This window comes from Sphingobium sp. ZW T5_29, from assembly GCF_044987515.1.
GTDB lineage: Bacteria > Pseudomonadota > Alphaproteobacteria > Sphingomonadales > Sphingomonadaceae > Sphingobium.
The window spans coordinates 1-56,252 of the sequence record NZ_JBJDRM010000005.1 but is presented as its reverse complement, the minus strand read 5'-3'; the positions used below and the strand labels follow the sequence as shown (position 1 = coordinate 56,252).

Below are 56,252 nucleotides of genomic sequence, written 5' to 3'. Positions count from 1 at the left end.
GGCTCTGGCTCACTGATCGGGAGGAACGCCTGCGTCAGTCCGCCGCCGCGCTCAAGACGACGCCGGATGAGGTTCCGGCCCGTATCGCCGCGCTGATCGAACAGACCCGCAAGATTGAACGTGAACTCGCCGAAGCAAAGAAGGCGCTGGCTCTCGGCGGTGGCGGTAGCGCTCAAGCGGCGGGTCCCGAAAAGGTCGGCAACGTGAACTTCATCGGTCAGGTGATCGAAGGTCTCGACCCCAAGGAACTGCGCGGCCTGATCGATCAGAACAAGGCGGCCCTTGGCAGCGGCGTCTCCGCCGTCCTTGCGGTGGTCGAAGGCCGCGCCAGCATCGCCGTAGGCGTGACCGATGATTTGGTGGGCAACATCAGCGCTGTCGATCTCGTCCGTGCAGGCGTCGAAGCGCTGGGCGGCAAGGGCGGCGGCGGTCGGCCGGACATGGCGCAGGGCGGCGGTCCCGAAGGTGACAAGGCGCAGGCCGCATTAGATGCCGTGAAGGCCGCTCTGGCCAGCGTCCCGGCTTGACGTTGGCCATAGGTGCGCAGGGGGCGCTTTCCTTAAGGGGAAATTGCTTCCCCGTGCCACTGGAGTAGCTCAAAAATCCGTCGCGAATGCGTCGGCGTCAGGGCACCTCATCTGTCCGCAGCCTTCGCAGTTTCGGCGCTGTCTCCATATGCGCCGCCTCCTTGATCCCCATCCGCAGGTCCTCGCGCGTCTGGTGGATGGACGCGATCACCGGGCCCATCGCCACGCCCAGATCAACAAGCGCTGTTTCAGCGAGTTGGAGCGAGCTTTCCAGCGTTTCAGGCACGGCGTCGCTGGCCCCGGCCTGGTAAAGCTGCGCGGCATGATTGGTATCGCGGGCGCGTGCGATGATCGGAAGGTCGGGCACCCATCCCCGGACGCGCTTGGTCACGCGAATGGACAGCACCGGGTCGTCCATCGTCAGGATCAGCGCGCGCGCATGGCCCAAACGCAGCTTGTCCATCATTTCGACACGCGACACGTCGCCAAAAAGGATGGGATATCCGCCGCGCCGGGCTTCGGCGACGACATCCGCGTCGGATTCCACGACGATGAAGCGCTGATTATGAACCCGCAGAAGGTCGCAAACCATGCGCCCGACCCGACCGAAGCCAATGACGACGGCGGCGGCTTCGGTGCTTTCCACTTCGGCGTCGGTCATCTCCTCACCCAGCGCCATTTCCAGTCGGCGGGCGAAATCATGGCCGATACGGGCCAGCAATGGCGTGATGGTCAGGCCGATTGCGGTCACGATTTGCCAGAATGCGGCGGTCGAAGGCAGGATGAGTTGTGCCGCTGCCGCTGCCGTCAGGACGATGAGGGTTGTTTCCGACGGGCTGGACATAAGCACGCCAACCTCCAGGGCCACTCCCTTGCGTGCCCCGGAGAAATACAGGAGCGCCGCTGTAACCAGCGTCTTGGCGACGACAACGCCCAACACGGCAAGGACCAGCGATGGCCAGTTGGCCAGGATGACGCGAACGTCCAGGCTCATGCCGACAGTGATCAGGAACACGCCCAGCGCCAGTCCCTTGAACGGAGCGGTCATGACTTCGACTTCGCCATGATAGTCGGTTTCGGCGATCAAAAGCCCCGCCAGCAGCGCCCCGACAATGGGGGATAGCCCCGCGATCGACGTGGCGAGGCTGGATACGATGACGACCAGCAGGCTGGCTGCCAGAAACACCTCAGGACTCTTCGTGCGAGCTGCCTGGCGAAAAATATGTGGCAGGAAAATTCGGCCGAGCACCAGCATGACCGCGATGGTCACGCCGCCCTTGAACAAAGTGCTCGCCAACTCCGTCCACGCACCATCGGGGCTGGTCGCAATCGATGGCGCGAGCGCACCGAGCATGAAGATGATTGGCACAAGCGCCAAATCTTCGAACAACAACATGGAAAAGGCGGCGCGCCCGACCGCGCTTTGGGTGCCGACGATAGGAAGCACCACGGCGGTCGACGACAGGGCGAGCGCAAGGCCAAGGCCAAAAGCCCCCGCTGCCGACTGCCCCAATGCATAAAGGCCCCCGGCTATCAGGGTGGCGCTGCCGATCAGTTCAGTCGCGCCGACGCCGAACACCTGGGTCCTCATGGTCCACAGCCGCCGAAAACTAAGTTCCAACCCGATCGAGAATAGCAGCAATATGACGCCAAGTTCCGCGAACGGCTCTATGGCTTCCTGATTGGAAATAGTGACATGAAAAAGCCACGGATATTGGCTTACGAGCGACCCAAGCCCTGCTGGCCCTACCGCCAGGCCCACCAAGATAAAACCGATCACCGGGCTGACGCGAAATCTGGCGAAGGCCGGGATAACCAATCCTGCCGCGCCCAGGATGACGAGGGAATCGCTGAAACTTTGTGGATTGATCGCACCGGTCATGCCACATCATCGCGGCAAGCCAGCCGAATTTCCAGCGTTATAGCTGATCCTGCCTGGCCATATCGATTTCCACCTGGTGCGGACGGCGGGACTTGAACCCGCATTCCCAGGGGGAGGCGGATTTTAAGTCCGCTGCGTCTACCGATTTCGCCACGTCCGCATGGCTTTACCCCCTGACGCTTGCGCGCTTCGACGTCAAGGACGCGGCGGCGATCAAGTCACCTTGCTGTTCAGCCGTTCACGCATTTCTTTGCCCGGTTTGAAATAGGGCACGCGCTTGGCCGACACCGGCACCTGTTCCCCCGTGCGCGGATTGCGCCCGGTCCGCGCGTCCCGTGCACGCGTCGTAAATGCCCCGAAACCGCGCAGCTCGACCCGGCCCCCGCCCGACAGCTGCTCGACAATTTCCTTGAAGAAAAGGTCAACGATCCTCTCGACCTCTGGAAGGCCCAGGTCCGGATTTTCATCCGCCAACGTCTGAATCAATTCTGAACGTATCATCGGTCCTCCAGCTCCCCCTTCTGGTTCCCATAGCATTCATACTGAATCCGCAAACCCCTGACAATTGGCCATTGTCGGTAGTCATTTCTTATTTTGGGATAAGAAAAAGCCCGCCGGAATGAAGTTCCGGCGGGCCTTATTACTTTCGCTATATCGAAAGCTATATCGAAGGGTTTCAGCCTTCGCTCTTGGCCTTCAGCGCTTCGCCCAGAATGTCGCCCAGCGACGCGCCGCTGTCGGACGATCCGTACTGAGCCACGGCCTGCTTCTCTTCAGCGATCTGCATCGCCTTGACGGAGAAGGTTGGCTTCTTGGCGCGGTCGAAACCGGTAACCATGGCGTCGAACTTCTGGCCCAGCTGGAAGCGTTCCGAACGCTGTTCGTCGCGGTCGCGGCCAAGGTCGCTGCGCTTGATGAAGCCAGTGGCGCCATCTTCGCCGGCCTGTACTTCCAGGCCGCCGTCGCGCACTTCCAGGACCGTCACGGTGACGATCGCGTTCTTGTTCAGACCGGCTGCAGCGGCCGATGTGCCGCCAGCGGCAGGGCCGCCACGCTCAAGCTGCTTCATGCCAAGGCTGATGCGTTCCTTCTCGACGTCGATGTCCAGAACAACGGCTTCGACAGTCTCGCCCTTGCGGTGCAGCGCCAGCGCGTCTTCGCCCGAAATGCCCCATGCGATGTCCGACATGTGGACCATGCCGTCCACGTCGCCGTCCAGGCCGATGAACAGACCGAATTCGGTCGCGTTCTTGACTTCGCCTTCGACGGTCGAACCGATCGGGTGGCGTTCTGCAAAGCTGTCCCAGGGATTGCTCTGGGCCTGCTTGAGGCCAAGCGAGATACGGCGCTTTTCGGGATCGACTTCCAGAACCAGGACTTCGACTTCCTGGCTGGTCGAAACGATCTTGCCGGGATGCACGTTCTTCTTGGTCCAGGACATTTCCGAAACATGGACCAGGCCTTCGATGCCGGCTTCCAGTTCGACGAACGCACCATATTCGGTGATGTTCGTGACACGGCCCGACAGCTTCGCGCCGATCGGATACTTGGCGGCGGCGCCTTCCCACGGATCGCTTTCCAACTGCTTCATGCCCAGGCTGATGCGCTGGGTGTCGCGGTTGATGCGGATGATCTGGACACGGACGGTATCGCCGATGTTGATCATCTCGTTGGGGTGGTTGATGCGCTTGTACGACAGGTCGGTGACGTGCAGCAGGCCATCGATGCCGCCCAGATCAACGAACGCACCATAGTCGGTGATGTTCTTGACCACGCCTTCGATGATCTGACCTTCGGCCAGCGTCTGGATAAGGCCGCTGCGCTGTTCGGCGCGGGTTTCTTCCAGGATGGCGCGGCGCGACACGACGATGTTGCCGCGGCGGCGATCCATCTTCAGGATCTGGAAAGGCTGCGGAATGTCCATCAGCGGGGTGACGTCGCGAACCGGGCGGATGTCGACCTGGCTGCCGGGCAGGAACGCCACGGCGCCGTCGAGGTCGACGGTGAAGCCACCCTTGACGCGGCCGAAGATGACGCCTTCGACGCGGGCGCTTTCGGTGAATTCGGATTCCAGCTTGTCCCATGCGGCTTCGCGGCGCGCGCGGTCGCGCGACAGCATGGCTTCGCCATGGGCGTTTTCGACGCGATCGACATAGACTTCGACTTCGTCGCCGACCTTCAGGTCAGCCTTCTGGCCAGGCGCGGCGAATTCGCGCAGCGGCACGCGGCCTTCCGACTTCAGGCCGACGTCGATCAGCGCCATGTCGTTTTCGATGCCGGTTACAGTGCCCTTGACGACGCGGCCTTCAAAGCCGCCATCTTCACCACCGAGAGCTTCATTGAGAAGCGCGGCGAAATCGTCGCGCGAGGGGAATGCCGTAGAGGCCATAAATAGTCCTTCACTCATCATTGCTGGCCTGCCGGTTGTATCCGGCGGTCTTTAGGCCAAAACGTCCGCCCGACCGAATGCCGCACGAACGTCCATCAGCCATCGGGAGTCGACGCTCAGCAGAAAAGCGAAAAGGGCGCGTGGAAATGCCACGCGCCGTCGCTGTGTCAGGCTTTACGCCGACGTTCCAACTGGGCGTCCACCAGCGCGATGGCTTGCTGGACGGCGGCGTCTATAGTCAAATTGCTGGTGTCGAGCAAGTCCGCGCCATCGGCCACGCGCAATGGAGCATGGTCGCGGCTCATGTCGCGCGTATCGCGGGCCTGGATGTCGGCGATGAGGCTGTCCATATCGGGGTGGCCGCCATGAGCGATGCCATCGTCATAGCGGCGTTGCGCCCGCACATGAACGCTGGCGGTCACGAAAATCTTGGCATCGGCATCGGGCACAATGACGGTGGCGATGTCACGTCCATCCAGGATAGCGCCACCTGGCTGAGCGGCGAAATCGCGCTGCCTCTGGATAAGCGCTTCCCGTACCGTCGGGTGGATGGATACGCGAGAGGCGAGCGATCCGACCGCCTCTGTCCGCAGGGAAGGGTCTGACAGGACCGTATCCTGAAAATCGCATGCGGCAAGAGCGTCCGCTTCAAGGTCCGGGTCCCCACTCGCCTTCAGCACGGAAAGCCCGACGGCCCGGTAAAGCAAACCCGTGTCCAGGCATGGAAGGCCATAATGATCGGCCAAGGCGCGGGCGATAGTGCCCTTGCCCGAAGCGGCGGGGCCGTCGACGGCAATGATCATATCCGCCTTCCTTTCCTTAGCGCCTTCCACAGGCTGACCACAGCAATCAGCGCCCATACGACTTCCAGCGCCATCGACGCCATGTTGAAATGGACGGTGAGCGACGCGATCAGCAGCAGTGCGCCTATCAGGTTCAACAGGTTGAACAGCACGAAGTTCAACGTCCGCGCCATGTTGCTGTAGGCAAAGGCGCCGACCATCAAACCGCTCCCAATCAGGCCTATGATATTGGCAAGGTCGAACGTCATGGGATCGCGCCCAGCGTCTGGAGCAGGGCGGTGAAGCCAGGGAAACTCGTCGCAACGGGGCGCATGTCATCGACCGTCAGTCCGCCGGCCGTAGCGAGACCGGCAACCGCAAAGCTCATCGCGATCCGATGGTCGAGCGATGCCGCGATGACTGGCGGGGATTTGCCGCCCGGCAGGGGCGCTCCGCCCGTTCCTTCGATGATCAGGCCATCTTCGACTTCTTGCACCCGTGCGCCGATCTGGGTGAGGCCCCGCGCCATCAGGGCGATGCGATCGGATTCCTTGACGCGCAATTCGTCCAGGCCGCTGGTCCGCGTGGCGCCATGGGCAAAGGATGCCGCGACGAAAAAGACCGGAAATTCATCGATCATGCTGGGCGCGACCTCGGGCGGCACGTCGATGCCCGACAGCCTGCTATAGCGGGCGGTAATGTCGGCAACCGGTTCGCCGCCTACTTCCCGTTCATTGGAGAAGCTGAGGTCAGCGCCCATCGCCGACAGGATTCCGAACAGGCCAGCCCTGGTCGGGTTCATGCCGACATTGGTCACCGTGATTTCCGAACCGGGCGTGATAAGCGCCGCGACGATCGGGAAAGCGGCTGACGATGGATCGCCGGGCACAGTGATGGCCTGGGGGCGAAGCTCTGCCTCTCCGGTCAGGGTGATGATGCGGGTGCCATCGGCCTCAACCTCGACCTTCAGGTCCGCGCCGAATCCTTTCAGCATGCGTTCGCTATGGTCGCGGGTGGGAACCGGCTCGACCATGCGCGTGATGCCGGGGGCATTCAGGCCGGCGAGGAGGATGGCGGACTTCACCTGAGCCGAAGCGACCGGAAGGCGATAGTCGAGCGGGACGGCAGGACAGGCGCCCCGCATGGTAAGCGGCAACCGGTCGCCGGGGCTGGTCATGAAGCTTGCGCCCATGCGCGAAAGCGGCTCGGTCACACGGGCCATGGGCCGTTTGCTCAGCGAAGCGTCGCCGATAAAAGTGGCGGTGATGCCATGGCTGGCGACCAGGCCCATGAGCAGTCGGGTCGATGTGCCGCTATTTCCCATGTCGAGCGCCGTCTGGGGCTGAAGAAGGCCGCCGACGCCCACTCCATTTATGTGCCAGACGCCATTTTCATCGCGGCGGATGTCGGCCCCCATGGCGCGCATGGCCGCTGCGGTTGCAAGGACATCTTCACCTTCCAGCAGGCCTTCCACCCGACTTTCGCCTACAGCAAGGGCCGAAAGCATTAGCGATCGATGCGAAATGCTCTTGTCGCCCGGCACGGTCACATGGCCGGACAGCGGCGGCGCGCTGGAAAAAGTCATCGGGCAGGGTTGGTCAGAAGAAGCGGTCACGCGTGAATCCGTTGCGAAAGCTGAAAATTTGCGCCCGGCTTTTGACAGCGCGGTTCCGCTATGGCAAGGCGCGCCACGCTTTGCGGACGACGTTGTCGTGCCGCGTGATTTCTGTTTGAGCATTCGCGAGAAGGACAAGGCCGGACATGGTCAAGGCTGAATGGGGTACGAAGCGTACCTGCCCGAAATGCGCCACGCGCTTCTATGACCTGGGCAAGAACGACCCGGTTGTTTGCATCAGTTGCAACACCGCATGGGAACCCGAACCGGTCCTGAAATCCAAGCAGCCGCTGCCCTATGAGGAAGCGCCCAAAAAGGTGATCGAGACCGCCGACGGTGAGCGTGAGACGGCTGACGACGATCTGGATCTGGATCTGGACGTGGATGATGACGGCGATTCGCCCGACAATGACGTTGATCTTGGTGGCGACGACGATCTGGGCGTGGACGCCGCGGCTAATGATGGCGATGACATCGACAATTAAGCGAATTTAGCACTTGCCAAGGGGGTTGCTGCGGCATAATTGCAGCGCCTCCGAAGCGCCGGACCCAAATGGCGCTGATGGTGGATGGGGCCTTAGCTCAGCTGGGAGAGCGCCTGCATGGCATGCAGGAGGTCAGCGGTTCGATCCCGCTAGGCTCCACCAGTTTTACCGATAGGAATGTCGTCCGGCGGACGGTTCGCGGTAAAGCTCCCTGATGTAAGCGCGGGGTTGGCAAGGTCATAACTGACCTTCTTGACCGGTAGTGCGAACGATGGGCATTCAGATATTTGGCCGACGGCTTCTTGCCGGACATGGCCTGAACCATTGGGATGCGGCATGATGCCGCAATATGATGGGGCCTTAGCTCAGCTGGGAGAGCGCCTGCATGGCATGCAGGAGGTCAGCGGTTCGATCCCGCTAGGCTCCACCAATTTTCCATAGAAGAACGCGATAGACACTCCTTCATCGACCCGCCTGTTTTGCAGCCGCCCGTCGGCTGCCCACTTTCCCTGGCGTTCCTTGGTGAAACGCGTCGAGCGTGAAGGCGCATCGCAGAAGGCTATCTGGGGACTGCCGTAGATAGGCTCAACGCGTTCCCGACCCTTAAATGCTCCAGACCCCTGTGCTGGCCGCCTCGCGCGCATATTCGGCGAAGGTGCGCGGCTTGCGGCCCAGCACTTGTTCCACATCATTCGTGACATAGGCCAATTTCCCATCGGCGATGCCGGAATAGGTCTGGTCATATTCTTCGGGCAAACCGTTGGACCGCAGAAAGTCGCGGAATTCGTCCAGCGTGATGGGCTTGTAGACGATGTTTCGCCCGATCGCTTTCGTCAGTACGTCCGCCGCCTCGGCAAAGCCAAGCAGCGCTGGGCCGGTCAACTCATAGGTTTGTCCGATATGCCGGTCATCGAACAACGCTTCCGCTGCCACAGCGGCCACATCTTCGATATCGATGAACGGTTCGGTGGCGTCCCCTACGGGCAAGCTGATCTCGCCCGCCAGCACGGCTTCGTAAAAGGACATCTCCGAAAAATTCTGCATGAACCATGCGGGTTGAAGGATGGTCCAGTCGGCGGCAGATGACCTGAAGCCGCTTTCCACGGACGCCATGAATTGCGCGTCGGCCCGCCCGGACAGAAGGACCTGACGCCTCACCCCGCAAGACAGAGCCAGCTGGGAAAAGCTCCCAATCTGCTCGCCCGCGTCGGGATGGGTGTTGTCGTGATGGGCGATGTAGATGCCGTCCACCCCCTCCAGCACGGCTTTCCAGGTCGATGGATCATCCCAAAGGAATCTATATTCGGCGCTCCGCGATGCGACGCGAACATTGTGGCCCATGGCTGTCAGGCGTTCCGCGACCCGGCGTCCCGTCTTTCCGTTTCCGCCGATAAGGAGAATGGTTGACTGGCTCATTGTCTCTTCATCCGATCATCATCTGGCTGTCTCAAGCAAAGGACCGTGGCAGGGGCGATATGTGGGGGGATCAAGCCAGTTGAACGAAGCTGTCCATCACTCGCTTGCGCCCCGCCGTTTCGAAATCGATTTCCAGCTTGTTGCCTTCAATCTGGGCGATCGTGCCATAGCCGAATTTCTGATGAAAGACGCGCAGGCCCAGACTCACATCATTGCGGCCCTTGTTGCCCAGCGAAACCGCCGAAGCGCGCGCTTCGACGATGCGCACCGGCTCTTTCACGAAATGGCCGCCTTGCTGGGCGCGTTGCCAGCCGGGACCACGGCCGGAACCGCGCTGAACATTGGCGAAGGGATCGGCGCGTTCCGACCAGTTCGCGCGCCAGAGCGACGCGCCTCCGGTCATGCTGCTTTCCTCCTCCACATGTTCGGGCGGAAGTTCGCCCACGAAGCGTGACGGGATGGAACTGGTCCACTGGCCATAGATCCGGCGGTTGGCCGCATGCAGGACGACGCAGCGCTTTCGCGCGCGGGTGAGCGCGACATAGGCGAGCCGGCGTTCTTCCTCCAGGGAATTGAGGCCGCCTTCATCCAGAGCGCGTTGCGACGGGAACAGTCCTTCTTCCCAACCCGCCAGGAAAACCGTGTCGAATTCCAGCCCCTTGGCGGCATGGATGGTCATGATCGTGACCTTGCGCTCCTCCGCCTGCGCTTCATTGTCCATGACGAGCGAGACATGCTCCAGGAACGCGCCCAGCGTTTCATATTCCTCCATCGCGCGGGCAAGTTCGCTCAGATTTTCGAGCCGCCCCGCGCTTTCGGTCGTGCGTTCGGCCTGGAGCATCGCGGTATAGCCGCTTTCGTCCAGAATCTGGCGGGCCAGCTCCGCATGGGGCAGTTGCGCCGCGCGATCGCGCCAGCGGGCAAGGTCGCCGATAAACGTGCCCAGCGAGCGGCGCGCCTGCGGCGTCAGTTCGTCCGTGTCCAAAATGCGCGCAGCCGCCAGCGTCAACGCTATGCCTTCCGCCCGCGCCAGGCGGTGGAGCTTCTCCACGGCCTTGTCGCCAAGGCCGCGTTTGGGAACATTGACGATCCGTTCGAAGGCTAGATCGTCGGCGGGTTGGTTGACAAGGCGCAGATAGGCGAGCGCATCGCGAATTTCGGCGCGTTCGTAAAAGCGAAATCCCCCAACGATGCGATAGGGCATGCCGATCTGGATAAAACGATCTTCGAACTCGCGGGTCTGGTGCTGTGCGCGAACCAATATGGCAATATCGTCCAACGATTGGCCACCGCGCTGGATCGTTTCAATCTCATCACCGACTCGCCGCGCTTCTTCCGGCCCATCCCATACGCCGATGACGCGGACCTTGTCCCCCACGTCGACATCGGTCCACAATGTCTTGCCCAGGCGATTGCCATTTTCGGCGATCACCCCGGATGCCGCGCCCAATATGTGGGGCGTCGAACGGTAATTCTGTTCCAGGCGGACGATCTTCGCCCCAGGAAAATCCTTTTCAAAACGCAGGATATTGGCGACTTCGGCCCCGCGCCAGCTATAGATGGACTGGTCGTCATCACCGACGCAGCAGATATTCTTGCGCTGCTGGGCGAGCAGGCGGAGCCAGAGATATTGGCTGCTGTTCGTGTCCTGATATTCGTCGACCATGATGTAGCGAAAACGCTGCTGATAGCTTTCCAGAACATCGCGGTGGCGTTTCAGGATGGTGAGCACATGCAGGAGCAGATCGCCAAAGTCGCACGCATTCACAGCGCGCAGGCGGGCCTGATAGGCGGCGTACAGCTTCTGCCCACGACCATTGGCATAGGCTTCGCTTTCGCCCGCGCCGATTTCCTCTGGCGTCAGCCCCTTGTTCTTCCACTGGTCGATCAGGCCGCCCAACTGCCGGGCAGGCCATCTCTTTTCATCAATGCCCTCGGCCTGGATCAGCTGCTTCATCAGGCGCAACTGGTCGTCCGTATCCAGGATCGTGAAGTTTGATTGCAGCCCGACCAGTTCCGCATGGCGCCGAAGCATCTTGGCGGCGATGGCGTGAAAGGTGCCCAGCCAGGGCATGCCTTCCACCGCAGGGCCGATCATGCGACCGACCCGATCCCGCATTTCCCGCGCCGCCTTGTTCGTGAATGTGACGGCCAGAATTTCGGATGGATAGGCGCGGCGGGTGGCAACCAGATGGGCGAGCCGGGCCGTCAGTGCCGCCGTCTTTCCTGTGCCTGCGCCCGCGAGCACCAGCACCGGGCCTTCGGTCGTAAGGACGGCTTCCCGCTGGGGCGTGTTCAGTCCCTGAAGATAGGGGGCATCGTCAGGTGAGGGGGCGGGCAGGGTCATGAAAGGACAACTAGGTAGTGGAACGGATGGGGGCAAGGCCAAGGACTTGCGGCGTGCGTCGATCTATGAGAACAAAAGGGGAATTCTGCAAGGAGGAATGTCATGGCGACCGGACGATGCCAGTGCGGCGATATAAGCTATGAGGTAGAGGGTGATCCGCATCACAGCGCATTATGTCATTGCGCCGACTGCCGCCGCAGCGCTGGTGCGCATATGGTTGGATGGGCATTGTTTTCGCAGGACAACGTTCGGGTGACGGGATCGCCGACGCTTTACCGGTCGTCGGAACATGTCACGCGCCAATTTTGCGGAAAGTGCGGGACGGGGCTTTTCTATACCAATTCGTCGGCATTCCCCGGAATGATCGACGTGCAAACCGCGACCTTGGACGACCAATCCGTCTATCCGCCCGCCATTCATGTCCAATGGGCGGAAGCAGCGCCCTGGATGGGGCAAGCGCATGAACTTCCCAAATTCGATCGATTTCCTGAAGGGTAGGGCGTCAGGATCACTCATCTGGCGGCGCATTGGAAACGGTTCGTCGCCGGGTCAGGAACGCGCGGTTCACCAATCCGGTTTGTTGCCCAGTCCGAAGGGATCAAGGGTGACAATAAGGAAAGGAAAGCCCGATGAAATCGATCATCTTTGCAGGCATCGCCACGCTGGCATTTACGACCAGCGCCGCTGGCGTCGCGATTGCGCAGGATAGCGGCGCGGCGACGGCGCAGCCTCCCGAAACAGCAATGCCGGCAGATCCTGCCGACCCCAGCGTCAGCCCTGCAACGCCATCGACGGGTGCAGATCCGAACGCCTCGCAACCGACAGGGGCCGTCCCTCCCACCACGGGAATGGTGCCCGCACCCGCAGGAGTGCCCGATAACCCCGCCGCGCCCGTCGGAAGCTCGGCTAATCCTGTTACGGTTGGCGGAAACATGACACCCCCGCCGACCGAGGCAAAGGACTACCCGCTGTGCAGCAGGACTGTTCAGGACAGTTGCATCAATCCGGGCGAAGCGAAGAAGGCGGTGCGCAACCGTCGCTAACTAATGGACTTGGACGGGCAGGGCCGCGATCAAAGCGAGCAGCCCTGCCCGGTCCTGCGCCGCATCGGCAAGGCTGTGCTGATCGAGCACCTGCAGAAATGCACCCACGGCTGCTCGTAATATCGACGTCAGACCACATGCGGTGCGCAAGACGCAGCCGCCACAGTCCGCCATATTCATGTCAGGCTCAGTATATCGGACCACATCGCCCAGCGTGATCAGTTCAGGAACCCGCGCAAGGGTGAAACCGCCGCCGCGCCCGCGTTGGGTTTCGATAAATCCCCCCCGTCCCAGATGGTGGACGACCTTCATCAAATGGTTGCGCGACAGGTCATAGGCGTCGGCAATCTCACCGATAGTGGCGCGCCCATTGGGCACCACCGCCAGATGAAGAAGTACGCGCAGGGCGTAATCGGTATGCCGGGTCAGTTGCATCGGTTGTCGTTAGGCACGCGGCTTCCGCTTTAGAACATGTATGATATTTACATGTTAAAACATGCTCGGTAAATACACCTTTACCGAATCAGACCAGAGGGGTGCATTTCATGAACCAGCTTAGTGCCGAAACCATCGCGATCGTGAAGGCGACCGCTCCCGCACTGCGCCAGCATGGCGTCGCCATCACGACGGCCATGTATGCCCGCCTGTTTCAGGATGCGTCGATCAAGGACATGTTCGATCAAGCCGCGCAGGAAAGCGGTGAGCAGCCCAAGCGACTGGCTGCGGCCATTTTGGGATATGCCGAAAATATCGACAAGTTGCAGGCGCTGGGCGGCGCGGTTGAACGGATGGTGCAGCGGCATGTCGAAACCGGCGTCAAGCCCGAACATTATCCCAAGGTTGCCCAGGCGCTTCTGCCTGCGATCCGCGACGTTCTGGGCGAAGATGTCGCGACCGACGCGGTATTGGAAGCATGGGGCAAGGCTTACTGGTTCCTCGCTGACATATTGATCGGCAAGGAAGCACAGGCCTATGAGGATGCAGAAGCCGCGTAAACGCTGACCGCACGCTTCCAGCTCCCCCGGCAGGGAAGGGCTGGAAGCGCGCCGCAAACAATCACTCGGATGCGCGCAACAGCGTCAGCCGGGCCTTGCCGACATCGCGCACTGTATCCGCGGTAAAGCCCTTCACATCGATATCTTCCCGCCGGTCTGTTTCAACGCTGATCCAGGTCGCAGGGCCAGTCCATCCAAGCCGTCCCAGCTTGTCGAGCGCCACCGCGCCCGCGCCGCTATTATAGGGCGGATCCATGAAGATAAGGTCGAGCGGCTTGGGCGCACTCCCCAGCGACAGGACGCTGCTCTGGCGAATGTCGGGGCGAATGCCCAGCCGGTCCCCATTGGCGCGGATCGCGTCCAGCGCGGCACGGTCCTGCTCCACGAACAGGCAGGTGGCGGCGCCGCGCGACAGTGCTTCAAAGCCAAGCGCGCCTGATCCCGCGAAAAAATCCCCCACGGCCAGTCCGTCAAAAGACCCCAACCGGCTCACCAGCATGGAAAACAGCGTTTCGCGCGTCCGATCCGCCGTCGGGCGGGTGGCGTCGCCCTTTGGCGCTGTCAGCGTGCGGCCTCGCCATTGGCCTGCGATTATTCTCATGGCGTGCGATCCAGATAGAAGGATGGAGTAGGTTTGTCGAACCAGCAAGAAGGGGTCAGCCCTTGGCGTTCTTCAGCCCCTTGCGGAAGACATTAAGGTCATGTTCCTTGACCTCCTCGACCGCGCCGGGTGCCAGTTCGCCCAGATGGAAAGGACCATAGCTGGTACGGATAAGGCGGCTGACCTCTAGCCCCAGATGTTCCAGGACCCGCCGCACTTCGCGATTCTTGCCCTCGGTCAGCGTCATTTCTATCCACTGGTTGCGGCCGGTCCGGCGTTCCAGATTGGCGTTGATCGCGCCATAACGCATGCCCTCAATCTCGACACCGTGGATCAGGTCCTCCAGCTGCGCCTGGCTGATGTCGCCAAAGGCGCGGGCGCGATAGGTCCGGGGAACGCCGGTAGCGGGCAATTCCATCTGCCGCTTGAACTCTCCGTCGGTGGTGAGCAGCAGCAGCCCTTCGGTCGTCATGTCCAGCCGACCGATCGGCATCACGCGCGGCAGGTCGGCGGGCAATCGGTCATATATGGTCGCGCGCCCACGCGGGTCCCGCTCCGTCGTCAGGCAGCCGGATGGCTTGTGAAACAGGAACAGCCGGGTAGGGGCTGGCTGTGCGACCGGATTGCCGTCCACAGCGACGCCGCGCAGCGAACTGAGCAAGGTCGCGGGCGTGGTAACGACCTCTCCGTTCAGCGTCACCCGGCCATCTTCGATCATCCGTTCGACTTCGCGCCGTGACGCGATCCCCGCACGGGCGAGCAATTTGGCGACGCGCTGCGGTTCGCTCTGGCCGCTGGCAGCAGCAGCGGCGCGACCAGGATGCGGGTTCGCGGGCGTGGTCGGCCCCGTCCGTGGCTTGCGAAAAGGCGGGCGAGCAGGCCGCGAACCCGGCTCAGGCTTGCTCCCAAACGGACGTCGGGGGCCACCAGGTCCAGCCCTGCGGGGCGGTCCAGATTTTTTCGGCGGTTCCACGACTGACTTCCTTTTATCGGCGATGGGCATTCCCATATCGGTAATGCCATGAAAATGACGAAACGTGCCGCCCTGTCGTCAGTGCGAGCGTCGGCTGTTTTGCTTGGCTGAAACCCGCACGACGCACTGCGCGTTGGTCGGGTGAATGACGCATATGGGGCAGATCGGCAAATGTTTTTCGGGCTTGTAAAGGGCGAGGCGCGGCAAGGCCGGGAAATGAAGACGATCCGCAACGTGCTGATCGTCGAAGATGAGCCATTGGTGGCTTTCGACAATGAACATGCCCTCGAACAGGCGGGCTATCACGTCGCGGCCACGGTCGAGGATTATGACCATGCGGTTAGCGTGATCGAGGATGATGAGGTTGATATCGTCATCGCCGACATTGCCCTGCATGGAGACAAAACCGGCGTCGACGTGGCGCGCCATGCTCATGAAAGAGGATTGCCGGTGCTGTTCGTGACCGGCGCCTGCCCGGTGGACGCCATCGACATGGCCGTGGGATGTTTAGCCAAACCCTATCTCCCACGCGATCTGATCGCCGCCATTCACGTCATCGAAGCCAGGCTACGCGGGATACAGCCGACACGCCTGCCCGCGGGCCTCCGCCTGTTCGGCGAGGCCGAGGGCGACGGCAGCGACCAGCTTTCCTGACCCGGCGCTACATCTGGTCGGCTGATCATCGCGATAATGACGGTCGAATAAGCTGGATGTCGTGAATGCGCAGCCAGCGGGTTGTCTCGACGGCATTTGTCCATATGGTGGCGCGCGTTACGCATTATCGGGAGCGCGCATATTCATGACCGACATCGCCACGGGCACCGGAAGCTGGGTCGATGCGGTCAAACCCTATGTTGAAAAGGCACCCCTCGCGGCGCTGTTTCTGGGTATATCGTCGGGCTTTCCCTTCGCGATGGTTGGGGCCAACCTCGCCTCCCGCCTGGCGCAGGATGGCATCGACAAGAAAAGCGTGACGGCGTTCAGCCTGGTTTTGCTCGCCTATAATTTCAAATGGCTGTGGGCCTGGGTGGTCGAAGGGGTGAAGCTGCCCTTGCTGCACCGCCTGGGACAGCGTGTGTCGTGGATGCTGTTCGCGGGCGTGCTGGTGATGGCCGCCGTCGTCAACCTGGCGGTGGTGGACCCATCGTCCGACCTCATGGCCACGGTGCGCGCGGCAATCCTGCTGGGCATAGCGGGCGCGACATTCGACATCATCATCGATGGCTATCGCATTGAAATCCTGCGGCCTGACCAGCTGGGCGTCGGCGCGGGCATGTCGCAATATGGCTGGCGCATCGGTGCGGCCGCTGCGGGCGCATTGGGGCTGGTGGTGGCCCAGCATTGGGACTGGACGGCGGCCTATATCGTCTGTTCCCTGTTCGCGCTGCCCGCAATGCTGGCGGCGCTGATCGTTGGGGAGCCTGAACGACACCGTGAGATAGCATCGCGCAAATCGGGCGGCGATCTGGTCCAGGCGATCGTCGGGCCGTTCATCGACTTCTTCAAGCGCCAGGGCGCTTTGCTGGTTCTGCTGTTCATCATCGTGCACAAGATTGGCGACACGCTGGCGAACCTGACGTTCCGCCTGCTGTTCAACGACCTTGGCTACAGCAATGACGAAATCGCGCTTTACGATGTGGGCGTGGGATTTTGGGCGCTGCTGGCAGGCATATTCGTGGGCGGCATTCTGTACGCGCGACTGGGGCTGAAACGGTCGGTGTTGATCAGCCTGGTCTTGATGGCGGTGTCGAATTTCAGCTTCGCGGCGCTGGCGGCTGCGGGGAAAAGCAATCTGGGCATGGCGGGCGCCATCGGCTTTGAAAATTTCGCCAGCGGCATTGGCGGCGTCGCTGTCGTCGCCTATTTCTCCGCGCTGTGCGACCTGCGCTTCACCGCCGCGCAATATGCGATGATCTCTGCCGCTGCCAGCATCGTTGGCCGGTTCCTGACTGGGACATCGGCCGGAACGCTGATCGAACGGTTCGGCTATGTCGATTTCTATCTGCTGACCACCGCGCTGGCGATGCCGGGCATCATCCTGTTCTGGCTGATGATGCGCGCCGGGCTGGTGGACGCCAGCATCGGCAGCGCGGCCACCGATGAAGTCAGTCAGCCAGCGGCGTAGAGATCGAGCGGGCGTCCCAGGTCATTATGCGCCTGGGCGACCGCCTGAAGACAGGTGAGCGCGCCCAGCGCATTATCATTGCCCAGCAGGGTCGCGACCTGATCATAGGCCATGCGGGGGTCCTGGATCGACGTGCCGACAGCTTGCATCAACACGCCTTCGTCGACAGTCATGCGGGCGCAACAGCAGGGCGCGACCAATATCTTGCGTGATGCCGTCCGGGCCAGTTCCAGCATCATGGCGCGCATCAGGATGAGGGGGCGGCGATAACTGCGCCCGAATGCGCCGATCATCGCATTGGCGGCGTGGGCGTCATTCACGCCCGCAGTCGCCATCCGCCTCAGGATATAAAGGAAAAGGCGGTTGCCATATCCGCCCGGAATGGGCCGGGGCAGGTCGATGTGCGAAGTCTCTCCATGATCCATGTGCGCTAACCTTCATCCATTATGTCGCGATGCAGGTTTACGCTATTGAGAATGAATCGCAAGTCTATTCAGTCTGGATTTTGTCCGTTCAACCGCAAAATTTCTCCTGCGAGGTAGAGTGACCCCGCAATCAACACCCTTGGCGGGTCGCCTGCGCTTTGCCGGGCGACGGCGGCGATGGCCTGCGCAGGGGAATCATGGGCCGTGCAGCCAATGCCCCACTGCGCGGCCACGGTGGCGAATCGGCTGGCGGGATGGTGATCGTGGCCGGGGACGGGCAGGGCATGGATATGGGCAATGCGGCCCGCGAACGGGGCGAGATACGCCTCCAGATCCTTGTTCGCCAGCATGCCGATGATAAGGTGTAACGCCTGATCGCCCGCCCGGTCGGCGGTGAAAAATGCGCTGATCGCCTCGCCAGCTGCGGCATTGTGACCGCCATCCAGCCATGCTTCGGCGCCGGGCGGCAGCGGGGCCAGCAGCGGTCCGTTGTCCAACCGCTGGAGCCGCGCGGGCCAGCTCGCCCAAAGCGGCGCGGCCTTCAGAGCGGACTCGCTCACCGGAACGGCGCTCTGATGGCGCAGCATGGCAAAGGCCAGCGCTGCATTCTGCACCTGATGCGCGCCCGGCAGCCGGGGCAGGGGCGTGTTGATGCGGCCCTGCTCGTCCCGGTAATGCAGGCGATCACGATAGGCGGCGGCGTCCCAGCTTTCCCCCATCGGCAGCCAGGTCGCGCCCACCCGATCGACCGTTCCACGTATCGCCGGGGTCAGCCGTTCAGGATAGCGGTGGGTCACCAGCGGCACGCCGGGCTTTGCGATGCCAGCCTTTTCGGCGGCGATGGCGGTCAGGCTGTTCCCCAGGAACGCCTCATGATCGATGCCCAATTGGGCAATACCGCAGACAGCGGGTTGTTCGATGACATTCGTCGCGTCGAGCCGTCCGCCAAGGCCGACTTCCACAATACAGGCGTCGGCGGGATGTTCGGCAAAGGCCAGGAAGGCGGCGGCGGTCGTAACCTCAAAGAAGCTGGCGCCGATCCCTTCCGCCACATCGAGCACGCGGGACAGATATAAAGCGAGCGCTTCGTTGGAGATCAGCCGGTCGTTCAACCGCACTCGCTCGTTAAAGCGGACGAGATGGGGCGAAGTGAAGACATGAACGCTCCTGCCATCCGCCTCCAGCGCAGCCCGCAGAAAGGCGCAGGTCGACCCCTTTCCATTGGTTCCCGCGACATGAAACACTGGCGGCAGCGCACGATGCGGATCGCCGAGCCGGTCGAGCAACTGCGTGATGCGTTCAAGGCCCAATATGTCCGCACCCGGCGACAGGGTCGCCAGGCGGTCAAGCTGCGCCTGCACCTCTGGATCATCGGAAATGGCGTGGTCGGGCATGGCCGGGGGCATCACCTGCTAGAGCATTTTCGAAGCAGATGGATTCATCTGCTGACTCGGAAAATACCAAAAACAAGAAGATAGAGCATGAGCCGATCCCATATGATCCGATCATGCTCCAGGTCGAAGCGCGAAAGCGAAAGGCGGACAGGGCATAATCCACCAGCTGTGATCGAGTCCGCGCCCTTGCGTGAAGAATCAGGCGGCGGCGCGCGGAGCCAGATAGCCGATCACGCGCGCCAGCGTGTCGCGCAATTCGCTGCGGTGAACGACCATGTCCAACATACCATGCTCCAGCAGATATTCGGCGCGCTGAAACCCGTCCGGCAGTTTTTCGCGGATCGTGCTTTCGATGACGCGCTGACCCGCAAAGCCGATCAGGGCGTTGGGTTCGGCAATCTGCACATCGCCCAGCATGGCGTAGCTCGCCGTCACGCCGCCCGTCGTCGGATCGGTCAGGACGACGATATAGGGCAGGCCTGCCGCATGCAGCTTCTGGATGGCGACCGTCGACCGTGGCATCTGCATCAGGGACAAAATCCCTTCCTGCATGCGCGCGCCGCCCGCTGCGGTGAAGATGACATAGGGGCATTTGTGGCCAATCGCCTCGTTGATGCCCTGGATGAAGGCCGCGCCTACGCCCATGCCCATCGACCCGCCCATATAGGCGAAATTCTGCACGCCCATGACCAGCGGCACGTCATCGATGGCGCCGCGCGCATTGATCAGCGCATCCTGGTCACCGGTCTGCGCGCGGGCAGCCTTGATCCGGTCGGGATAGCGTTTGGAATCGCGGAACTTGAGCGGGTCTTCCTGAACCGGGGGCGTTGGCAGCAGGATGAATCCGGCGTCGAGGATATGGCTGAACCGCTCGGCCGGCCCAATACGGCCATGATGATCGCAGCGCGGACAAACGGAAAGATTATCCTCCCATTCCTTGATGAAGATCATCTCGGTGCAGGACGGACATTTGTGCCACAGCGTTTCGGCGGTGGTTTCCTTCTTCGCGATGAAGGGGATGGCCTTGCGGACGCGATTGATCCAGGTCATGCGGCGGTCTCCCGAAAATGGGGGCTGTTGGCGTTGAGAGCGCCGCGCAGGGTCGCGACGAACTCCTGAACGAAGGGCGCGGCGGCGTCGCCATGCGATCCGATGATGTCGACAATCGCCGACCCCACCACCACGCCGTCGGCGACGCGGCCGATGGCGGCGGCCTGCTCTGCCGAACGCACGCCAAAGCCGACCGCGATGGGCAGGTCGGTTGCGGCCTTGAGTCGCTGGACCGCCTGTTCAACGGCGGCCTGGGCTGCCTGCTGCTTGCCGGTGATGCCCGCGACCGCCACATGGTACAGGAACCCGCTCGCGCCGTTCAGGACGGCGGGCAACCGAGCTGCGTCGGTCGTCGGCGTCGCAAGCCGGATGAGGTGGATGCCAGCGGCGCGCAAAGCCGGGCCAAGTTCGGCATCTTCTTCAGGCGGCACATCGACGCAAATTACGCCATCGACGCCAGCCTCGCGGCACTGGTCGGCGAACCATTCCGATCCGCGCACCAGCATGGGATTGGCGTAACCCATCAGGATCAACGGCGTGTGCGGGTGGCGCGCGCGGAATGTGGTGGCTAGGTGAAATATGTCCTTCGTCTTCGTCCCCGAACCCAGGCTGCGCAGGTTCGCCAGTTCGATTGCCGGGCCATCCGCCATCGGATCGGTAAAGGGCATTCCCAGTTCGATGATGTCCGCGCCGCCCGCCACCAGCGCGTCGAGGATGGCGGGAGTGGCGGCCACGGTGGGGTCGCCAGCGGTCACGAAGGTGACGAGTGCGGCACGGCCCGCGCTTTTGCAGGCGGCGAAGCGAGTGGCGAGGCGATCAGTCATGGGGGATCCTGGCGCAGCCTGTTTTTGCAAAGGCAGGAGTCCGGTTCGGACGGCGGGTCTGGGTTCCTGCCTGCGCAGGAGTTTGGATTTTGTGCAGACGGCTCACATTTCCACTCCCAGCGCGCTCGCCACGGTGAAGATATCCTTGTCGCCACGACCGGAAAGATTGACGACGATGATCTGGTCCGCATCCATGGTCGGTGCGACCTTTTCCGCCGAAGCGATGGCGTGGGCGGACTCCAGCGCAGGAATGATGCCTTCGAGTGCGGACAGCTTCTGGAAACTGGCCAGCGCCTCGTCATCGGTGATCGGCATATATTGAACCCGACCGATTTCATGCAGCCAGCTATGTTCAGGACCGATGCCGGGATAGTCCAGCCCCGCCGAAATGCTGTGCGCTTCGGTGATCTGCCCGTCTTCGTCCTGCAGCAAATAGGTGCGGTTGCCGTGCAATATGCCCGATGCACCGCCTGCGAGAGACGCAGCATGCTTGCCCGTCAGCCCTTCGCCAGCCGCTTCCACGCCGATCATCTTCACGTCCACATCGTCCAGGAAGGGATGGAACAGGCCGATCGCGTTGGACCCGCCGCCGACCGGGGCGATCAGCATGTCAGGCAAGCGCCCCTCAATCTCCAGTATCTGCGCTCGCGCCTCCTTGCCGATCACCGACTGGAAATCGCGCACCAGCTCCGGGTAGGGGTGGGGACCGGCGGCAGTGCCGATGATGTAGAAAGTGTCGTGAACATTGGACACCCAGTGGCGCAGCGCGTCATTCATGGCGTCCTTCAACGTCTGCGAGCCGGAGATCACCGGGATCACCTCCGCACCGAGCAGCTTCATGCGAAAGACGTTGGGCTTCTGCCGCTCCACATCCTTCGCGCCCATGAATATCTTGCATTCCATGCCGAACAGGGCGGCGACGGTCGCGGTGGCTACGCCATGCTGGCCCGCGCCGGTTTCAGCGATGACCTTCTTCTTGCCCATGCGCCGCGCCAGCAGCGCCTGGCCGATGCAATTGTTGATCTTGTGCGCGCCGGTGTGGTTCAGCTCCTCGCGCTTCAGATAGATTTTCGCGCCCTTGCCCGGTTCGGCACCCGCGCGCAGCGCTTCGGTGAGGCGGCTGGCATAGTAAAGCGGATTGGGGCGACCGACATAGGTGCGCAGCAGTTCCTCAAACTCGGCTTCGAAATCCGGGTCCTGCTTTGCGTCCCGATAGACTTTTTCCAGTTCCAGGATGATCGGCATCAGCGTTTCGGCGACGTAGCGACCGCCAAAGGCACCGAAATGGCCGGACGCGTCCGGCTGGGAGCGGAGAGAGTTGCTGATGGTCATAATGGCTGAGCCGCTTTGCAGAAGGCCATGATCTTGTCCACACTCTTGATGCCGGGCGCGCTTTCCACGCCCGAAGAAACGTCAATCATCGGGGCGCCGGTGATGCGGATCGCCTCGGCGACATTGTCGATGCCAAGCCCACCTGACAGGCCCCAGGGAACGGATATGGGGACGCCGCGCAGCAGGGTCCAGTCGAAACGCAGGCCCATGCCGCCGGGCAGGGCCGCGCCATCCGGTGTTTTGGCATCGAAGAGCAGGAGGTCGGCCGCGCCGGTATAGGCTTTTGCTGCGTCGATGTCGGCGCGGGTTTTTACGGAAATGGCTTTCCAGACGGGGAGGTTGAAGCGCTTAGCGATGGCGGCGGTGCGTTCGGGGCTTTCCTTGCCGTGGAGTTGCAGGGCAGTGAGGACATTTGGTGCCGTGAGTTCGGCGAGGGTTTCGTCGGTTGGGTCGACTAGTACGGCGACGCGCTCCACATATGAGGGAACAAGCGGTGCAAGTGCGCGCAATTGTTCCACTTCAACATAGCGCGGGCTCTTCGGGAAGAAGTTGAAGCCTAGATGGGTCGCGCCAGCCTTTACGGAGGCACCTACCGTTTCCGGCGTCGAAAGGCCGCAAATTTTGATGGCGAGTCGGGACATGCAGGGGCTTTAGCGGGTGAGGTCATCGAGAACCATATGCTCCGTGCTCCTGCGCAGGCAGGAGCCCAGTTCAGAGGGTGGGACTAGGCTCCTGCCTGCGCAGGAGCACGGAACAACTCAAGGCGCTGTCAGGTCCATGTCATGCAGCGCCAGCCATTGGTCGGCATGATCGACGCAGGCCTTGCCCAGGAAGCTATCGACCTGCTCCATGATCTCATCGTCGCTGATCGCGGCCGGATCAATCGGCGGATGCCAATGTACGCGAAAATTCGGGCCATTGGATCGGACCATGTAGAAAGGAAGGAATCTCGCCCCCGCCTTGCGGGCCAGACGCAGCGCGACAGACAGGTTGCCCGATGGCGGCAGATCACGGCCAAAGCGCGGGAACCACACCTGACGGTCGCGCCGTTCGTCCACCAATATGTATAGCATTGCCCGGTCCTTGTCCGACAAATGGCGCAGGATCGCGCGGGCCGCTGCGCTGCCGGTGATCGCTTCCCCCATATAGCTTTGGCGCGCACGTTGCAGCATCGCGGCCTGCGCCGGATCGGCGGGCGGCTGATACACGCCCAGCGGCGGACGGTCTGTCGACGCCTTCAGATGCGCAGCGAGAAGATCCCAATTGCCGACATGAACCGTCAGGAAAATCATCGGGCGCGGCGATGCGAGCGCTTCGCGATAAGCCGCCTCTTCCACGATGCTGACATGCTGGGGATTTACCAGCCTGTCCACATTGGCCAGTTCAGCCATGGTGCGGCCAAGGTTGAACCAGCGCCGCGCCAGGATGGCCTCCCGCGTCGCCTCATCCAGGTCCGGGCGCAAGATGGCCAGATTGGTGCGGGCGCGCTGGTCGCGCAGCTTCATGGTCCGTCGCGCGATATTCGCCGACAGCCAGCCCCCCAGCCATGACGCAATGGACGCGGGCAGTATGCGGAGCAGGGTGAAGAGAAAGGGGTTGGAGAGCATCGCGCCTGCCGTCATACAGCAGCGGTCAGGGTGGTAAAGGGCTTGGATTGCAGATGAATTGGGCCTTGGGACTATGGATCGCGTTGCAGGGGTTGAGCCTTGCGGGGGTGCTGAACTACTGGCGGCATTTGCCACGGGACCGCCAAGAGGAAGCGCCCGGCGGCGTGGTCGTGCTGCTATCCGTGCGCGACGATTGGGATGGCGGCCCGGAACTGATCGCGCGGTTAAAGGCGCAGACGGCGCGGTTTCGCTTGGTGATTGCGACATCGGGCGCGTGTTCGGCCGCGGATGCACTCGCGGCGCAAGAGGGGGATTGGGTGCAACTCGTCCGCGCCGGTATCGCGGTGGATGAGGGGCAGAAAGTCCACAAACTGCGCGCCGCCTTGCGGTCCTTGCGACCGGAGGATCGCTATCTGTTGTTCGTGGATGCGGACATCTTGCCGCCCACGCGACTGGTGGGGCGGCTGCTCTTTCCTCTGGTGCGGGGGAAGGCGGACATCGTCACCGGATACCGGATGTTGCTGCCAGATGCGAACCCGGTCGCGGCCCTGGTCGGCGCGGTCGAGATGCAACTGGCAACCTTGCCCCGCGCCGCGAGCGCCACCATGCCATGGGGCGGAGCAATGGCCTTGACCCGCGACGTAGCACAACGGCTTGATCTGGATGCGGCACTGGCCGGGCGCTTGTCGGATGACATGGCCATCGGACTGGCCGGATGGCGCGCGAAGCTGCGGTTGCGGCCCGTTCGAGACTTGCTGGTGGCCTCACCCCTGGAAGCGCGCGGCGCGATGAGTTTTGGCGTGCGGCAATATCGGCATATCAGGACGAACAGCCCCGGCATGTGGGCGGTCGCTTGCGCTGTGGTGGGGGCGCAGGCTGTCGGCTGGGTCTGGGCGCTCGGCTGGGGCGGCTGGAGCGCCGTGGCCATGGGCTATGCTGCGGCTGTGGGACGAGCACTGGCGCGACGTCAGATCATCGCAGGCGTGGCGGAGCCAAACCAGACGAAGGCGGCGCAGCGGTCGCTCTGGTGGGATGTCCTTGCGCCCTTTGCGGTGTGCTGGGCGCACTGGGGGATGCAGTTGGTGGCGGCATGCTCAAGCCGGATCAGGTGGGGCGGGTTTGAGTATTGGGTGACGCGCGGGAAGGTGGTGCGGATGGAAAGAGTGGAATAGCCGGTTTCGACGATACATGGTTTTCAGAATATGCGGGGGCCATTACTTGCAAGTAGCTGTCCCCCTCATCGTCACCCCAGCGAAGGCTGGGGTCTCAGGCGGTCAGAGGATAACGTCTGACATATCGCGCCAACCTGGATTGCTTTCTTCAATAAGCCGAATTTTCCGTTCCCGCTTCCAGGCTTTGAGCGCCATGTCCCCACCGTAGCGCACTGCGGCCCGAGACCCCAGCCTTCGCTGGGGTGACGATGGATTTTATGTCCGTTCAACGGCACTTGCACCCGTCAATCCGCCAGTCAGCTAATCACCCCGCATGGCCGCTGCCATGCTGCGAACCGCATGGCGCCGATAAACTGCTGATCCGTTTCCAAGCTGGTAAGCTGCTCGACGGCAGCCGACCGTTGCTGCTGTTAGGCACGCCGTGCTCCTGCGAAGGCAGGAGCCCAGTTCAGACGCTGCAATGATCTACTCCGGGCGGGACTGGGCTCCTGCCTTCGCACGAGCACCTCATCCAGAGCGAACATCAATGTCCGCTCTCTACCCAACCCTATCATCCAGACTGGGCGCGGAAAGTGCCCTGCCGCTCGATATGTCGGCCTTTGCACATGACGCGTTCGGACTGGCCGTGAATTGCCACCCCAGACTTTCAGTATAGTGACTGAGCCGATGGGCACTCGCAAATTTGTTCGAAAGGAACGGTGAGCTAAAATCCCGCCGGAAACAGATGCTTGCCCTGCTCATCCAGTCGCAGCACGACCTTCCCCGCGACCGCATTCAACGGCAGATCACCATATAAATGCGGGAATAGCGCGCCACCGCGAGACTCTTCCCACTTCACCGCCTCGCCAAAAGGCGCAAGATCGACCATCACCATCACCAGATTATCCTGGCCCGCGAAATGCTTTGCCGCGGTTTCCGCCGCCTGCTCGCGGGTGGACATGTGGATATAGCCGTCGTCCAGATCGACCGGCGCGCCCTTGAACAGGCCGTCGGTCTTTAGCTGGTCATACTGATCCCTGGTCAGGATCTTGTAGGCGAACAGGTCTTTCACGCCTCGCTGGAGTCCGGCCCGGCTTCCGACCCGATTTCCGCCGCTTCCTCGGCCTCGTCGCTTTCCTCGATCTTCGCGGCGCTCACGACATGCTCATTGTCGGACACGTTGAACAGGCGCACGCCCGCCGAGTTGCGGCCGATGACGCGCAGGGTGTCGAGGCCCATGCGGATCAGCTTTGCCTGATCGGTGACGAGCATCAGATGATCGCCCTTGCGCGCCGGGAAGCTGGCGACGACCGGGCCGTTGCGGCCGATATTGTCGATATTCGTGATCCCCTGACCACCGCGCCCGGTGCGGCGATAGTCATAGGCGGACGACAGCTTGCCATAGCCGTTGGTGCAGACGGTCAGGATGAACTGCTCCTTTTCCTGCAACTCGGCGAAGCGTTCGGGCGCCATCGTGGGTTCGCCCTCCTTCTCCGGCTTCCACGGGGCGAAGCGCAGATAATCGTCCCGCTCCTCCTGATTGGCGCCGGATCGGGTGAGGATGGAGAGGGAGATCACCTCGTCATCCTTCTTGAGCGTCATGCCGCGCACGCCGGTCGAGGTCCGGCTCTGGAATTCGCGCACGTCGGTGCCTGCGAAACGGATCGCCTTGCCCTGACGGGTGGCGAGCAGCACATCATCGCCTTCGTTCAGCAACGCGACGCCGATCAGCCGGTCGTCGCTGTCATCGTCGAAGCGCATCGCGATCTTGCCGTTGCTCGGCACGTTGGCAAAGGCATCCATGCTATTGCGGCGGACGGTGCCGTTCGCCGTCGCGAACATGACGTGCAGGTCCTTCCAGCTGTCCTCATCCTCTGGCAGAGGCAGGACGGTCTGGATCGTTTCGCCGGGACCCAGCGGCAGCAGGTTCACCATCGGGCGGCCACGCGTCGCCGGACCACCTTCGGGCAGGCGCCATACCTTCAGGCGATATACCTTGCCGGCCGTCGAGAAGAAGAGAACCGGTGTGTGCGTGGATGTCACGAACAGTTCGGTGATCGCGTCCTCATCCTTGGTCGCCATGCCCGAACGGCCCTTGCCGCCGCGTGCCTGGGCGCGGAAGCTTTCGAGCGGGGTGCGCTTGATATAGCCCTGCACCGTGACGGTGACGACCATCTCCTCACGCTCGATCAGGTCTTCATCGTCGATGCCGTCGGCGGCAGCGGTGATTTCGGAAATGCGCGGCGTGGCGAAGTCGCGCTCGATCACCTCGAACTCCTCGCGCATCACGGCGTAGAGCTTTTTCCGGTCGCCCAATATGGCCAGATATTCGGCGATGGCGGTGGCAAGTCCGGCCAGTTCATTGCCGATCTCATCCCGGCCCAGCGCCGTCAGTCGGTGCAGGCGCAGGTCCAGGATCGCGCGGACCTGAATGTCGGACAGCTTGTAGGTGTCGCCGCCAGCTTCATTCTCGATCGCTTCGACCAGGCGCAGATAGGGCGCGATTTCCGCCACCGGCCATGCGCGGTCGAGCAGGGTTTCACGCGCGACCGCCGGGCTGGGCGAACCGCGAATGATGCGGACGACTTCGTCCAGGTTCGTGACCGCCAGGACCAGGCCCAGCAAGATATGCGCCCGGTCGCGTGCCTTGTTCAGTTCGAACTTGGTGCGGCGGGTGATGACCTCTTCACGGAAGCGGACAAAGGCTTCGATGATGTCGCGGATGTTGAGCAGTTCCGGGCGACCACCACGAATGGCCAGCATGTTGGCCGGAAAGCTCGACTGGGCGGGCGTGTTGCGCCACAGCTGGTTCAACACGACCTCAGGCGTGGCGTCCCGCTTCAGGTCCATGACGATCCGCACGCCTTCGCGGTTGGATTCATCGCGAATGTCGCTGATGCCTTCGATCCGCTTGTCCTTGGCGGCTTCGGCGATTTTCTCAACCAGGCCGTTCTTGCCGACCTGAAAAGGAATGGCGGTCAGCACGATGGAACGACGGTCGCCGCGCCCTTCCTCAACCACATGGCGCGACCGCATCATGATTGAGCCTCTGCCCGTATGATAGGCGCTGCGCGCGCCGGATTGGCCCAGGATCAGCGGAGCGGTGGGGAAATCCGGCGCGGGGACGATCTGGATGATGTCGTCCACGCTGATCGCCGGATTGTCGATATAGGCAAGGCAGGCGCGGACGACTTCGCCCAGATTGTGCGGCGGGATGTTGGTCGCCATGCCGACCGCGATGCCGCCCGCGCCATTGACCAGCAGGTTCGGAAAGCGCGCGGGCAGGACCTGCGGCTCGTTTTCCGACGCGTCATAATTGGGCTGGAAGTCGACCGTATCCTTGTCCAGATCGTCGAGCAGCGCGCTCGTCACCTTGGCCAGGCGCGCTTCGGTGTAGCGCATCGCCGCCGGCGGATCGGGGTCCATCGACCCGAAATTCCCCTGGCCGTCGATCAGGGGCACGCGCATCGACCAGTCCTGGGTCATGCGCGCCAGGGCGTCGTAGATCGAACTGTCGCCATGGGGGTGATATTTACCGATCACGTCACCGACGATGCGCGCCGATTTGCGATAGGGCTTGTTGTGCTGAAAGCCCGATTCATGGGCGGAAAAGAGAATGCGGCGATGCACTGGCTTCAACCCGTCGCGCACGTCCGGCAGTGCGCGGGAAACGATCACCGACATGGCATAGTCGAGATAGCTGGCCTTCATCTCGTCCACGATGGAGATGGGGCTGATGTCCGAAGGGTCGGCGAGGGCAGTCTCGTCGGTCAATGCGATTCTCTTTTTGGATGGAACTGTTTCGTTGCTCATGCACTAGCGGAGCGAAACAAATCTGTCACCCCTCACGCACGCGCGCGCGCTCGCGATAAACAAGCTGCAAGAAGGGGCTGACAGGCTGGGAAGTGGTGCATATACGCTGTTCAAACGTCATTCACGCGTCGCCCCCTAATCGGCGCATAACCAAAGGTCGCCTGTCCCCCCGGGCGCAGAGGAGAAGATGATCATGCGTTTTGTTACCCCCGTGGCGCTCGCGCTGGTTCTGGCGCTTACCGGCGGTGCGGTTTCCGCTCCGGCAATGGCCGCCAAGAAGGAAGACAAGAAGGGCGCAGCGCCCAAGCTGAACGTATCGGCCGAGGTGATCAAATCCTTGCAGGCCGCTCAGGAAGCGACCCAGAAGAATGATTTCGTCGCGGCCAAGGCTGCCCTGACGGACGCCGATGCCAAGGCGCAGTCGAACGACGACAAATATCAGATCGGCGCCGTCAAGCTGAACACCTCCATCGCGGCCAAGGACAACGCTCTGCAGGGCGAAGCTCTGACGCAGATGCTGGACAGCGGCCTTACCCCGCCCGATCAGCTTGGCCAGTTCAACGCCATTGCCGCCGACCAGGCGCTGCAGGCGAAAAATTATGACCTCGCCATTTCACGCGCAAAGGCCGCCGCGCAGGCAGGCTACAAGCCCGAAGCCGTCAATGTGACCTTGGCTCAGGCCTATTTCGGCAAGGCTGGCACCGCTAACGCATCGGTGGAACCGGCGCGTGGCCTTAACCAGCAGGGCCTTGCCGCGCTGAAGGCGGCAGCGGACGCCACGAAGGCGGCGGGCGGTCAGGTTCCGGCGCAATGGTATCAGATCGGCGTCAGCCGTGCAGCAGGGGCACGCCTGCCCGAAACCGCTGAATGGGCGAAGGCCGCCTATCAGGCCCAACCGAGCGGCGAGAATTTGCGCACCCTGATCCGCCTGTTTCAACAATCCAATCCCAACATCTCCCCCCGCGAAAATCTGGACGTGCTGCGCCTGATGGCGGCATCGGGCGGCCTGGTCGTGGCCGGTGACTATACCGAATATGCCGAAATGGCGTCGAAGACCGGCATTTATGGCGAAGTTAAATCGGCCATCGAAGCAGGCCGCGCAAAGGGCGTGTTGAAGGGGTCTGCCGGCGCCGACGTCTACCAGACCACCACGCCCAAGATCGCCAGCGACAAGAGCTCGCTTCCGTCCGCCGAAGCGGACGCGCGAAAGGCCGCCACTGGCAAGATCGCTGCCGCTACCGCCGACGCCTATCTGGGCTATGGCGACTATGCGAAGGCCGCCGCGATGTTCGAACTCGCCAAGCAAAAGGGCGGCGTCGATGCGGATGAAGTCAACACCCGGCTGGGCATTGCGAAGGCGCTGGGCGGCGACGTAGCCGCTGCCAAGGCCGCGCTGCAATCGGTTCAGGCGGGCGCTCGCAAGCAGATCGCGGACCTCTGGCTGGCCTATCTCGCCACCAAGGCCTGATCGCTCAGGGCGCGCCCGCTGCCGTGGCGGGCGCGCCTTTACCGGGACAACGGCTATATAACAGGGCCGGGCGATATAGGTCCGGGAAAGCAAGGGGGACGGCCCGACATGGTCCGCATTCGACTATCGATTATCACCTATGGGTTGCTGGCGACTGCCGGAATGGTCGTGGCTGGAACGCCCGCAATGGCCAAAAAACAGTCTGCGACCGGGCCAGCAGTCCAGATGTCCGAATCCTTCCGCGCATCGGCCTATGCCGCCGACGCTGCGATCAAGGCGGGCGACGCGGCTTCGGCGCAGGCGCGGGTCGCCGGACTGATGCCGTCCAGCGATTTCGAAGCCTATGTAGCGGCAGGGCTGCGGTTCGAGGTCGCTGTGCTGCGGCAGGATTTTCAGTCGCAACGCATCGCCCTGACCGACATGTTCAAGACCGGGTCCGTGCCGAAAAAGGATGCCCCCCGACTGCGTTATATCGCGGGCTATCTGTCCTATGTCGTGGGCAATAACGACGACGCGCTGGCGCAACTCGATTATGCCAAGACGCTGGGATATGATGGCATCGACGCGACGATGCTGCGCGCGGACATTTATTTCCGCAAGAACAAGCCCAAGGATGCACGGCCCTATGTACGCGAAGCGCTCGCTCGCCAGCGGGCGTCGGGGCAACCGATCCCTGCCGCCTGGTATGACCGTTCGATCTCCATGGCCTATGCGGCGGGCGACTGGTCGGAACTCGGCTCCCTCTATCGGGAACGTCTCTCCCTTTATGGCTCGGCTGGCGAATGGCGGTCGGCGCTCGCCAATTATCTGACGGCTCCCGGCATGGACGCCCAGGTCCAGCTTGACCTCTATCGGCTGCAGGCCGCCAACGGCGCGATGGCGAGCGAGCGCGATTATCAGGCCTATGCCCAGTTCGCCGAAAAGGCAGGCAACCATGCCGAAGCAAAGGCGATCATCGAAGCAGGGCGCGCCGCTGGCAAGCTGACTTCGACCCAGGCTGCTACGGCTGCGGTGATGAAGAGCGTGACGCCCAAGGCAGCCAAGCAGATCGCGGGTCTGCCTGCCGCTGCCAAGAAAGCAGCGTCGGCAAAGGATGGGTCGGCGGCGCTGGCGGTGGCGGACGATTATTTCTCGCTCAGCCAGTTTCCGCAGGCCGTCGAACAATATCGCCTGGCGTTGAGCAAGGGCGGCGTTGATCGGGGTCGGGCTAACACACGGCTGGGCATCGCACTCGCGCGTTCGGGCGACCTGCCGGGTGGCAAGGCTGCGCTGGCGCAAGTGGACGGCAATTGGGCCAATGTCGCGGGGTTCTGGACGGTGTGGATCGACCAGCAAAGTCGCAAGGTGGCCGAACGTCCTGCCAACACTTCACCAGCCAGCTGAACGCCATTCAGCTAAACTAAAGCCGTTGCCGGTCAAACCGGCAACGGCACGCCCGGAAGGGTTTTTGATGTGCGAATGGTGAGGGATGTCTTCACGCTCACCACATTCGGTGCGGGTGTCAGCTTCGACGTCAGGAACTGCTGGAAACTCTGCAAATCCCGCGCGACCACCTTCAGGATGAAGTCGATTTCGCCGTTCAGCATATGGCATTCCCGCACTTCGGGCAGGGCGGCTACATGGTCCTCAAATGCCTTCAGGTCGGCTTCGGCCTGGCTTTTCAGGCTGACCATGGCGAACACGGTGATGGTGTAACCCAGCATCGCCGGATTGACGACGGCATGATATGAGCTGATCGCGCCATTTTCCTCCAGCGCGCGGACGCGGCGGAGGCACGGCGGCGCGGTCAGTCCAACTTTGCGCGCCAGTTCCACATTGGTCATCCGGCCGTCCTGCTGCAACTCGCCCAGGATGTGCAGGTCGATGTCGTCGATGTTCGGACCGGCCATCGCTTGCTTATTTCCTTTCTCGATTCTTGCTCGCCATAATAATAATATTTCAGGGCAATGCAATTTGTCCCACTATGCGACGATCCAAAATGGTCGTTGCGCGTGCCTTTTGTTTTGCCCGACAAAGGCCTATTCCTGCAGCATATCCGCGCGATCTTCTTCTGCATGTCGCCGGGTTGGAATGAGGGAATAGAGTGCGCTTCAACGATCTGATGCAGACGGTTCTCGCCGCGGAAAATAGAAGCGGCCTTGGTGCGGTGACCCTGTGGCGCCAGTGCGTCGACCTGCTCGCGCAGAATGACCGCCCCGACCGCCGGTCGCTGCCGGAAGACGAGCGGATGGCTTTGTTGGACCGCCTGACGGAACTGCGGCCGCAACTGTCGGAAACGCAGCGCATCGCGACGGTCGTCGAACTGGGCGGACGGCTGCGGTCGCCCACCTTGGTAGAGTTTTTCGCCAATGACCGGCCATCCATCGCGGCTGCGGCCATGTCACGCGCACGACTGCCGGACCATCGCTGGGCGGAACTTCTGCCTCATCTGACCCCGACCGCACGCGGGGTGCTGCGCGGGCGGCGCGACCTTGGTCCTGAGGCTCAACAGGCGCTGGACGCGTTTGGATCGACCGATCTGGTACTGACCACCGACCTGCGGGATCGGCCCGACCTGGCCGAAGACATGCTGCTGACCCCGGACATGGTCGCTCCGCTATCGCTGGAACCGACCGAACCGGCGGAGGCTCCCGTTGACGAGGTGCAGCCTGAAACGGTTGATGAACCCCAGGCTGGCGATAGCCAGATCCGCAATCTGGTCAGCCGCATCGAACGTTTCACCAGCACCCGGCGCGCGCCCGACGCAAAGGTAGCGCGGGCAGAGGTGCAGGACGCGACCAGCGTTCGGACCTTCGCATTCGAAACCGATGCTGCTGGCATGATCATCTGGATCGAACAGGGGCCACGCGCCGCGCTGATTGGCTTGTCGCTGGGCGAAACGTCGCTTCCGGGCGCTAGCGGACCTGATGGCAGCGTGGCGGGTGCGTTCATGCGCCGCAGCGGGTTTCAGAATGGCCGTTTCACCATAGTGGGCGGCGCGATGGCGGGCGAGTGGAGGCTGTCGGCCACACCCTTTTTCGACCCCCGTTCCGGGCGCTTTCTGGGCTATCGCGGGCAGGCGCGGCGACCCTATCTCCATGAAGTCGCCGCCGCCCCGGTCGCCGAACCGGTATCGGTCGCGGGCCTTTCAGCGGACTCCCTGCGCCAGCTGGTCCATGAACTGCGCACCCCGCTCAACGCCATATTGGGTTTCGCCGACATCATCGAACAGGAACTGTTCGGGCCGAGCGGGCCGGAATATCGCGAAATGGCGGGCAAGATCGCTGTTGACGCACGGCATTTGCTGGCGGCCTTCGACGACCTGGACCTCGCTGCCCGCGTGTCGCGCGGCGAAGGGGCCGAAGCCCTGAGCGCCGTCGATCCGGTACTGCTGGTCGCCCAGGTTTCCGCCCGCTTCCAGGAACAGGGCGAAGGCAGCGGCGCACAGGTCGACATCGACATGGCAACCGCCCTCCCGCTGGTCCGCATTGATCCTGTCCAGGGCGAACGGATGGTGCAACATCTGATGCGCACCGTTATTTCCGTGATGGCCCCCGACGAAGCGCTGACCGGCGCCTGCTGGTTCCAACCTGACACTGGCAACGGATCGGTCGTGCTGGGCGTCGATCGCCCCGCCTGCCTTGATGGCATGGAGGAGGATCAGCTCCTCGACCCCGGCTATACGACGGAGGGCGACTGGGCGGACGGCCCCTTGCTGGGCCTTGGCTTTTCCCTGCGCCTGATCCGCAGCCTGGCCGCGGGCAGCGGGGGGACGCTGCGGATCGAACCGGATCGCTTCCTGCTGACCATGCCCGCGCTGGGCATAAGGGAAGACGCCGCGGGCAACGCCTGACCAACGCAATCCTATCGCAACCATTAGCGGTTAGGGTCGCGCCATGACTTCGATCAACCCCGACGGCAATCTGCTCCGCCCGCCAGCGAGCGAGGACATGATCACGCTCGACCCGGCGTTCGGGACGCGTTTCATGCTGTTCGTCGATACCGAGGAAGAATTCGAGTGGACCGCCCCCTTCAACCGTTCATCCCGCAGCGTCACCGCGCTGGCGGGGATGGAGCGGGGGCAGGCCTATTTCGCCAGAGCAGGCATAAAGCCGGTCTACGTAACCGACTATCCAGTCGTGGACAGCGACGCGGCGGCGGCGATGATGGGCCGGTGGATCGCCGACGGCGCGGCGGATATCGGCGCGCATCTGCACCCATGGGTCAACCCGCCCCATGTCGAGGAAGTGACCCCCGCCAACAGCTATGCCGGTTTTCTGCCTGAACCGCTGGAGCGCGCCAAGCTGGAAATGCTGTGCCAGCGGATGGCCGAACGCTTCGGGCAAAGGCCGACCACCTACCGCGCCGGCCGCTACGGGGTCGGCCCGCACAGCGCCCGCCTGCTGGAGGAATTGGGTTTCCGGCTGGACAGCTCCGTGCGCAGCCGCTTCGATTACCGCGCACAGCACGGCCCGGATTTCCGATCCATGCCGATCCATCCCTATTGGGCAGGCCCACAGCGCCAACTGGTCGAACTCCCGCTATCCACCGCCTTCACCGGCCTGCTGCGGCGCGGTGGAGAGCGGCTCTATCAAAACATCCAGGGAAGGGGCCGCCTGGGGGGAGCCATGTCACGCGCAGGCATGTTGAGCCGCGTCCCCCTGACACCCGAAGCCGTCCCGCTCCCCGATGCACTTCGCGCCATCGACGCCTTGATGGAGGAGGGGGCCAGGCTACTCAGTTTCAGCTTCCATTCCCCCACATTGGAACCGGGCCACACCCCCTATGTGCGCGACCAAAATGACCTGGCGGCATTTTACCGATGGTGGGACGGCGTGCTGGATCATCTTGCACGGCGCAACGTGCGGGCCGCCACGCTCGATCAATTGCTTACCGCAATTCCACATCGCGGACGGGCTTGCAAAGCGGCGTGATGCCTCCTAATCCCGCCACAGGTGGGGCCTGTAGCTCAACGGTTAGAGCTGGCCGCTCATAACGGCTAGGTTGCGGGTTCGATTCCTGCCGGGCCCACCAACTTCCCCGCAACGCCGTTCCAATTTGTGCACTGCAAAATTTTCCCTTGCGACTCGCTTAAATCAGTGACAGCTTGCCCTCCACCGAAGCAGAGGCGCTTCGGAACATAGGTTGATCCTGATCGATGACGGTCAGGCCGATCTGGCAATGACGCCGCCCGGATAGGTCCCTGCGACCTTCTTCCTGGCGGCTTTTTTATTGGTTTCCGGCCGTGGACGCGAATGCGCGCCGTGGCTTTCCATCATCATCTTCATCCCTGCCGGAACATGCTTCCGGCAACGGCTGGCTGCGTGCCTGACGCAGCGTTCAAATTCATCACGGAAGGAATTAAAGAATGACGCTGGGGGGCAGTCCAAAGGGGATCGCAAGCGGAACCGCAATGCGAAAGACCGCCATGCTATTGTCGGCATCCGCACTGGGAAGCGCCGCCGCGCCGGTGCTGGCGCAGGAAGTGACGTTCAAACCGATCATCGACGCGCGGCTGCGCTATGAAATGGTCGAACAGGACGGCCCCTTGCCGCTTGTCAAAGACCGCGAAGCCAATGCCGTGACCATGCGCATGCGAGCGGGTGGCGAATTGTCGAAAGGCCCCTTCGCCTTCCTGGCCGAAGCGGAAGGAACCCTGGCCATCAACGAAGACTATAACAGCGGCGTCAACGGCAAGGCGCTCTACCCGATCGTCCCCGACCCCGAAACGGTCGAGGTAAACCGCGTCCAACTGCAATATCGCACCAAGCCGCTGATCGTCACCCTCGGTCGTCAGCGCATCAACCTGGATGACCAGCGTTTCGTCGGATCGGTCGCATGGCGGCAGAATGAACAGACCTTCGATGCCCTGCGCGTTGAATATATGGGCGTCAAAAACCTGAAGGTCGATGTCACCTACGCCATTTCGGCCCGCACCATCTGGGGGATCGACGGCGGCAAGTTCGGGTCGATCAACCGTCCAACCAACATCGACGGCGACAATGTCTTCGCCAATATTTCCTACAAGACGCCGTTCGGCACGCTGACGGGTTTCGCCTATCTGGTGGATCAGGATGAAGCCGTCCCCGCACTGCTCCGCAACAGCAGCCAGACCTACGGCGCGCGGTTTGCCGGGGCCGTCCCGATCTCCGGCAAGGTGAAGCTAAGCTATCTGGCCAGCTACGCCCGCCAGAGCGACTATGCCAAAAATCCCGTCGACTACGCCGCCGACTTCGCGACCGCCGAACTGGGTCTGGAAGTCGCTGCGTTCAAACTGACGGCGGGATATGAACTGCTGGGATCGGACCAGAATGCGACCGGGATCGCCGGAGGCTTCGCCTTCCAGACGCCCTTCGCCACGCTGCACAAGTTCAACGGCTGGGCCGACAAATTCCTGACGACGCCGGGCACCGGCCTTCAGGACCAATATGCCGGTATCGCCTACACCGTGCCCGAGATCGGAAAAGCAGGCCCGCTGGTCGCATCCTTCACCTTCCACCGCCTCAGCAGCGATCGGCAGTCCATCCACTATGGCGACGAATATAACGCCCAGGTGACGCTGAAGATCAACAAGCATCTGAGCGCATTGGTGAAATATGCCGACTATAACCGGCAGGGCATCGCCAGCTTCGCCGGTGATGCGGACACACGGAAATTCTGGGCGCAGATCGACTACGCGCTTTAGTTTTTTGACGGATTGAAGGGGATGCCGTCGCGGAGCCATGAGGCTGCGCGGCGGCGTTTGATGAACAAGGTTTGCCTACGGGGTGAGAGGAAGATGATCGCAGGGAAGCGTTAGGATGGTTTCAACCACTCTCGGCGCTTCTCTACCTGCTTTTGTCGCCCGCGCGAGCTTGCTGTCAACGAAGCTCCTCAGCCATGTTTTCGATTATCGTTGGACTTGTGTCGGGAGGCAGTTGTTCCCAGATGAGTGAGCCATCCGCCCCGATGGCCCTGGTGACCGCGACCAAGCGCACTTGATTATGGTTCCCCACGTCCAACATCCATCCTATCGCCGGTTCAAAGGTCTCATCTGCGACCTCTGGAACCATGCAGATATTAACCGCTCGGTGACCAGCAGCGATGCTGGGATACAACAACCCATGGAAAAGTACGCCCTTCAGGACGTCAAGGATCGAATTAGTTATCCTGTAGAGACTTGGGGAGCTTCGCTCATCATAAATCTGCGTACATATCCGCGCAAAGGCGTCGTTGATTAGTGTCCATTTCTTCAGCTCCTTCTCCCGCAGCAATGCGGACATTAGCGGAGCGAGATCGCTGGTCCGAGCAACCCACGACGGTTGTTGGATAGTCTGCAGGCCTAAGGGCAGAAAGCTTCTAATCGGGTGGTTTCTGCCCTTTGCGTACAGTAGTGTTATGCGCTGCCCTGCCTGAGGGCGTACTTCTAGCAAAGCAGCATGAGCACGGCTTGAGCTGTAAAACTTCGTCTGTCGCTCGCGGTTAAACCGACCCTCCCCGACCTTTTCCGATGGAGGATACCAAAGCTCGCGCACATCTATGAAAGGAAGTCGCCCGCTGTTGACCCTAGCTCGGTATGTTCCGGAGATACCAAGCTCAACTGGCGAAGCGACGTAGCAGTCCATCGCCCTACGAACTCGGTAAGTTATGGCTTCCTCACTGTGCAGCTGCGAGGCCGCCCTTTCCAATCGTTCGAGCCTAGCACGCAGATCTAACGCTGATACCTGCCGCAAGCGAGAAAAGCGATCAGAGCTAGTTGGGCGCAAGCGATGTCACTCCGTTGGCAACAAGGGCTTTGACGTTCTCATCGTGAGTTTAGGTGGAACAGGGTATTTCCAGCGCCAAGTGTCCAGTTTTGGCCACACGAAGCTGCCTCCCAAGGATGAGATTTGCATCTAACTTTGAAATGAAGGGATATCACGAAAAAAGTGGTCGGGGAGACAGGATTCGAACCTGCGACATCCTGCTCCCAAAGCAGGCGCGCTACCAGACTGCGCTACTCCCCGACGTGGGCGGCCTTAGCGGTGAAGTTGGCCTGCCGTCAATCAAACACCGCTACCAAAAGTCGCGGGCGGGCAACTTTTTGCTTTGGCGAACCGACACCCCCCTCAAAGCGACGCAGCGCCCAGCGATCTTTCCCCGCAAAACCGGCCACAACGAAAAAGGGCGGACCGTTTCCGGCCCGCCCTTCGAAAATCTCGCTGACGCGAAGATTATTCGGCAGCGTTCGCAGCAGCGTTCGCGGCGTTGTCAGCAGCGTTGTCGGCTGCGTTGGCAGCGTTGTCGGCCGCGTTAGCAGCGTTCTCGACGACGTTTTCGACAACAGCGTTCGAAGCGTTCGCGGTTTCGTTTGCAGGCTTCTCACCGCAAGCGGCGAGGGCCATCAGGCCGGCCGAAGCGAAAACAACAGCGATCTTCTTCATTGTGTACGGCTCCCATAGCATATTGCCGCGTCGGTACGTCTAGTGACGTCACCTACGCGAGCGACCCGCATTAACGTGTGCGTTGCACAAATCAATGCTTTTCTGTGTCGGTGAACCGATGGAATCACGCGACCGAATGTTGTCTACTATAAAAGTCCACTTATTGGCTAGAGAATCCAGCGTCCTCACGCCGGGCCATCGCCGCTGCGACACGTGACTTTTTTGCAGGGATGGGCAGGGCGCGCGAATCACCTGAATGGATCAGCCGCATGGGATCGGCGCGTTGGGGCAGGGCGACCGCGCACCCCGGCAAAAGCGCAACTGGCGGCAACGGTCGGATTTTCTGCAGGGATGATGGGTGTCCCCGGCAGCGCCCATTTGCCAATGCGCCCCGCCTTCGCTAACTCCGGCCCGAATTCCCTGTCTTATCCTTCGGAGCTGCTTCAGCCATGTCCGCCTCGTCTCAATACGCTTTCGTCATGAAGAACATGACCAAGAGCTTTCCCGGCGCTCAAAAGCCGGTGCTCAGTGGCATCAACCTGCAATTTTATCGCGGGGCCAAGATCGGCATCGTCGGTCCCAACGGCGCGGGTAAATCCACGCTGATCAAGATCATGGCCGGGATCGACAAGGATTTTACCGGCGAAGCATGGCCGGGCGAAAATGTCAGCGTCGGCTATCTGGCGCAGGAACCGCAGCTTGATCCGACCAAGACCGTTCTTGAAAACGTAAAGGACGGCGCGCGGGAAACCGCGGACAAGCTGGATCGCTTTAACGAGATCAGCATGATCATGGCCGATCCGCCGGAAGACGTCGATTTTGACGCGCTGATGGAGGAAATGGGCACGCTGCAGGAACAGATCGACGCCGTCGATGGCTGGACGCTCGACAACCAGCTTGAAATCGCGATGGAAGCACTGCGCTGCCCGCCTTCGGACTGGCCGGTGGACAGCCTGTCCGGCGGTGAAAAGCGCCGCATCGCGCTTACCCGGCTGCTGATCCAGAAACCGGACATCCTGCTGCTCGACGAACCGACCAACCATCTGGATGCCGAAAGCGTCGAATGGCTGGAAAACCATCTTAAGGAATATGCGGGCGCGGTGCTGATGATCACCCATGACCGCTATTTCCTCGACAATGTGGTCGGCTGGATCCTCGAACTCGATCGCGGAAAATATTTCCCCTACGAAGGCAACTACTCCACCTATCTGGAAAAGAAATCCAAGCGGATGGAGCAGGAAGACCGGGAAGCCACTGGCCGTCAAAAGGCGATCAACGACGAACTGGAATGGATTCGTGCCGGCGTCAAAGGCCGCCAGACCAAGTCCAAGGCGCGTATCAAGAAGTTTGAGGAACTGGTGTCCGGTCAGGAAACCCGTTCCCCCGGCAAGGCGCAGATCGTCATTCAGGTGCCGGAACGTCTGGGCGGCAAGGTAATCGAATTCAAGAACATCTCCAAAGCCTATGGCGACAAGCTGCTGTTTGAGGACCTGTCCTTCCTGTTGCCGCCGGGCGGCATCGTCGGCGTCATCGGGCCGAACGGCGCGGGTAAATCGACCCTGTTCAAGATCATCACCGGTCAGGAACAGCCCGATTCGGGTGAAGTCGACATCGGTTCGACCGTGCGCCTGGGCTATGTCGACCAAAGCCGCGATCATCTGGACCCGTCCAAGAATGTCTGGGAAGAAGTCTCCGACGGCCTCGATTATGTGAAGGTCAACGGCCACGACATGTCGACCCGTGCCTATGTCGGCGCCTTCAATTTCAAGGGGCAGGACCAGCAAAAGAATGTCGGCAAGCTGTCAGGCGGTGAACGCAATCGCGTCCACATCGCCAAGATGCTGAAAAAGGGCGGCAACGTTCTCCTGCTCGACGAACCGACCAATGACCTTGACGTGGAAACGCTGGCGGCGCTGGAAGAAGCGATTGAAAATTTCGCGGGCTGCGCCGTGGTCATCAGCCATGACCGTTTCTTCCTCGATCGCCTGGCGACCCACATTCTGGCGTTCGAAGGCGACAGCCATGTCGAATGGTTCGAAGGCAATTTCGGCATGTATGAAGAAGACAAGCGCCGCCGCCTGGGCGACGCCGCCGACCGCCCGACGCGGCTTGCCTATAAAAAGCTGACCCGCTGATCGGGGGCGGGCAGCCAGCGATTGCATATCTTGCAAGAGCGGCCTCTTCGTTCGCACTTGCGAAATGCCATGCTGCACTGCACATGGGGGGTGCCTTTCAGGCATCCTCTCCTAAAACTTTCCGGCCGGTCCTTCGGGATCGGCCTTTTTTTGTGCCGCTTCGGATAGCTACTGCCTCGCAATAGCAACCAAATCTCACTTCGTAGAAACCCTCACAAATTCGCTCATTCCTTCAGGGTTTCCCTCCCCAACCTCAACCCGCAGTACCTCCGCACCACCCGGCCCATCATGCGCCAACCGAACAAATTCACCCACAGCAACCATCGATCCCTCGGCCCAAACCTCAACGCTACCATCAATTCGATTACGAACCCATCCAGCAACACCCAACCCGCGCGCTGTCTGCACAGCCCAGTTACGGTAAAACACCCCCTGCACCCGCCCCATGATCACAAGATGCCGGGCGATCAGCGTCATCAGTGCACCCGCTTGATCCAGGCCTGCCCATTCTCACGAGTCTCCACGATAAAATTGGGAATCGCCTGAACCAACTCGGAAAGTCGCTTGAATCCATAGTTACGGACGTCAAAGCTGGACCGGTTGCCCACGCGCTGGCCCACTGGACCCAGGGCCGCAAAGCCATTCTCGTCACGCTTGGCAGTATCATAGGCTTCGATGAGAAGCCTCACTACCTCCTCATCTACCTTCTTGACGCCCGACTTGCTCTGATCGACCGCCGCCAATGTTTCTGCAGCGCCGGGAAGAATGTCCACGGCAGGGATGGATAAGGAACGTGCCAGCGCGGCAACGTCGATGAATCGGGTACATGCTCGCCGAAATCCTTCAGGCGTCTTGTCCGACCCAAAACCATAGACAGCGATCCCCTGCTGCCGAATGCGGGTGACGAGCGGCGTAAAATCACTGTCGCTGGACATAAGGCCAAAGCCCGTGACGCGTCCGCCCGCCATCAGGTCCATGGCGTCGATCGTCATCTTCATGTCAGTTGCGTTCTTGCCTTTGGTCAGGTCGAACTGCTGCTGCGTTTCGATTGCCTGGGTTATAGCCTGACGCGCCCATCCTTTAAGGGAGGGCTTGCTCCAGTTACCATAGGCGCGACGGATGTTGACCGTGCCCAACTCGGCCAGAACTGTCAGGACGGGATCAAAATGGTCGGCGGAAGCATTGTCGGCGTCGATCAGCAAGGCAACATTACCGCTGGGGATCGCCGACGACATCAGGCTGATTCCAGCGTCGCCGGGTGGAATTCGCCGCTTTGTTGATCCAGCAGATGCAACTGACCGTCGGAAATGGCGAAGAAAGCGCCGACCAACTTCAACGCACCGTTACGTTCCTTCGACCGCACGCAGGGGAAGGTCCGTAAATTGGCCAGGCTGACCTTCACGCCTTCCTGCTCCATAGCCCGATGGGCATCCCGCCCAAGATCATCGCCAAAGCGGCTGATGACATTTTCACGGGCTTCGTCCAGCATGTCGATCCAATTATGGATGAATCCGCCTTCACCCGGAGGCGCGTCCCTCAACTCCTGGCTCAGCGCGGCTTTGCAGCCGCCGCACTTGCCGTGGCCCATGACCACGATTTCGCCGACATTGAGCACTTGAACGGCAAATTCGAGCGCCGCCGACACACCGTGATGACCCGGATTGGTTTCAAACGGAGGAACCAACGCGGCCACGTTGCGGACCACAAATATCTCACCGGGCGAGGTATCGAAAATCTGGGCGGGATCGACGCGGCTATCGGAACAGGCAATCACCATGACGCGCGGGCTCTGCCCCTCGCTTAGCTCATCCCATCGTCCACGCTGCTGCGTCCATCCCGTATTGCGAAAACGGCGATAGCCCTGAAGCATGTCTGCAAAATCGGTCATGGCTAAGTCTCTGCCGGACAAAGTGGGGGCTGGCAAGAGCGTGCTTGCAGCGCTATCTGGGGCGCATGAACGATGTCGCCCCGATCGCCGCCGGACCCGCTCAAGCCGGGCTGAAGCCCGAGCGAGTCCGCAAACCGGACTGGATCCGCGTCAAGGCTCCGACCAGCCCTGGCTATCATGAAACGCGCAAGTTGATGCGTGAAAAGGGGCTTGCCACGGTATGCGAAGAAGCGGCCTGCCCCAACATTGGGGAGTGCTGGACCAAGAAGCATGCCACCGTCATGATCTTGGGCGACGTTTGCACAAGGGCCTGTGCATTCTGTAACGTTAAGACCGGGATGCCGCGCAAGGTCGATCCCAGCGAGCCTCAGAATCTGGCGGATGCCTGCGCGGAAATGGGACTGGAACATATCGTCATCACATCGGTCGACCGAGATGACCTACCCGACGGTGGTGCGTCGCAGTTTGTGAAGGTGATCGAGGCGCTGCGTCGGACGACGCCTGGCACGACGATTGAAATTCTGACGCCGGATTTCCGCAACAAGCATGAGCGCGCGATAGAAATGATCGTTGCGGCTCGGCCGGATGTTTATAATCATAATCTGGAGACGGTCCCCCGGCTCTATCCAACGATCCGCCCTGGGGCGCGATATTACGCCTCGCTGCGGCTACTGGAGTCAGTGAAAAAACTGGATCCGTCAATTTTTACTAAGTCCGGTGTCATGCTGGGCTTGGGGGAAGAGCGGTTGGAAGTGCATCAGGTTATGGACGATATGCGATCCGCGGACATCGATTTTCTGACCATGGGGCAATATCTTCAGCCCACGCCCAAACATGCCGAGGTGATGGAATTTGTCACTCCGGCGGCATTCAACGCCTATGCTGCGATCGCACGGGCCAAGGGGTTTCTGCAGGTGGCGTCGAGTCCGCTGACGCGGTCCAGCTATCATGCTGACAAGGATTTCGCTGAAATGCGGGCATCGCGTGCCGCGCAGTTGGCAAAAGTGGCCCCCTGATCTTCATGCCGAAGCATCACGAAACGCGGCCACTGCCCTACACGCCTGACCAGATGTTCAATTTGGTTTCCGACGTCGCCGCCTACCCCGAATTTCTGCCATGGATCAGCGCGATTCGGGTCCGGTCCGACAATGATTCCGAAATGATTGCGGACATGATCGTAGGGTTCAAGGGCATCAAGGAAAGCTTTTCATCCCGCGTCCACAAACACCGCCCCGATTTCGTCCGTGTAGATTATCTGGACGGACCGTTAAAGCACCTGCACAATGAGTGGCGATTTCGCGATGACGGAAACGGCGGAGCGCTCGTAGATTTTGAGGTAGAGTTCGAATTCAAGAACCGCCTGTTCGAAATGCTGGCAGGCCAGATGTTCGACAAGGCCTTGCGTAAGATGATCGGCGCGTTCGAGCTTCGCGCGGCGGAGCTTTACACCGAATCGGGCAGCAGAAGTTCAAGCGCGCAAAGCGCAGCCTGAAGCCGTACGCCGCCGCGACCGCTATCTTCAAAGTGACGCATGTCCGCGACAACGGTGTCGGGGCTAGCACCCCTTTCTGCGCGAGCGAATACCACGGTTCCAACGGGCTTCTGTTCCGAACCGCCACCTGGCCCCGCGATTCCGGTGATGGCGACCGCTACGCTGGCATGGCTTTTGATCAGTGCACCTTGGGCCATCGCCCACGCGGTTGCGATGGAAACCGCTCCGAACGTTTCAAGCACATCATGCGAAACCTTTAAAAGCTCGTTCTTCATCTCATTGGAATAGGTGACGAAGCCGGCCTCAAATACTTCGGACGAACCAACAATTTCTGTCAGTGCTGCCGATACCAGGCCGCCAGTACAGCTTTCCGCGACAGCAACGGTGCGGCCCGCACGACGGTTGGCAATGATGACGCGCTCGGCCAGTTCGACCAGCGGCGAAGGAAGGATGCTATCAGGCATGATGGGTCAGGATAGCGCGGGTAGGGCCAAGGTGGCAACCGCCTGTGCCGCTATGCCTTCCCGACGTCCGGCAAAGCCCAAGCGCTCTGTGGTGGTGGCTTTGACGCTGACCCGGTCCAAGGACACTTGCAGTATCTCAGCGAGGCGCGCGCGGATATTATCTCTATGCGGTCCGATCTTGGGTGCCTCGCATATGATGGTCAGGTCGACATGTTCTATTCGCCCCCCCCGATCCGCGACCCGTTCGGCGGAATATTTCAAAAATCGGGAAGACGCCGCACCCCGCCACTGCGGGTCAGAAGGCGGAAAATGGCTGCCGATGTCCCCTTCGGCCAACGCGCCCAGCAGCGCATCGACTATTGCATGGATGGCGACGTCCGCGTCGCTGTGCCCGGCGAGGCCGTGGTCATGTTCAATGCGCACTCCGCCCAGCCATAGCTCTTCCCCGGCGGCGAGGCGGTGCACGTCATAGCCCATTCCGACGCGCACCGTGCGCTGGGCGGAAAGCCGTGCCTCTGCCCGGACGAAATCCTGCGGATATGTCAATTTCTCCAGCCTTTCATCGCCGTCGACAAGGATGACGTCATGGCCCATTTCTCGCAACATCTGGGCGTCGTCGGTCGCCTCCCGACCGGCATCCCAAGCCCGGTGAGCGGCAAGAATGGAATCGAAGTGGAAGGCTTGCGGCGTCTGCACACGGAACAGGGCGGACCTATCGATGACCGCGCCGACATGGCAGCCGAGGCCTCTGACCAGAGTATCGGCAACGGGTATGGTGGGGATTGCTCCTTCACCTTCATGGAGTGCAGATAAGAGGCGATCGACAACTTCGACCGGCAGGAAGGGGCGGGCCGCGTCATGGATGAGAACGCGATTGGCTCCTCCCATCGCCGCGATGGCTTCGAGTCCCGCACGAACCGACTCTCTGCGAGTGTCGGCGCCCTCGACAAAGGCCGCGACCGCGCGGTTGGGCAACAGGCCCCCAGCGACAGATTCTTGCCCCCCCATGACCACCAACACAATCGCTTCAATTGCGTCATGTGCCGCCAGCGCATCGAAGGCGTGAGCCAGCACCGGCTTGCCCGCGACTTCGCGAAACTGCTTAGGCAGATTACCACCGGCGCGACTTCCCTGACCCGCCGCCACCAGCAACGCCACGACGCCATACTTGCTCTTAATCATGACGGGGCATTTAGCGGAGGGGCTGGCGGATCGCCAGAGCTCGCTTTGCTTGCCGCGGACATGCATTTCGGTTAAGGCCTGCCTGTTTTTTAGGCAGGCACGGTGATGCGCAGACTTTCTCCTATTTCGGTCGGCCCGTCGACTATCGACATGCCGGTGATCCTGGCCCCTATGACGGGGGTCACCGACATGCCGTTTCGCACTTTGGTGCGCCGTTACGGTTCCGGGCTCAACGTGACGGAGATGATTGCGACCGCTGCCATGATCCGCGAGACCCGGCAGTCGCTGCAGAAGGCGGCATGGCATCCGGTGGAAGAGCCGGTTTCGATGCAGCTTGCCGGATGTTCTCCCACTGAAATGGCCGAGGCCGCAAAGCTGAATGCTGACAGGGGCGCGGCAATTATCGACATCAACATGGGCTGCCCCGTGAAAAAGGTCGTGAATGGCGACGCGGGCAGCGCATTGATGCGCGACCTTCCTTTGGCCGCTGCGCTGATTGAAGCGACCGTAAAAGCGGTGGACGTTCCTGTCACCGTCAAAATGCGAATGGGTTGGGATCATGCCAGTCTTAATGCGCCCGAACTTGCGCGAATCGCTGAAGATCTAGGCGCGAAGATGATCACCGTGCACGGTCGAACCCGCTGCCAGATGTACAAGGGTAGCGCTGACTGGGCGTTTGTTCGCTACGTCAAGCAAGCGGTCAAGCTGCCCGTCATCGTCAATGGCGACATCTGCTCCATTGAAGATGCTGACGCGGCGCTGAACCAAAGCGGAGCCGATGGCGTCATGATCGGTCGCGGCGCTTATGGACGGCCATGGCTAATCGGGCAGGTGATGCACTGGCTCCGCACGGGCCAAAGGCGTGCCGATCCTTCTATCGCCGAACAATATTCAGTTATTACAGAACATTATCGCGCAATGCTGGATCATTACGACAGGCTGACTGGGGTCAATATGGCTCGCAAGCATATCGGCTGGTATACCAAGGGACTTGCCGGATCAGCCGAGTTTCGCAACGCCGTCAATCAGGAGCCGGACGGCGATGTCGTTCTGGAAATGCTGGCCCGGTTCTACGAGCCGTTTATTGCGCAAGAAGGAACGGCCGACACACGCGAGGCAGCATGACGGCGGCGGCGCCCACGATCCCGCCGCTTCATGCGCAGCCGGAGGGGCCATCCCTGGCGGATCTGATGACTGCCCTCCCAGTGGCGACGCTGGTTATCGCACCGGACAACATCATCTCCGATGCTAATGTCTGGTCCGAAACGCTGCTGAACATGGCCAGGTCGGCCATAGTTGGAAGTGACATCACTCGCACGATCAGGATGGCGGAAGCGGGGGCGCGCTTTGATATCTGGCATAGCAACAAGCCCATCGCGGCTTACGATATCAAGGTTCATGCAGGGCGCACCGCCGAGATGGAAGTGGATCTCATGATCGCGCCGATCATCGACCATGACGGATGGCGCATCGTTTCCATCCATGCACAGAGCCATGCTCGCAAAATCGGCCATAGGAGCACAACCGGCGGTGCTCGTTCGGCCATAGGAGCTGCGGCTATCCTGGCGCATGAGATCAAAAATCCACTGTCGGGTATCCGCGGGGCGGCGCAATTGTTGGAGTCGGGGAATGAAGGCTATGATACGACGCTGACTCAGTTAATCTGTAACGAGGTTGACCGCATCGCTGCGCTGATCGACCGGATGCAGGATTTTACCACTGACCGGACACTGGAGTGTCGATCGGGGAATATCTATCCATTGATTGATCGCGCGGCCAACATCGCGGCGGCTGGATTTGCAAAAGATGTACGTATAATAAGGCGTTATGATCCTTCTCTACCGTTTGCGGTGATCAATGACGATGCGTTGGTGCAAGTCATGATCAACCTGATCAAGAATGCAACCGAAGCGTTGGAGGATGTCGATGGCGGATGGATCCGGGTAGAAACAGCCTTCCGTCACGGCGTGTCGGTTGTGTTGGAGGAAGGGAAGGGCAGTGCTGTCCTGCCAATTGAAATACTGATCGTGGATAATGGCCCAGGCGTGCCGGACCATATCCTCGATCACCTGTTCAATCCGTTCATCACTGGCAAGCGAGATGGCCAGGGGCTAGGGCTGGCGCTGGTCGACAAGCTGGTGCGCGATATGAACGGTTTTGTTCAATATTCGCGCGATCGGGCTGCGGGGGAATCGACCTTCCGCATCCTGCTGCCAATGGGGATGGGATTATGAGCGCGACGGGCGCGGTTTTGGTGGTGGACGATGATCCAGCCATTTGCGTTGTAGTCGGAGAGGCGCTTCGGCGGCAGGGGCACGAGGTCAAGACCGCCTCTTCGATCAAGGAAAGGGGGGCGCTGCTGGAAAGCTTCACTCCTGACGTGCTGATTACTGACGTAATGTTGCCCGATGGTGACGGGCTTGATGGGGTCGCCGAGATATTGGAACGAAGGCCTGATCTCAGCGTGATCGTGCTGTCGGCGCAAAACACATTGAATACCGCGATCCGGGCGACGGAGAAGGGAGCATTTGAGTATCTGCCAAAGCCGTTCGACCTCAACGAACTGGCTCGGGCGGTCGGAGATGCGCTGGGCACGGGGAATGCGCAGGACAGTGGCGAAACGGACATGGGATTGCCCCACGACGGGCTGCCGCTGGTGGGGCGATCGCCCGCGATGCAAGAGGTCTATCGCACTATCGCGCGGGTCCTGTCGAACGACTTGAGCATATTGGTGCTGGGAGAGTCCGGTACGGGCAAGGAACTGGTTGCCGAAGCCATTCATAGTTTGGGCCAGCGCAGGACCAAGCCTTTCATCGCGATCAATATGGCAGCCATCCCGCGCGAGTTGATTGAAGCTGAACTGTTCGGTTATGAAAAAGGTGCATTCACAGGAGCGCAGGCGCGCGCGGCCGGGAAATTCGAGCAGGCGCAAGGTGGGACGCTATTTCTGGACGAAATAGGCGACATGCCGATGGAGGCGCAGACGCGGCTGCTGCGGGTGCTTCAATCGGGCGAAGTGACAACGGTGGGCGGATCAAAGCCGGTCCGTGTCAATGTCCGCATCATCGCTGCGACGAATAAGGATCTTCCCAAACTGATTGAGGAAGGCCGCTTTAGGCAGGACCTCTATTACCGACTGAATGTTGTGCCAATATCCCTTCCAGCGCTGCGGGAACGACGGGAAGATGTCGTCATGCTGGCGCGGCACTTCCTTGAACGCGCGGCGCTGGAAGGGTTGCCCCGCAAAGCACTGTCCGATGACGCCGCCCAGTTGCTCATGGCTTACCACTGGCCGGGCAACGTCCGTGAGTTGCAGAACATGATGCAGCGGTTGGCGGTGCTGAGCCGGGAAAACGTGATTGCTGCGGATGTGCTGCGTAATAGCTTGCCACTGGATATGGTGCCTGCGGATTATACCGCGCCGACCGACCAGTTGAGCCGTGCGGTGCGCGAATGGGCGAAGCGTCAATTGGGGATCGGTTTTGGCCAGCCTAATCGAGCGCTGCACGACGACCTGCTCGCCCTGATTGAACCGATCTTGTTGCAGGAAACGCTGGCAAGCGTCGACGGCAATCAGATTCGTGCCGCGGGCCTGCTGGGAATCAATCGCAACACGCTCCGCAAGAAGCTTACCGACTATGGTCTGGATCCGCTCCAGTTGCGCGTGGTGGATTGACGACCGTGGGACAAAGCGATCGGGCTGTCCGGCAAGAGGATATGTCGGGTCGATTACTGTGTTTGATCGAGCACGGCGTTGTTGTAACAATGCCACTATGGAAGGCGCAGTGACTCTCCCCAGACGGGGTCGGACGTGGAAGAAGCTTGTTCCACCATTCCTGCGCCGTCGATTGGCTCCTTTGGTCGAAACAGCAACGCTGCTGCTGTTCGTGGGAACCGCTGGACTCACCTATTTTCTGCTGTCCGGGCAGGGGCAGTCCTACACGCTGCTCACGCCGCCGATCGTGGCGCTACTGCTAGTCTGCAATCTGGTTCCTGCCATCGCTCTGTTGGTTCTGCTCGGGCGGCGCGTCGCCCGTCGGCGCGCGGCGCAGTCAGCGATTGGCAGCGATGGACAGTTGCATGTGCGGTTGGTGGCGATCTTTTCACTGGTTGCTAGCGTGCCGATGCTGCTGGTCGTGATCTTTGCTTCGCTGCTGTTCCAATATGGTGTGCAATTCTGGTTTTCTGACAGCGCGCGGGGCATGTTGCAGAATGCCAGCGACCTAGCGCGCGGCTATTATGAGCAGAATCTCCGCGAGGTGGGTGACGAAACCGTCACCATGGCGAGCGACCTGCGCGACTATTTGTCCCAATCGAAGGTTTCGAGTCCGCGTTTCGCGGAGGGGTTCATTTATCAGGTTGTGACCCGAAAGCTCAACCGGTCCGCCATCATCGAAGTTGGTGATGATGGCGTTGCACGCACGGCTGCTACGGTAGACCCAGAAAGTCGCCCCGCGTCCGAAATGCTGTCGGATGATGTCGTCCGGCGGCTGGCATTGGGAGAGAACGTCGTTGTCGCGACCAAGCCCACCCAGATTGAGGCGGTAACGCTGCTTTATCCAGGCGCGAAAATTTATCTGTATGCCACGCGGGATTCAGGGTCCACGGCGTTCAGTAACGTTGAGCGAGCCCAGAAAGTGTTGGCGGACTATGACATATTCGCTGCTCAATCCCGTGCATTGCAACTGCGATTCAACGTGGCGCTCTTTGTCGGGTCGTTGTTGCTCGTCGGCATAGCGGTCTATATCGCGCTGGCCGTTGCCGACTGGATGGTTCGGCCTGTCAACGAATTGGTGACAGCTGCACGACGGATCACGGCGGGCGACCTATCAGCGCGCGTTACCAGTCCGCAGTCGCGCGATGAGATTGGCACGCTGGCATCGGCCTTCAATCGGATGACGCAGCGGCTGGAGGCGCAGACGGGCGCTCTGGTGGCCGCAAACAGCCAATTGGACGAACGTCGGGCCTTTATCGAGGCGATCCTGTCTGGCGTATCGGCCGGTGTGTTGTCGGTCGATCATGACGGCGTCATCCTGCTACTCAACAGTTCGGCAGCCGCGATCCTGGTGCGGGAGGGGGATGATCCGGTGGGCCGTCCGCTGAGTGAAGTTTCGCCCGAATTGGGCGCGCTTACCACGTCGGGAGAAGATGCCGGCGTCGTTCAGACAAGGGTCTATGGCGAAACGCGGACCTTGGCCGTCAAAGTTTCTCAAGATGCGTCGCGGCACATCCTGACCTTCGACGACATCACGCAGCAGCTTTCGGATCAACGGCGTGCCGCATGGTCCGACGTTGCGCGCCGGATCGCGCATGAGATCAAGAACCCGCTGACGCCGATCCAACTCGCCGCCGAACGTCTCCAGCGCCGCTATGCTGACGAAGTGACCAGCGACAAGAGTACCTTCACCCGCCTGACCGGAACGATCGTGCGGCAGGTTGGCGACCTGCGGCGCATTGTGGACGAATTTTCTTCCTTTGCGCGTATGCCCAAGCCTGTTTTTCGGCGCGAGGCGGTGGGCGACATTGCGCGCCATGCACTTTTTCTGCATGAGGTGGCACATCCCAGCATCAATTTTGAATTCAGCACGGACATACCGGATGTCGAACTGGTGTGTGACCGGCGTCAAGTGGGGCAGGCGCTCACCAACATCGTCAAGAATGCGGTGGAAGCTATTGAACCCAAGCCCGATCCGGCGACGGGCGAACCGCGAGGGCATGTCAGCATGTGGATGAGCCGACAGGATGCCCATTTGCTGATTGAGGTACGCGACGACGGCATCGGACTGCCACCGGAACGCGAGAGGGTGCTGGAACCTTATATGACCACGCGCACAAAAGGTACGGGTCTAGGGCTGGCGATCGTCAAGAAGATCGTTGAGGAACATATGGGCGAGATCCGTCTGGATGATGCAAACGGCGGCGGAACCTTGGTCGCTCTTCGTTTCCCCATCGGGGCGCTTGAAAAATTGGAAGAAGGGCAGGCCTTGACCATGCCCAAAGGAAAAGTGACGGCCAATGGCGCTTGATATTCTGGTAGTCGATGACGAGGAAGACATTCGCGATCTGGTCGCGGGTGTTTTAGAGGATGAGGGTTTCACCACTCGCACTGCCGCAAACAGCGACAGTGCGATCGAGGCGCTGGACGCACGGCGTCCTTCTTTGGTGCTGCTGGATGTGTGGCTTCAGGGGTCGAAGCTAGACGGCTTGGAATTGCTGGAGGAAATTAAACGGCGCGATGCCACCATACCCATTCTGATGATCTCTGGGCATGGCAATATCGACACGGCCGTCGCGGCGATCCGAAAAGGGGCGGCTGATTTCATCGAAAAGCCGTTCGAGGCGGACCGCCTGCTTCATCTTGTGTCACGCGCGACGGAAACCGAGAGGCTACGACGCGAAAATCAGGTATTGCGCGCCCGATTTGGCCAGGACGACGAACTGACCGGCACTTCGGCCGCGATTAATGCCGTGCGCGCAACGATCAAGAAGGTTGCGGGCACCGGGAGCCGCGTGCTCATCTCAGGCTCTGCAGGTGTCGGAAAGGAAGTAGCAGCGCGCATGCTTCACAGTTGGAGTGGGCGGGCGGACGCTCCTTTCATCGTCGTAGCGGCAGCACGGATGGACCCTGACCGGGTTGAGGAGGAATTGTTCGGCGTCGAGGACCCCAGCGGGTTGGTACGGCCGGGCTATTTGGAACAGTCGCATGGCGGCACGCTCTATCTGGATGAAATAGCAGACATGCCGCTTACTACGCAGGGCAAGATTCTGCGCGTCCTGACGGATCAAAGCTTCACACGGGTCGGCGGGCAACGGCTGGTCAAGGTCGATGTCCGTGTCATTTCCTCCTCCGCCCGCGACCTGGCTATAGAGATAGAGGAACGGCGGTTCCGTGAGGATTTGTTCTATCGTCTCAATGTCGTGCCGCTTGTCATTCCGTCTCTGTCTGAACGAAGGGACGATATTCCACCGCTTGTTGAACATTATTTGGCCCGGTTTGCCGCTGATCGCCGCGTCCCCGCACCGGAAATCGCCAGCGACGCCATGGCCGCGCTTCAGGCGAATGAATGGCCCGGCAATGTCCGCCAGCTTCGCAACGTTATCGAACGCACAATGATCCTCGCACCTGGCGAACGAATTGGCCGGATCGAACTAGATATGCTGCCCAGTGAATTGACAAACAATGGCGGCGGGGAAGGGATGGGGCAGTCCGCCATCATGGGCGCCCCACTTCGCGAGGCGCGCGAGAGTTTTGAGCGAGAATATCTGCGCATCCAGATCAGGCGCTTTTCAGGAAACATCTCGCGCACGGCGACGTTCATCGGGATGGAGCGGTCCGCTCTGCATCGCAAGCTAAAGCTGTTGGGCATTACGGATGGCAAGGATAATTGACACTTTGGGATCAGGTATCGCACATCAGAGGCATGGACGCCCCTTCGCAATTGCGGTAGGTTCCGCAGGCTACCGACAGGCGGGAGCAGGCAAGACACCCTGCCCAGGGGTGCGAGAGCGGGTAACGTCCCGCCAATAAGGAATGGCAACCACCATGGCCGATAAGATGAACAATCTTCAGGATATTTTCCTGAACAACCTGCGCAAGACAAAGACTCCGGTCACCATGTTCCTGGTGAAGGGTGTGAAGCTGCAGGGCATTATCACTTGGTTTGACAATTTTTCTGTGCTGCTGCGCCGCGATGGTCAGTCGCAACTAGTCTACAAGCACGCGATCTCTACTGTCATGCCTGCACAGTCCATGGACCTGACGGACTTGCGAAAAATCGGCGACGGAAACGGCAAAGGCAAGTTGCTGCAAGAAATCTTCCTGAACGCGGTGCGCAAATCGGGCAGCCCTGTCACCATGTTCCTGGTGAACGGCGTGATGTTGCAGGGTGAGATTGCGGCCTTTGATCTCTTCTGCATGTTGTTGGAACGCGACGGTATGGTCCAACTGGTTTACAAGCACGCGATCTCCACGGTTCAGCCCTTGCAGGCGCTCGACCTGAGCGGCGAAGGCGAGGATGACGATTGAATGCTGTTGGCCACTTGGCATTTGTCCCTGCGGTCCAAGCGCGCAGCCGTTTGAGGCGCTAGGCGAACATGGCTGTCTTCAATCGCGACTCCGATGATGAAGTATCGCGCGGTGCGCGCGCAATCATTGTGCGCGCGGAAGTGCACGGTGCCGAAAGGCGTGACAGCGAAGCACGACTAGAGGAGGCGAAGGGCCTGGCTCTCGCCATTGGTATCGATGTGCGCGCGGCTCAGGCTTTCCGTGTACGAGATCGAAAACCTGCGACTCTGTTTGGCAGTGGGCAGGTCGACCAGATTGCGGCACTTGCCGAGGCTGAGGAAGCAGAGCTTGTCATCATCGACAATGCGCTCAGCCCGGTCCAGCAGAGCAATCTGGAAAAAGCCACATCCACAAAGGTAATCGACCGAACCGGTCTGATCCTGGAAATATTCGGTGAACGGGCAGCAACCAATGAGGGACGACTCCAGGTTGAGTTGGCTCACCTAGATTATCAGGCGGGTCGACTTGTCCGTAGCTGGACTCACCTGGAAAGGCAGCGGGGCGGCTTCGGCTTTCTAGGCGGCCCTGGTGAAACTCAGATTGAAGCTGACCGCCGGATGATCCGGGACCGAATGGCCAAGATTCGCCGCGAACTGGATCAGGTCACGCGTACCCGCAGTCTCCACCGGGCCCGGCGGCAGCGCGCGCCGTGGCCCGTGATCGCTCTGGTCGGCTATACCAATGCGGGTAAATCCACGCTGTTCAACCGGCTGACGGGCGCAGACGTCATGGCGGAAGACTTACTGTTCGCGACCTTGGACCCCACCATGAGGCAGATTGCGCTGCCGGGATTGGACAAAGCGATCCTGTCTGACACGGTTGGGTTCGTATCCGATCTCCCTACCCAGTTGATCGCAGCTTTCCGGGCCACTCTGGAAGAGGTTCTGTCGGCCGACCTCATCATCCACGTCCGTGACATCGCCCACCCCGATAGCGAAGCGCAGCGTGACGATGTCATGGATGTACTTAGTGAGCTGGGCGTCGCTGGCGAAGTCGCGCTGGAAGGCGACGGGGAAGATGCGCCGCCGATTATCGAAGCATGGAACAAGTTGGACCTGCTGGACGATGATGCTGCGGAGCGGGTGCGCGAACTAGCAGAGCGTCGGGGCGACGTGATGCTGCTGTCCGCAATAACCGGGCAGGGGGTCGATGGGCTGCAACGGGTGATTAGCGCCCAGTTGACCTCGGGCGCGCAAATCCATCAACTACGCTTGCCCCTTTCCGACGGCGCGGCGATAGCATGGCTGCACGAACATGGCGAGGTGATAGGCAGCACTGCGGAAGACGGGGAGATGCAGATTGATGTCCGCCTTTCTGATTCCGCTCTTACCCGGTTCATGAAGCGTGGTCGAACTGAAGTCTGATTGGCATTCGGCTTCGCTATCATGCGGATCATTGGTGCATGGGGATTGAAACAGTCGCGGACAGCCGAATTACAACCGATCATGCTGCCGCTTGGCTTGTTTCCACAAAGCTTCTTTCTCGCCCAAAGTAAGGTCGGGGAAATCGCCTCCAGCCATGGATTCCATTGCGCGGAACCGACCCTCGAACTTCGCCGTTGCCGCACGTAGGGCGAATTCGGCATCTACCTTCAGATGGCGCGCGAGGTTCACGACGGAAAAGAGAAGGTCCCCGATTTCGTCTTGATGCTCCTCTGGAGTTGTGGCGTCGCGGACTTCCTGCAACTCTTCCTCGATCTTGGCAATGACGCCATCCATGTCAGGCCAGTCGAAGCTGGTGCGTCCGGCGCGCTTTTGTATCTTTTCGGCGCGAAGTAATGCGGGCAGAGCTTTGGCCACACCGGCCAGAGCGCTGCTGTCATCATCTTTACCAGCGCGTTCGGCGGCTTTGATATCCTCCCAGCGGATACGGCCGTTCTCACGATCCGTACCGTTGCCAAATATGTGAGGGTGCCGTCGAACCATCTTTTCGACGATGCCGTCGATTACATCCTGGAGTATGAAATGTCCGGCCTGCTCGGCAATGTGGCTGTGAAACACGACCTGGAGCAGCAGATCGCCCAATTCGTCCCGGAGCGCCGCCATGTCATTACGCTCAATGGCGTCGGCGACTTCATAGGCTTCCTCGATCGTGTAAGGCGCGATGCTGGCGAAATCCTGTTTGATGTCCCAGGAGCAACCTGTTTCCGGATCCCGTAATCTGGCCATGACTTTGGCCAACGGCATGATGTCGGCGGGGGTTGGGTTGGTGTTGGAAACCATGAATGATCCTGAGAAATGAATGAGTTTGAACAGGGCGGGCTTCAGGGGCGCTAATGTTCGAGCTGATTAGAAAAGACACTATCTCCGCTAGATAGAAATGACACCATTTATAGCAGCAGGGGCTGCGTGGAGCCATCGATACAGCGCAGCGCAGACCCTGCTGATGGCGTAACAGTGGT

Annotated in this window: 51 protein-coding genes and 5 tRNA genes (1 of these 56 running past the window's edge); 26 read left to right on the top strand and 30 right to left on the bottom strand. The window is 61.0% G+C overall.

What is annotated here, in order from left to right; genetic code table 11:
* A protein-coding gene (alaS, locus tag ACI3KQ_RS05505; RefSeq protein ID WP_404955578.1) for an alanine--tRNA ligase crosses the window boundary here: on the top strand, positions 1-527 show its end. Its footprint begins 2,128 nt before the window's first position; the window shows 527 of its 2,655 coding nt (coding positions 2,129-2,655); the start codon falls outside the window, past its left edge; the stop codon is at positions 525-527.
* A gap of 97 nt (positions 528-624) precedes the next feature.
* Here alaS and ACI3KQ_RS05500 read toward each other — a convergent pair whose 3' ends face one another.
* From ACI3KQ_RS05500 to aroA, 7 genes are all read right to left on the bottom strand, one after another.
* Positions 625-2,409, bottom strand: a complete 1,785-nt coding sequence (locus tag ACI3KQ_RS05500; protein WP_404955576.1) for a cation:proton antiporter — start codon at positions 2,407-2,409, stop codon at positions 625-627.
* A 74-nt stretch (positions 2,410-2,483) separates the two neighbouring features.
* Positions 2,484-2,569 (bottom strand) — tRNA-Leu (locus ACI3KQ_RS05495).
* A gap of 53 nt (positions 2,570-2,622) precedes the next feature.
* Positions 2,623-2,910 (bottom strand): integration host factor subunit beta, encoded by a 288-nt coding sequence (locus ACI3KQ_RS05490; RefSeq protein ID WP_404955574.1) that lies wholly within the window; start codon positions 2,908-2,910, stop codon positions 2,623-2,625.
* 175 nt (positions 2,911-3,085) lie between these two features.
* Entirely contained in the window at positions 3,086-4,798 is a 1,713-nt protein-coding gene (gene rpsA / locus ACI3KQ_RS05485; RefSeq protein WP_404955572.1) for a 30S ribosomal protein S1, read from the bottom strand.
* 167 nt (positions 4,799-4,965) lie between these two features.
* Positions 4,966-5,601, bottom strand: a complete 636-nt coding sequence (locus tag ACI3KQ_RS05480; protein WP_404955570.1) for a (d)CMP kinase — start codon at positions 5,599-5,601, stop codon at positions 4,966-4,968.
* A complete protein-coding gene (locus ACI3KQ_RS05475; RefSeq protein ID WP_404955568.1) occupies positions 5,598-5,849 on the bottom strand; it encodes a hypothetical protein in 252 nt (83 codons plus the stop codon). The genes ACI3KQ_RS05480 and ACI3KQ_RS05475 overlap by 4 nt, the downstream gene beginning before the upstream one ends.
* Positions 5,846-7,195 (bottom strand): 3-phosphoshikimate 1-carboxyvinyltransferase, encoded by a 1,350-nt coding sequence (gene aroA, locus ACI3KQ_RS05470; protein ID WP_404955566.1) that lies wholly within the window; start codon positions 7,193-7,195, stop codon positions 5,846-5,848. The genes ACI3KQ_RS05475 and aroA overlap by 4 nt, the downstream gene beginning before the upstream one ends.
* Positions 7,196-7,341: 146 nt before the next feature.
* On the opposite strand from aroA, the gene ACI3KQ_RS05465 reads away from it, so the two are divergent.
* From ACI3KQ_RS05465 to ACI3KQ_RS05455, 3 genes are all read left to right on the top strand, one after another.
* Positions 7,342-7,680 carry a TIGR02300 family protein gene (locus ACI3KQ_RS05465; protein ID WP_404955564.1) on the top strand — a complete coding sequence of 113 codons (339 nt, stop codon included), beginning with the start codon at positions 7,342-7,344 and terminating at the stop codon, positions 7,678-7,680.
* Positions 7,681-7,766: 86 nt separating this feature from the next.
* Positions 7,767-7,842, top strand: a tRNA-Ala gene (locus tag ACI3KQ_RS05460).
* Positions 7,843-8,034: 192 nt separating this feature from the next.
* Positions 8,035-8,110, top strand: a tRNA-Ala gene (locus ACI3KQ_RS05455).
* Between the two features lie 173 nt (positions 8,111-8,283).
* On the opposite strand, the gene ACI3KQ_RS05450 is transcribed toward ACI3KQ_RS05455, so the two are convergent.
* Entirely contained in the window at positions 8,284-9,096 is an 813-nt protein-coding gene (locus tag ACI3KQ_RS05450) for an NAD(P)H-binding protein (protein WP_404955562.1), read from the bottom strand.
* A 70-nt stretch (positions 9,097-9,166) separates the two neighbouring features.
* Complete coding sequence (locus tag ACI3KQ_RS05445; protein ID WP_404955560.1) at positions 9,167-11,443, bottom strand: ATP-dependent helicase; 2,277 nt, start codon at positions 11,441-11,443, stop codon at positions 9,167-9,169.
* A 102-nt stretch (positions 11,444-11,545) separates the two neighbouring features.
* Between ACI3KQ_RS05445 and ACI3KQ_RS05440 the strand changes: the two genes are divergently transcribed.
* Both ACI3KQ_RS05440 and ACI3KQ_RS05435 read left to right on the top strand, forming a co-directional pair.
* Positions 11,546-11,941 carry a GFA family protein gene (locus tag ACI3KQ_RS05440; RefSeq protein WP_404955558.1) on the top strand — a complete coding sequence of 132 codons (396 nt, stop codon included), beginning with the start codon at positions 11,546-11,548 and terminating at the stop codon, positions 11,939-11,941.
* Between the two features lie 131 nt (positions 11,942-12,072).
* Entirely contained in the window at positions 12,073-12,486 is a 414-nt protein-coding gene (locus ACI3KQ_RS05435; RefSeq protein WP_404955556.1) for a Fe-S oxidoreductase, read from the top strand.
* Here ACI3KQ_RS05435 and ACI3KQ_RS05430 read toward each other — a convergent pair whose 3' ends face one another.
* Positions 12,487-12,921, bottom strand: coding sequence for an RrF2 family transcriptional regulator (locus tag ACI3KQ_RS05430; RefSeq protein WP_404955554.1), 435 nt, complete (start codon positions 12,919-12,921; stop codon positions 12,487-12,489).
* A gap of 110 nt (positions 12,922-13,031) precedes the next feature.
* Between ACI3KQ_RS05430 and ACI3KQ_RS05425 the strand changes: the two genes are divergently transcribed.
* Complete coding sequence (locus tag ACI3KQ_RS05425; protein WP_404955552.1) at positions 13,032-13,481, top strand: globin domain-containing protein; 450 nt, start codon at positions 13,032-13,034, stop codon at positions 13,479-13,481.
* Positions 13,482-13,542: 61 nt separating this feature from the next.
* Here the strand turns inward: ACI3KQ_RS05425 and rsmD are convergent, their stop codons facing one another.
* Together rsmD and ACI3KQ_RS05415 are read right to left on the bottom strand one after the other, a co-directional pair.
* Positions 13,543-14,106: a 16S rRNA (guanine(966)-N(2))-methyltransferase RsmD gene (gene rsmD, locus ACI3KQ_RS05420; protein WP_404955840.1), complete on the bottom strand. Its 564-nt coding sequence runs from the start codon at positions 14,104-14,106 to the stop codon at positions 13,543-13,545.
* A gap of 31 nt (positions 14,107-14,137) precedes the next feature.
* Entirely contained in the window at positions 14,138-15,055 is a 918-nt protein-coding gene (locus ACI3KQ_RS05415) for a pseudouridine synthase (RefSeq protein WP_404955550.1), read from the bottom strand.
* Positions 15,056-15,226: 171 nt separating this feature from the next.
* On the opposite strand from ACI3KQ_RS05415, the gene ACI3KQ_RS05410 reads away from it, so the two are divergent.
* A complete protein-coding gene (locus ACI3KQ_RS05410) occupies positions 15,227-15,709 on the top strand; it encodes a response regulator (RefSeq protein WP_404955548.1) in 483 nt (160 codons plus the stop codon).
* Between the two features lie 145 nt (positions 15,710-15,854).
* Complete coding sequence (locus ACI3KQ_RS05405; protein ID WP_404955546.1) at positions 15,855-17,180, top strand: AmpG family muropeptide MFS transporter; 1,326 nt, start codon at positions 15,855-15,857, stop codon at positions 17,178-17,180.
* Here the strand turns inward: ACI3KQ_RS05405 and ACI3KQ_RS05400 are convergent.
* The 7 genes from ACI3KQ_RS05400 to ACI3KQ_RS05370 all read right to left on the bottom strand — a co-directional run bounded on the left by ACI3KQ_RS05400 (position 17,165) and on the right by ACI3KQ_RS05370 (position 23,812).
* Positions 17,165-17,605, bottom strand: coding sequence for a DUF6628 family protein (locus ACI3KQ_RS05400; RefSeq protein WP_404955544.1), 441 nt, complete (start codon positions 17,603-17,605; stop codon positions 17,165-17,167). The two genes, ACI3KQ_RS05405 and ACI3KQ_RS05400, sit on opposite strands and share 16 nt — an antisense overlap.
* A 68-nt stretch (positions 17,606-17,673) precedes the next feature.
* Positions 17,674-18,999 carry a bifunctional folylpolyglutamate synthase/dihydrofolate synthase gene (locus ACI3KQ_RS05395; protein WP_404955542.1) on the bottom strand — a complete coding sequence of 442 codons (1,326 nt, stop codon included), beginning with the start codon at positions 18,997-18,999 and terminating at the stop codon, positions 17,674-17,676.
* Positions 19,000-19,197: 198 nt separating this feature from the next.
* Positions 19,198-20,049: an acetyl-CoA carboxylase, carboxyltransferase subunit beta gene (gene accD, locus ACI3KQ_RS05390; RefSeq protein ID WP_404955540.1), complete on the bottom strand. Its 852-nt coding sequence runs from the start codon at positions 20,047-20,049 to the stop codon at positions 19,198-19,200.
* Positions 20,046-20,873: a tryptophan synthase subunit alpha gene (gene trpA, locus ACI3KQ_RS05385; protein ID WP_404955538.1), complete on the bottom strand. Its 828-nt coding sequence runs from the start codon at positions 20,871-20,873 to the stop codon at positions 20,046-20,048. Before trpA ends, accD begins: the two co-directional genes overlap by 4 nt.
* 102 nt (positions 20,874-20,975) lie before the next feature.
* Complete coding sequence (trpB, locus tag ACI3KQ_RS05380) at positions 20,976-22,205, bottom strand: tryptophan synthase subunit beta (protein ID WP_404955536.1); 1,230 nt, start codon at positions 22,203-22,205, stop codon at positions 20,976-20,978.
* Complete coding sequence (locus ACI3KQ_RS05375; RefSeq protein WP_404955534.1) at positions 22,202-22,846, bottom strand: phosphoribosylanthranilate isomerase; 645 nt, start codon at positions 22,844-22,846, stop codon at positions 22,202-22,204. The genes trpB and ACI3KQ_RS05375 overlap by 4 nt, the downstream gene beginning before the upstream one ends.
* A gap of 117 nt (positions 22,847-22,963) precedes the next feature.
* Complete coding sequence (locus ACI3KQ_RS05370) at positions 22,964-23,812, bottom strand: lysophospholipid acyltransferase family protein (RefSeq protein ID WP_404955532.1); 849 nt, start codon at positions 23,810-23,812, stop codon at positions 22,964-22,966.
* A 53-nt stretch (positions 23,813-23,865) separates the two neighbouring features.
* On the opposite strand from ACI3KQ_RS05370, the gene ACI3KQ_RS05365 reads away from it, so the two are divergent.
* Positions 23,866-24,984 carry a glycosyltransferase gene (locus ACI3KQ_RS05365; RefSeq protein WP_404955530.1) on the top strand — a complete coding sequence of 373 codons (1,119 nt, stop codon included), beginning with the start codon at positions 23,866-23,868 and terminating at the stop codon, positions 24,982-24,984.
* Between the two features lie 703 nt (positions 24,985-25,687).
* On the opposite strand, the gene ACI3KQ_RS05360 is transcribed toward ACI3KQ_RS05365, so the two are convergent.
* A complete protein-coding gene (locus ACI3KQ_RS05360) occupies positions 25,688-26,035 on the bottom strand; it encodes a DUF952 domain-containing protein (RefSeq protein ID WP_404955528.1) in 348 nt (115 codons plus the stop codon).
* Positions 26,032-28,737 carry a DNA gyrase subunit A gene (gyrA, locus tag ACI3KQ_RS05355; protein ID WP_404955526.1) on the bottom strand — a complete coding sequence of 902 codons (2,706 nt, stop codon included), beginning with the start codon at positions 28,735-28,737 and terminating at the stop codon, positions 26,032-26,034. Before gyrA ends, ACI3KQ_RS05360 begins: the two co-directional genes overlap by 4 nt.
* 232 nt (positions 28,738-28,969) lie before the next feature.
* Here gyrA and ACI3KQ_RS05350 point away from each other — a divergent pair, with 232 nt between their 5' ends.
* Both ACI3KQ_RS05350 and ACI3KQ_RS05345 read left to right on the top strand, forming a co-directional pair.
* Positions 28,970-30,244 carry a hypothetical protein gene (locus ACI3KQ_RS05350; RefSeq protein ID WP_404955524.1) on the top strand — a complete coding sequence of 425 codons (1,275 nt, stop codon included), beginning with the start codon at positions 28,970-28,972 and terminating at the stop codon, positions 30,242-30,244.
* Positions 30,245-30,352: 108 nt separating this feature from the next.
* The gene (locus ACI3KQ_RS05345; RefSeq protein ID WP_404955522.1) at positions 30,353-31,627 is read left to right on the top strand and encodes a hypothetical protein; all 1,275 of its coding nucleotides are present in this window, start codon (positions 30,353-30,355) and stop codon (positions 31,625-31,627) included.
* A 32-nt stretch (positions 31,628-31,659) separates the two neighbouring features.
* On the opposite strand, the gene ACI3KQ_RS05340 is transcribed toward ACI3KQ_RS05345, so the two are convergent.
* A complete protein-coding gene (locus tag ACI3KQ_RS05340; protein ID WP_404955520.1) occupies positions 31,660-32,133 on the bottom strand; it encodes an Lrp/AsnC family transcriptional regulator in 474 nt (157 codons plus the stop codon).
* A 194-nt stretch (positions 32,134-32,327) separates the two neighbouring features.
* On the opposite strand from ACI3KQ_RS05340, the gene ACI3KQ_RS05335 reads away from it, so the two are divergent.
* From ACI3KQ_RS05335 to ACI3KQ_RS05320, 4 genes are all read left to right on the top strand, one after another.
* Positions 32,328-34,076, top strand: coding sequence for a sensor histidine kinase (locus ACI3KQ_RS05335; protein WP_404955518.1), 1,749 nt, complete (start codon positions 32,328-32,330; stop codon positions 34,074-34,076).
* A 43-nt stretch (positions 34,077-34,119) separates the two neighbouring features.
* A complete protein-coding gene (locus ACI3KQ_RS05330) occupies positions 34,120-35,157 on the top strand; it encodes a polysaccharide deacetylase family protein (RefSeq protein WP_404955516.1) in 1,038 nt (345 codons plus the stop codon).
* 24 nt (positions 35,158-35,181) lie between these two features.
* Positions 35,182-35,257: transfer RNA gene (locus ACI3KQ_RS05325), tRNA-Ile, on the top strand.
* A gap of 379 nt (positions 35,258-35,636) precedes the next feature.
* On the top strand, positions 35,637-36,908 hold the full coding sequence (locus tag ACI3KQ_RS05320; RefSeq protein ID WP_404955514.1) for an alginate export family protein: 1,272 nt from the start codon (positions 35,637-35,639) through the stop codon (positions 36,906-36,908).
* Positions 36,909-38,131: 1,223 nt separating this feature from the next.
* Here the strand turns inward: ACI3KQ_RS05320 and ACI3KQ_RS05315 are convergent.
* Both ACI3KQ_RS05315 and ACI3KQ_RS05310 read right to left on the bottom strand, forming a co-directional pair.
* Positions 38,132-38,208, bottom strand: a tRNA-Pro gene (locus tag ACI3KQ_RS05315).
* 207 nt (positions 38,209-38,415) lie between these two features.
* Positions 38,416-38,625: a hypothetical protein gene (locus ACI3KQ_RS05310; protein WP_167303179.1), complete on the bottom strand. Its 210-nt coding sequence runs from the start codon at positions 38,623-38,625 to the stop codon at positions 38,416-38,418.
* Positions 38,626-39,074: 449 nt separating this feature from the next.
* Here ACI3KQ_RS05310 and ettA point away from each other — a divergent pair, with 449 nt between their 5' ends.
* Positions 39,075-40,760, top strand: coding sequence for an energy-dependent translational throttle protein EttA (ettA, locus tag ACI3KQ_RS05305; RefSeq protein WP_404955512.1), 1,686 nt, complete (start codon positions 39,075-39,077; stop codon positions 40,758-40,760).
* Between the two features lie 195 nt (positions 40,761-40,955).
* Here ettA and ACI3KQ_RS05300 read toward each other — a convergent pair whose 3' ends face one another.
* From ACI3KQ_RS05300 to ACI3KQ_RS05290, 3 genes are read right to left on the bottom strand one after another with little or no spacing between them, the layout of a single operon-like run.
* Positions 40,956-41,237 (bottom strand): acylphosphatase, encoded by a 282-nt coding sequence (locus tag ACI3KQ_RS05300; RefSeq protein WP_404955510.1) that lies wholly within the window; start codon positions 41,235-41,237, stop codon positions 40,956-40,958.
* On the bottom strand, positions 41,237-41,995 hold the full coding sequence (locus tag ACI3KQ_RS05295; protein WP_404955508.1) for an NYN domain-containing protein: 759 nt from the start codon (positions 41,993-41,995) through the stop codon (positions 41,237-41,239). The genes ACI3KQ_RS05300 and ACI3KQ_RS05295 overlap by 1 nt, the downstream gene beginning before the upstream one ends.
* Entirely contained in the window at positions 41,995-42,648 is a 654-nt protein-coding gene (locus tag ACI3KQ_RS05290) for a carbonic anhydrase (RefSeq protein WP_404955506.1), read from the bottom strand. Before ACI3KQ_RS05290 ends, ACI3KQ_RS05295 begins: the two co-directional genes overlap by 1 nt.
* 65 nt (positions 42,649-42,713) lie before the next feature.
* Here ACI3KQ_RS05290 and lipA point away from each other — a divergent pair, with 65 nt between their 5' ends.
* Entirely contained in the window at positions 42,714-43,664 is a 951-nt protein-coding gene (gene lipA / locus ACI3KQ_RS05285; RefSeq protein ID WP_404955838.1) for a lipoyl synthase, read from the top strand.
* 5 nt (positions 43,665-43,669) lie between these two features.
* A complete protein-coding gene (locus ACI3KQ_RS05280; protein WP_404955504.1) occupies positions 43,670-44,140 on the top strand; it encodes a type II toxin-antitoxin system RatA family toxin in 471 nt (156 codons plus the stop codon).
* Here the strand turns inward: ACI3KQ_RS05280 and ACI3KQ_RS05275 are convergent.
* On the bottom strand, positions 44,092-44,604 hold the full coding sequence (locus ACI3KQ_RS05275; protein WP_404955503.1) for a CinA family protein: 513 nt from the start codon (positions 44,602-44,604) through the stop codon (positions 44,092-44,094). The genes ACI3KQ_RS05280 and ACI3KQ_RS05275 overlap by 49 nt on opposite strands.
* Before the next feature lie 6 nt (positions 44,605-44,610).
* The gene (locus tag ACI3KQ_RS05270) at positions 44,611-45,786 is read right to left on the bottom strand and encodes a bifunctional 2-C-methyl-D-erythritol 4-phosphate cytidylyltransferase/2-C-methyl-D-erythritol 2,4-cyclodiphosphate synthase (protein WP_404955501.1); all 1,176 of its coding nucleotides are present in this window, start codon (positions 45,784-45,786) and stop codon (positions 44,611-44,613) included.
* Between the two features lie 105 nt (positions 45,787-45,891).
* On the opposite strand from ACI3KQ_RS05270, the gene dusB reads away from it, so the two are divergent.
* The 7 genes from dusB to hflX all read left to right on the top strand — a co-directional run bounded on the left by dusB (position 45,892) and on the right by hflX (position 55,215).
* Positions 45,892-46,911, top strand: coding sequence for a tRNA dihydrouridine synthase DusB (gene dusB, locus ACI3KQ_RS05265; RefSeq protein WP_404955499.1), 1,020 nt, complete (start codon positions 45,892-45,894; stop codon positions 46,909-46,911).
* On the top strand, positions 46,908-48,020 hold the full coding sequence (locus ACI3KQ_RS05260) for a nitrogen regulation protein NR(II) (RefSeq protein WP_404955497.1): 1,113 nt from the start codon (positions 46,908-46,910) through the stop codon (positions 48,018-48,020). The genes dusB and ACI3KQ_RS05260 overlap by 4 nt, the downstream gene beginning before the upstream one ends.
* Positions 48,017-49,462, top strand: coding sequence for a nitrogen regulation protein NR(I) (gene ntrC, locus ACI3KQ_RS05255; RefSeq protein ID WP_404955495.1), 1,446 nt, complete (start codon positions 48,017-48,019; stop codon positions 49,460-49,462). The genes ACI3KQ_RS05260 and ntrC overlap by 4 nt, the downstream gene beginning before the upstream one ends.
* A 97-nt stretch (positions 49,463-49,559) precedes the next feature.
* Complete coding sequence (locus ACI3KQ_RS05250) at positions 49,560-51,812, top strand: ATP-binding protein (RefSeq protein ID WP_404955493.1); 2,253 nt, start codon at positions 49,560-49,562, stop codon at positions 51,810-51,812.
* Entirely contained in the window at positions 51,802-53,175 is a 1,374-nt protein-coding gene (locus ACI3KQ_RS05245) for a sigma-54-dependent transcriptional regulator (protein WP_404955491.1), read from the top strand. Before ACI3KQ_RS05250 ends, ACI3KQ_RS05245 begins: the two co-directional genes overlap by 11 nt.
* 154 nt (positions 53,176-53,329) lie before the next feature.
* Positions 53,330-53,812 carry an RNA chaperone Hfq gene (hfq, locus tag ACI3KQ_RS05240; protein ID WP_167303191.1) on the top strand — a complete coding sequence of 161 codons (483 nt, stop codon included), beginning with the start codon at positions 53,330-53,332 and terminating at the stop codon, positions 53,810-53,812.
* 68 nt (positions 53,813-53,880) lie between these two features.
* A complete protein-coding gene (gene hflX, locus ACI3KQ_RS05235) occupies positions 53,881-55,215 on the top strand; it encodes a GTPase HflX (RefSeq protein WP_404955489.1) in 1,335 nt (444 codons plus the stop codon).
* A gap of 69 nt (positions 55,216-55,284) precedes the next feature.
* Here the strand turns inward: hflX and mazG are convergent, their stop codons facing one another.
* A complete protein-coding gene (gene mazG / locus ACI3KQ_RS05230; RefSeq protein WP_404955487.1) occupies positions 55,285-56,073 on the bottom strand; it encodes a nucleoside triphosphate pyrophosphohydrolase in 789 nt (262 codons plus the stop codon).
* Positions 56,074-56,252: the final 179 nt, after the last annotated feature.

Coding starts and splice junctions, on each gene's coding strand:
- ACI3KQ_RS05300 (WP_404955510.1), bottom strand. CDS start 41,237: ATGACGCTGATCGCCCGGCATCTTGTGATCATGGGGCGGGTGCAGGGG.
- ACI3KQ_RS05320 (WP_404955514.1), top strand. CDS start 35,637: ATGCGAAAGACCGCCATGCTATTGTCGGCATCCGCACTGGGAAGCGCC.
- trpA (WP_404955538.1), bottom strand. CDS start 20,873: ATGACTGATCGCCTCGCCACTCGCTTCGCCGCCTGCAAAAGCGCGGGC.
- ACI3KQ_RS05250 (WP_404955493.1), top strand. CDS start 49,560: ATGGAAGGCGCAGTGACTCTCCCCAGACGGGGTCGGACGTGGAAGAAG.
- ACI3KQ_RS05340 (WP_404955520.1), bottom strand. CDS start 32,133: ATGGCCGGTCCGAACATCGACGACATCGACCTGCACATCCTGGGCGAG.
- ACI3KQ_RS05475 (WP_404955568.1), bottom strand. CDS start 5,849: ATGACGTTCGACCTTGCCAATATCATAGGCCTGATTGGGAGCGGTTTG.
- ACI3KQ_RS05375 (WP_404955534.1), bottom strand. CDS start 22,846: ATGTCCCGACTCGCCATCAAAATTTGCGGCCTTTCGACGCCGGAAACG.
- ACI3KQ_RS05245 (WP_404955491.1), top strand. CDS start 51,802: ATGGCGCTTGATATTCTGGTAGTCGATGACGAGGAAGACATTCGCGAT.
- ACI3KQ_RS05480 (WP_404955570.1), bottom strand. CDS start 5,601: ATGATCATTGCCGTCGACGGCCCCGCCGCTTCGGGCAAGGGCACTATC.
- hfq (WP_167303191.1), top strand. CDS start 53,330: ATGGCCGATAAGATGAACAATCTTCAGGATATTTTCCTGAACAACCTG.
- ACI3KQ_RS05410 (WP_404955548.1), top strand. CDS start 15,227: ATGTTTTTCGGGCTTGTAAAGGGCGAGGCGCGGCAAGGCCGGGAAATG.
- ACI3KQ_RS05395 (WP_404955542.1), bottom strand. CDS start 18,999: ATGCCCGACCACGCCATTTCCGATGATCCAGAGGTGCAGGCGCAGCTT.
- trpB (WP_404955536.1), bottom strand. CDS start 22,205: ATGACCATCAGCAACTCTCTCCGCTCCCAGCCGGACGCGTCCGGCCAT.
- ACI3KQ_RS05490 (WP_404955574.1), bottom strand. CDS start 2,910: ATGATACGTTCAGAATTGATTCAGACGTTGGCGGATGAAAATCCGGAC.
- hflX (WP_404955489.1), top strand. CDS start 53,881: ATGGCTGTCTTCAATCGCGACTCCGATGATGAAGTATCGCGCGGTGCG.
- mazG (WP_404955487.1), bottom strand. CDS start 56,073: ATGGTTTCCAACACCAACCCAACCCCCGCCGACATCATGCCGTTGGCC.
- ACI3KQ_RS05430 (WP_404955554.1), bottom strand. CDS start 12,921: ATGCAACTGACCCGGCATACCGATTACGCCCTGCGCGTACTTCTTCAT.
- ACI3KQ_RS05345 (WP_404955522.1), top strand. CDS start 30,353: ATGGTCCGCATTCGACTATCGATTATCACCTATGGGTTGCTGGCGACT.
- ACI3KQ_RS05330 (WP_404955516.1), top strand. CDS start 34,120: ATGACTTCGATCAACCCCGACGGCAATCTGCTCCGCCCGCCAGCGAGC.
- ACI3KQ_RS05260 (WP_404955497.1), top strand. CDS start 46,908: ATGACGGCGGCGGCGCCCACGATCCCGCCGCTTCATGCGCAGCCGGAG.
- ACI3KQ_RS05405 (WP_404955546.1), top strand. CDS start 15,855: ATGACCGACATCGCCACGGGCACCGGAAGCTGGGTCGATGCGGTCAAA.
- ACI3KQ_RS05270 (WP_404955501.1), bottom strand. CDS start 45,786: ATGATTAAGAGCAAGTATGGCGTCGTGGCGTTGCTGGTGGCGGCGGGT.
- ettA (WP_404955512.1), top strand. CDS start 39,075: ATGTCCGCCTCGTCTCAATACGCTTTCGTCATGAAGAACATGACCAAG.
- ACI3KQ_RS05275 (WP_404955503.1), bottom strand. CDS start 44,604: ATGCCTGATAGCATCCTTCCTTCGCCGCTGGTCGAACTGGCCGAGCGC.
- ACI3KQ_RS05365 (WP_404955530.1), top strand. CDS start 23,866: ATGAATTGGGCCTTGGGACTATGGATCGCGTTGCAGGGGTTGAGCCTT.
- ACI3KQ_RS05440 (WP_404955558.1), top strand. CDS start 11,546: ATGGCGACCGGACGATGCCAGTGCGGCGATATAAGCTATGAGGTAGAG.
- ACI3KQ_RS05465 (WP_404955564.1), top strand. CDS start 7,342: ATGGTCAAGGCTGAATGGGGTACGAAGCGTACCTGCCCGAAATGCGCC.
- ACI3KQ_RS05500 (WP_404955576.1), bottom strand. CDS start 2,409: ATGACCGGTGCGATCAATCCACAAAGTTTCAGCGATTCCCTCGTCATC.
- ACI3KQ_RS05425 (WP_404955552.1), top strand. CDS start 13,032: ATGAACCAGCTTAGTGCCGAAACCATCGCGATCGTGAAGGCGACCGCT.
- ACI3KQ_RS05450 (WP_404955562.1), bottom strand. CDS start 9,096: ATGAGCCAGTCAACCATTCTCCTTATCGGCGGAAACGGAAAGACGGGA.
- ACI3KQ_RS05400 (WP_404955544.1), bottom strand. CDS start 17,605: ATGGATCATGGAGAGACTTCGCACATCGACCTGCCCCGGCCCATTCCG.
- ntrC (WP_404955495.1), top strand. CDS start 48,017: ATGAGCGCGACGGGCGCGGTTTTGGTGGTGGACGATGATCCAGCCATT.
- ACI3KQ_RS05310 (WP_167303179.1), bottom strand. CDS start 38,625: ATGAAGAAGATCGCTGTTGTTTTCGCTTCGGCCGGCCTGATGGCCCTC.
- ACI3KQ_RS05445 (WP_404955560.1), bottom strand. CDS start 11,443: ATGACCCTGCCCGCCCCCTCACCTGACGATGCCCCCTATCTTCAGGGA.
- lipA (WP_404955838.1), top strand. CDS start 42,714: ATGAACGATGTCGCCCCGATCGCCGCCGGACCCGCTCAAGCCGGGCTG.
- ACI3KQ_RS05295 (WP_404955508.1), bottom strand. CDS start 41,995: ATGTCGTCGGCGATCCCCAGCGGTAATGTTGCCTTGCTGATCGACGCC.
- ACI3KQ_RS05290 (WP_404955506.1), bottom strand. CDS start 42,648: ATGACCGATTTTGCAGACATGCTTCAGGGCTATCGCCGTTTTCGCAAT.
- ACI3KQ_RS05350 (WP_404955524.1), top strand. CDS start 28,970: ATGCGTTTTGTTACCCCCGTGGCGCTCGCGCTGGTTCTGGCGCTTACC.
- accD (WP_404955540.1), bottom strand. CDS start 20,049: ATGACCTGGATCAATCGCGTCCGCAAGGCCATCCCCTTCATCGCGAAG.
- rpsA (WP_404955572.1), bottom strand. CDS start 4,798: ATGGCCTCTACGGCATTCCCCTCGCGCGACGATTTCGCCGCGCTTCTC.
- ACI3KQ_RS05370 (WP_404955532.1), bottom strand. CDS start 23,812: ATGCTCTCCAACCCCTTTCTCTTCACCCTGCTCCGCATACTGCCCGCG.
- dusB (WP_404955499.1), top strand. CDS start 45,892: ATGCGCAGACTTTCTCCTATTTCGGTCGGCCCGTCGACTATCGACATG.
- ACI3KQ_RS05435 (WP_404955556.1), top strand. CDS start 12,073: ATGAAATCGATCATCTTTGCAGGCATCGCCACGCTGGCATTTACGACC.
- ACI3KQ_RS05280 (WP_404955504.1), top strand. CDS start 43,670: ATGCCGAAGCATCACGAAACGCGGCCACTGCCCTACACGCCTGACCAG.